The 54,529-nt window shown below is 66.1% G+C and carries 57 protein-coding genes (2 of these 57 only partly in view); 23 read left to right on the top strand and 34 right to left on the bottom strand.

The annotated features are described in order from the left end of the window. A protein-coding gene (locus tag PQU96_RS13990) for a hypothetical protein (RefSeq protein ID WP_272773018.1) crosses the window boundary here: on the top strand, positions 1-271 show its 3' portion. 719 nt of this gene lie to the left of the window's left edge; only the last 271 of its 990 coding nucleotides appear in the window; the start codon falls outside the window, past its left edge; its stop codon occupies positions 269-271. Between the two features lie 106 nt (positions 272-377). Here the strand turns inward: PQU96_RS13990 and PQU96_RS13985 are convergent, their stop codons facing one another. After that, positions 378-842, bottom strand: a complete 465-nt coding sequence (locus tag PQU96_RS13985) for a GNAT family N-acetyltransferase (RefSeq protein ID WP_272773017.1) — start codon at positions 840-842, stop codon at positions 378-380. Next, positions 835-2,049, bottom strand: a complete 1,215-nt coding sequence (locus PQU96_RS13980; RefSeq protein WP_272773016.1) for an alkaline phosphatase family protein — start codon at positions 2,047-2,049, stop codon at positions 835-837. Before PQU96_RS13980 ends, PQU96_RS13985 begins: the two co-directional genes overlap by 8 nt. A 67-nt stretch (positions 2,050-2,116) precedes the next feature. Between PQU96_RS13980 and PQU96_RS13975 the strand changes: the two genes are divergently transcribed. Next, positions 2,117-2,464: a YkgJ family cysteine cluster protein gene (locus PQU96_RS13975; protein ID WP_272773015.1), complete on the top strand. Its 348-nt coding sequence runs from the start codon at positions 2,117-2,119 to the stop codon at positions 2,462-2,464. Position 2,465: 1 nt separating this feature from the next. On the opposite strand, the gene PQU96_RS13970 is transcribed toward PQU96_RS13975, so the two are convergent. From PQU96_RS13970 to PQU96_RS13955, 4 genes are all read right to left on the bottom strand, one after another. Beyond that, entirely contained in the window at positions 2,466-3,536 is a 1,071-nt protein-coding gene (locus tag PQU96_RS13970; RefSeq protein WP_272773014.1) for a DUF1513 domain-containing protein, read from the bottom strand. After that, entirely contained in the window at positions 3,526-4,557 is a 1,032-nt protein-coding gene (locus tag PQU96_RS13965) for an imelysin family protein (protein WP_272773013.1), read from the bottom strand. Before PQU96_RS13965 ends, PQU96_RS13970 begins: the two co-directional genes overlap by 11 nt. Before the next feature lie 46 nt (positions 4,558-4,603). Beyond that, complete coding sequence (locus PQU96_RS13960; protein WP_272773012.1) at positions 4,604-6,016, bottom strand: di-heme oxidoreductase family protein; 1,413 nt, start codon at positions 6,014-6,016, stop codon at positions 4,604-4,606. A 73-nt stretch (positions 6,017-6,089) separates the two neighbouring features. Further along, positions 6,090-7,229, bottom strand: coding sequence for an imelysin family protein (locus PQU96_RS13955; protein WP_272773011.1), 1,140 nt, complete (start codon positions 7,227-7,229; stop codon positions 6,090-6,092). A gap of 182 nt (positions 7,230-7,411) precedes the next feature. Here PQU96_RS13955 and PQU96_RS13950 point away from each other — a divergent pair, with 182 nt between their 5' ends. Further along, positions 7,412-7,762 carry a hypothetical protein gene (locus tag PQU96_RS13950; RefSeq protein ID WP_189375010.1) on the top strand — a complete coding sequence of 117 codons (351 nt, stop codon included), beginning with the start codon at positions 7,412-7,414 and terminating at the stop codon, positions 7,760-7,762. Positions 7,763-8,069: 307 nt separating this feature from the next. Continuing rightward, on the top strand, positions 8,070-9,197 hold the full coding sequence (locus PQU96_RS13945) for an HD-GYP domain-containing protein (protein ID WP_272773010.1): 1,128 nt from the start codon (positions 8,070-8,072) through the stop codon (positions 9,195-9,197). A 117-nt stretch (positions 9,198-9,314) separates the two neighbouring features. Here the strand turns inward: PQU96_RS13945 and PQU96_RS13940 are convergent, their stop codons facing one another. Next, on the bottom strand, positions 9,315-9,896 hold the full coding sequence (locus tag PQU96_RS13940; RefSeq protein WP_272773009.1) for an HD domain-containing protein: 582 nt from the start codon (positions 9,894-9,896) through the stop codon (positions 9,315-9,317). A gap of 164 nt (positions 9,897-10,060) precedes the next feature. Continuing rightward, positions 10,061-10,759, bottom strand: coding sequence for a hypothetical protein (locus PQU96_RS13935; RefSeq protein WP_272773007.1), 699 nt, complete (start codon positions 10,757-10,759; stop codon positions 10,061-10,063). Positions 10,760-11,024: 265 nt separating this feature from the next. On the opposite strand from PQU96_RS13935, the gene PQU96_RS13930 reads away from it, so the two are divergent. The 4 genes from PQU96_RS13930 to hflX all read left to right on the top strand — a co-directional run bounded on the left by PQU96_RS13930 (position 11,025) and on the right by hflX (position 14,637). Further along, on the top strand, positions 11,025-11,447 hold the full coding sequence (locus PQU96_RS13930; RefSeq protein WP_272773006.1) for a LexA family protein: 423 nt from the start codon (positions 11,025-11,027) through the stop codon (positions 11,445-11,447). Continuing rightward, positions 11,444-12,706 carry a Y-family DNA polymerase gene (locus PQU96_RS13925; protein ID WP_272773005.1) on the top strand — a complete coding sequence of 421 codons (1,263 nt, stop codon included), beginning with the start codon at positions 11,444-11,446 and terminating at the stop codon, positions 12,704-12,706. The genes PQU96_RS13930 and PQU96_RS13925 overlap by 4 nt, the downstream gene beginning before the upstream one ends. 106 nt (positions 12,707-12,812) lie before the next feature. Next, on the top strand, positions 12,813-13,082 hold the full coding sequence (locus PQU96_RS13920; RefSeq protein WP_272773004.1) for a hypothetical protein: 270 nt from the start codon (positions 12,813-12,815) through the stop codon (positions 13,080-13,082). A gap of 166 nt (positions 13,083-13,248) precedes the next feature. After that, positions 13,249-14,637 carry a GTPase HflX gene (gene hflX / locus PQU96_RS13915; RefSeq protein WP_272773003.1) on the top strand — a complete coding sequence of 463 codons (1,389 nt, stop codon included), beginning with the start codon at positions 13,249-13,251 and terminating at the stop codon, positions 14,635-14,637. 77 nt (positions 14,638-14,714) lie between these two features. Here the strand turns inward: hflX and msrB are convergent, their stop codons facing one another. The 5 genes from msrB to PQU96_RS13890 form a co-directional block, all read right to left on the bottom strand. Beyond that, positions 14,715-15,125, bottom strand: coding sequence for a peptide-methionine (R)-S-oxide reductase MsrB (msrB, locus tag PQU96_RS13910; protein ID WP_272773002.1), 411 nt, complete (start codon positions 15,123-15,125; stop codon positions 14,715-14,717). Positions 15,126-15,198: 73 nt separating this feature from the next. Next, the gene (locus PQU96_RS13905; protein WP_272773001.1) at positions 15,199-15,834 is read right to left on the bottom strand and encodes a histidine phosphatase family protein; all 636 of its coding nucleotides are present in this window, start codon (positions 15,832-15,834) and stop codon (positions 15,199-15,201) included. Between the two features lie 12 nt (positions 15,835-15,846). Beyond that, positions 15,847-16,722 (bottom strand): AEC family transporter, encoded by an 876-nt coding sequence (locus PQU96_RS13900; protein WP_272773000.1) that lies wholly within the window; start codon positions 16,720-16,722, stop codon positions 15,847-15,849. Positions 16,723-16,842: 120 nt separating this feature from the next. Further along, positions 16,843-18,192, bottom strand: coding sequence for a deoxyguanosinetriphosphate triphosphohydrolase (locus PQU96_RS13895; protein WP_272773058.1), 1,350 nt, complete (start codon positions 18,190-18,192; stop codon positions 16,843-16,845). A gap of 111 nt (positions 18,193-18,303) precedes the next feature. Then, positions 18,304-19,185, bottom strand: coding sequence for a hypothetical protein (locus PQU96_RS13890; RefSeq protein ID WP_272772999.1), 882 nt, complete (start codon positions 19,183-19,185; stop codon positions 18,304-18,306). 328 nt (positions 19,186-19,513) lie between these two features. Here PQU96_RS13890 and PQU96_RS13885 point away from each other — a divergent pair, with 328 nt between their 5' ends. Together PQU96_RS13885 and PQU96_RS13880 are read left to right on the top strand one after the other, a co-directional pair. After that, on the top strand, positions 19,514-19,996 hold the full coding sequence (locus tag PQU96_RS13885; RefSeq protein WP_272772998.1) for an AtaL-like protein: 483 nt from the start codon (positions 19,514-19,516) through the stop codon (positions 19,994-19,996). 114 nt (positions 19,997-20,110) lie between these two features. After that, the gene (locus PQU96_RS13880) at positions 20,111-20,686 is read left to right on the top strand and encodes a lysophospholipid acyltransferase family protein (protein WP_272772997.1); all 576 of its coding nucleotides are present in this window, start codon (positions 20,111-20,113) and stop codon (positions 20,684-20,686) included. 54 nt (positions 20,687-20,740) lie between these two features. On the opposite strand, the gene PQU96_RS13875 is transcribed toward PQU96_RS13880, so the two are convergent. Together PQU96_RS13875 and PQU96_RS13870 are read right to left on the bottom strand one after the other, a co-directional pair. Continuing rightward, positions 20,741-21,307, bottom strand: coding sequence for a DUF1415 domain-containing protein (locus tag PQU96_RS13875; protein WP_272772996.1), 567 nt, complete (start codon positions 21,305-21,307; stop codon positions 20,741-20,743). A gap of 84 nt (positions 21,308-21,391) precedes the next feature. Next, positions 21,392-21,595: a cold-shock protein gene (locus PQU96_RS13870; protein ID WP_047965275.1), complete on the bottom strand. Its 204-nt coding sequence runs from the start codon at positions 21,593-21,595 to the stop codon at positions 21,392-21,394. 331 nt (positions 21,596-21,926) lie between these two features. On the opposite strand from PQU96_RS13870, the gene PQU96_RS13865 reads away from it, so the two are divergent. Continuing rightward, complete coding sequence (locus PQU96_RS13865; RefSeq protein ID WP_272772995.1) at positions 21,927-23,036, top strand: HD-GYP domain-containing protein; 1,110 nt, start codon at positions 21,927-21,929, stop codon at positions 23,034-23,036. 87 nt (positions 23,037-23,123) lie between these two features. Here PQU96_RS13865 and ubiT read toward each other — a convergent pair whose 3' ends face one another. From ubiT to PQU96_RS13795, 14 genes are all read right to left on the bottom strand, one after another. Next, positions 23,124-23,558: a ubiquinone anaerobic biosynthesis accessory factor UbiT gene (ubiT, locus tag PQU96_RS13860; protein ID WP_272772994.1), complete on the bottom strand. Its 435-nt coding sequence runs from the start codon at positions 23,556-23,558 to the stop codon at positions 23,124-23,126. Beyond that, positions 23,545-24,468, bottom strand: a complete 924-nt coding sequence (locus PQU96_RS13855; protein ID WP_272772993.1) for a U32 family peptidase — start codon at positions 24,466-24,468, stop codon at positions 23,545-23,547. The genes ubiT and PQU96_RS13855 overlap by 14 nt, the downstream gene beginning before the upstream one ends. A gap of 18 nt (positions 24,469-24,486) precedes the next feature. Continuing rightward, positions 24,487-25,494: a ubiquinone anaerobic biosynthesis protein UbiU gene (gene ubiU / locus PQU96_RS13850; protein WP_272772992.1), complete on the bottom strand. Its 1,008-nt coding sequence runs from the start codon at positions 25,492-25,494 to the stop codon at positions 24,487-24,489. Between the two features lie 177 nt (positions 25,495-25,671). Beyond that, on the bottom strand, positions 25,672-25,983 hold the full coding sequence (ppnP, locus tag PQU96_RS13845) for a pyrimidine/purine nucleoside phosphorylase (protein WP_120809766.1): 312 nt from the start codon (positions 25,981-25,983) through the stop codon (positions 25,672-25,674). A gap of 181 nt (positions 25,984-26,164) precedes the next feature. Further along, a complete protein-coding gene (locus PQU96_RS13840) occupies positions 26,165-27,013 on the bottom strand; it encodes an SPFH domain-containing protein (RefSeq protein ID WP_272772991.1) in 849 nt (282 codons plus the stop codon). A 106-nt stretch (positions 27,014-27,119) separates the two neighbouring features. Then, on the bottom strand, positions 27,120-28,226 hold the full coding sequence (locus tag PQU96_RS13835; RefSeq protein ID WP_272773057.1) for a 2-methylaconitate cis-trans isomerase PrpF family protein: 1,107 nt from the start codon (positions 28,224-28,226) through the stop codon (positions 27,120-27,122). A gap of 2 nt (positions 28,227-28,228) precedes the next feature. Further along, positions 28,229-29,464: a multifunctional CCA addition/repair protein gene (locus PQU96_RS13830; RefSeq protein WP_272772990.1), complete on the bottom strand. Its 1,236-nt coding sequence runs from the start codon at positions 29,462-29,464 to the stop codon at positions 28,229-28,231. After that, a complete protein-coding gene (locus tag PQU96_RS13825; RefSeq protein ID WP_272772989.1) occupies positions 29,461-30,414 on the bottom strand; it encodes a complex I NDUFA9 subunit family protein in 954 nt (317 codons plus the stop codon). The genes PQU96_RS13830 and PQU96_RS13825 overlap by 4 nt, the downstream gene beginning before the upstream one ends. Positions 30,415-30,438: 24 nt before the next feature. Beyond that, on the bottom strand, positions 30,439-32,277 hold the full coding sequence (locus PQU96_RS13820) for a lytic transglycosylase domain-containing protein (protein WP_272772988.1): 1,839 nt from the start codon (positions 32,275-32,277) through the stop codon (positions 30,439-30,441). 2 nt (positions 32,278-32,279) lie between these two features. Beyond that, positions 32,280-33,734, bottom strand: coding sequence for a TrkH family potassium uptake protein (locus PQU96_RS13815; protein ID WP_272772987.1), 1,455 nt, complete (start codon positions 33,732-33,734; stop codon positions 32,280-32,282). After that, positions 33,728-34,126, bottom strand: coding sequence for an SMU1112c/YaeR family gloxylase I-like metalloprotein (gloA2, locus tag PQU96_RS13810; RefSeq protein WP_272772986.1), 399 nt, complete (start codon positions 34,124-34,126; stop codon positions 33,728-33,730). The genes PQU96_RS13815 and gloA2 overlap by 7 nt, the downstream gene beginning before the upstream one ends. A gap of 1 nt (position 34,127) precedes the next feature. Then, positions 34,128-35,498: a Trk system potassium transporter TrkA gene (trkA, locus tag PQU96_RS13805; protein WP_272772985.1), complete on the bottom strand. Its 1,371-nt coding sequence runs from the start codon at positions 35,496-35,498 to the stop codon at positions 34,128-34,130. Between the two features lie 385 nt (positions 35,499-35,883). Next, complete coding sequence (gene ccoS, locus PQU96_RS13800; protein ID WP_272772984.1) at positions 35,884-36,063, bottom strand: cbb3-type cytochrome oxidase assembly protein CcoS; 180 nt, start codon at positions 36,061-36,063, stop codon at positions 35,884-35,886. Further along, positions 36,063-38,486, bottom strand: coding sequence for a heavy metal translocating P-type ATPase (locus PQU96_RS13795; RefSeq protein WP_272772983.1), 2,424 nt, complete (start codon positions 38,484-38,486; stop codon positions 36,063-36,065). Before PQU96_RS13795 ends, ccoS begins: the two co-directional genes overlap by 1 nt. 48 nt (positions 38,487-38,534) lie before the next feature. Here PQU96_RS13795 and PQU96_RS13790 point away from each other — a divergent pair, with 48 nt between their 5' ends. Beyond that, positions 38,535-39,527 carry an NAD(P)H-quinone oxidoreductase gene (locus PQU96_RS13790; protein ID WP_272772982.1) on the top strand — a complete coding sequence of 331 codons (993 nt, stop codon included), beginning with the start codon at positions 38,535-38,537 and terminating at the stop codon, positions 39,525-39,527. A 248-nt stretch (positions 39,528-39,775) separates the two neighbouring features. Here PQU96_RS13790 and PQU96_RS13785 read toward each other — a convergent pair whose 3' ends face one another. Beyond that, entirely contained in the window at positions 39,776-40,639 is an 864-nt protein-coding gene (locus PQU96_RS13785) for a hypothetical protein (protein WP_272772981.1), read from the bottom strand. 116 nt (positions 40,640-40,755) lie between these two features. Between PQU96_RS13785 and typA the strand changes: the two genes are divergently transcribed. Beyond that, complete coding sequence (gene typA, locus PQU96_RS13780) at positions 40,756-42,573, top strand: translational GTPase TypA (RefSeq protein WP_272772980.1); 1,818 nt, start codon at positions 40,756-40,758, stop codon at positions 42,571-42,573. Between the two features lie 141 nt (positions 42,574-42,714). Here the strand turns inward: typA and fliW are convergent, their stop codons facing one another. Beyond that, the gene (fliW, locus tag PQU96_RS13775) at positions 42,715-43,155 is read right to left on the bottom strand and encodes a flagellar assembly protein FliW (RefSeq protein WP_272772979.1); all 441 of its coding nucleotides are present in this window, start codon (positions 43,153-43,155) and stop codon (positions 42,715-42,717) included. A 98-nt stretch (positions 43,156-43,253) separates the two neighbouring features. On the opposite strand from fliW, the gene PQU96_RS13770 reads away from it, so the two are divergent. The 5 genes from PQU96_RS13770 to argS all read left to right on the top strand — a co-directional run bounded on the left by PQU96_RS13770 (position 43,254) and on the right by argS (position 48,108). After that, a complete protein-coding gene (locus tag PQU96_RS13770) occupies positions 43,254-44,090 on the top strand; it encodes a ferritin-like domain-containing protein (protein WP_272772978.1) in 837 nt (278 codons plus the stop codon). A gap of 4 nt (positions 44,091-44,094) precedes the next feature. After that, positions 44,095-44,310, top strand: a complete 216-nt coding sequence (locus PQU96_RS13765) for a hypothetical protein (protein ID WP_272772977.1) — start codon at positions 44,095-44,097, stop codon at positions 44,308-44,310. A 157-nt stretch (positions 44,311-44,467) separates the two neighbouring features. Further along, positions 44,468-44,887, top strand: a complete 420-nt coding sequence (locus tag PQU96_RS13760; protein WP_272772976.1) for a hypothetical protein — start codon at positions 44,468-44,470, stop codon at positions 44,885-44,887. Between the two features lie 19 nt (positions 44,888-44,906). Further along, entirely contained in the window at positions 44,907-46,256 is a 1,350-nt protein-coding gene (trhP, locus tag PQU96_RS13755; RefSeq protein ID WP_272772975.1) for a prephenate-dependent tRNA uridine(34) hydroxylase TrhP, read from the top strand. Between the two features lie 133 nt (positions 46,257-46,389). Next, positions 46,390-48,108 (top strand): arginine--tRNA ligase, encoded by a 1,719-nt coding sequence (gene argS / locus PQU96_RS13750; protein ID WP_272772974.1) that lies wholly within the window; start codon positions 46,390-46,392, stop codon positions 48,106-48,108. Between the two features lie 217 nt (positions 48,109-48,325). On the opposite strand, the gene PQU96_RS13745 is transcribed toward argS, so the two are convergent. After that, complete coding sequence (locus PQU96_RS13745; protein WP_308446629.1) at positions 48,326-48,907, bottom strand: DNA-3-methyladenine glycosylase I; 582 nt, start codon at positions 48,905-48,907, stop codon at positions 48,326-48,328. Between the two features lie 126 nt (positions 48,908-49,033). On the opposite strand from PQU96_RS13745, the gene PQU96_RS13740 reads away from it, so the two are divergent. The 4 genes from PQU96_RS13740 (at position 49,034) to PQU96_RS13725 (ending at position 52,932) form a co-directional block, all read left to right on the top strand. After that, complete coding sequence (locus PQU96_RS13740; RefSeq protein WP_272772973.1) at positions 49,034-49,612, top strand: ANTAR domain-containing response regulator; 579 nt, start codon at positions 49,034-49,036, stop codon at positions 49,610-49,612. A gap of 350 nt (positions 49,613-49,962) precedes the next feature. Beyond that, entirely contained in the window at positions 49,963-51,231 is a 1,269-nt protein-coding gene (locus PQU96_RS13735; RefSeq protein WP_272772972.1) for a CmpA/NrtA family ABC transporter substrate-binding protein, read from the top strand. A gap of 11 nt (positions 51,232-51,242) precedes the next feature. Then, positions 51,243-52,139: a nitrate ABC transporter permease gene (gene ntrB, locus PQU96_RS13730; protein WP_272772971.1), complete on the top strand. Its 897-nt coding sequence runs from the start codon at positions 51,243-51,245 to the stop codon at positions 52,137-52,139. 1 nt (position 52,140) lies between these two features. Beyond that, positions 52,141-52,932, top strand: coding sequence for an ABC transporter ATP-binding protein (locus PQU96_RS13725; RefSeq protein WP_272772970.1), 792 nt, complete (start codon positions 52,141-52,143; stop codon positions 52,930-52,932). 59 nt (positions 52,933-52,991) lie between these two features. On the opposite strand, the gene PQU96_RS13720 is transcribed toward PQU96_RS13725, so the two are convergent. Further along, a complete protein-coding gene (locus tag PQU96_RS13720) occupies positions 52,992-53,792 on the bottom strand; it encodes an FTR1 family iron permease (RefSeq protein WP_272772969.1) in 801 nt (266 codons plus the stop codon). Between the two features lie 11 nt (positions 53,793-53,803). After that, positions 53,804-54,127, bottom strand: a complete 324-nt coding sequence (locus PQU96_RS13715) for a cupredoxin domain-containing protein (protein WP_272772968.1) — start codon at positions 54,125-54,127, stop codon at positions 53,804-53,806. A gap of 332 nt (positions 54,128-54,459) precedes the next feature. Between PQU96_RS13715 and PQU96_RS13710 the strand changes: the two genes are divergently transcribed. Beyond that, on the top strand, positions 54,460-54,529 hold the 5' portion of the coding sequence (locus tag PQU96_RS13710; protein WP_272772967.1) for a nitrate/nitrite transporter. The gene runs 1,142 nt beyond the window's last position; 70 of the gene's 1,212 nt are visible here — the first part of the coding sequence; its start codon is at positions 54,460-54,462; the stop codon falls past the right edge of the window.

Here is a 54,529-nt window from a genome sequence, read left to right as displayed (position 1 = left end):
GGTGATGGGCAAGCAGCTGTCGCTGCCGGGCAAGCTGGATTACCTGCGCCAGGTGCTGCGCCAGCCACAGGACTACCTGAAGGCTGGGCTGGAATCAACGTGGCTGGACCGCATGGGGGTAGTGACACCGCCGGATCTGGGCGGTGCGCAGCTGGACTTCGGCCTGATGAGGCTGGGCGAGGCCGAGGACAGCGTGCGCGAACGGGCGGTGTTCCCCGGCAGCATCACCCGCCACGCCCTGCAGCAGTGGCGCGAACGTTGGCCGCAATGAGGCGGCCAACGGCAGAAGCCAGGCTGGTTTCGCGCCGCTGACAGAACTCGCCGCGCAGCCGGGTCAGGGCGGCGCAACGCAGAACCAGGGGTTTTCTTAGCGGTGCTTATTGCTGCGGCAGGGTTGCCTTGCCGTAGTGCAGGAACACCTCGTCGCGCACCCAGCCCTTGTTGTGGTACAGCTTTTGCGCGGCCTGGTTGTCGCGGGCGGTGGACAGCTCCAGTCGCACGAAACCGTTGTCGCGGGCGTAGCGTTCGATGTGGCCGAGCAGGCTGCTGGCAATGCCGCGTTGGCGGTCCTGCGGCCGGGTGAACAGGTCGTACAGCACGTAGATCGGCGCCGCCGCCAGCGAGCAGAACGACGGGTACAGCTGGCAGAAGCCGAGCACCTCGCCGTCGCTGTGCTCCGCCAGGAAGATCACCGATTCGTTCTTGGTCATGCGCGCCTGCAGGAAGCGCCGCGCCAGCTCGCGGTCGCTGCTTTCGCCGTAAAACTGGCGATACTCGTCAAACAGCACCGCCAGCGCGGTCAGGTCATTGTGTCCGGCGCGGCGTATCGTCGCGTCACTCATCACTCGTTGCTCCTTCTTGTCCGTCAATCACGATCAGCGGCACCATCATCTCGGCGACAGACAGCCCGCCGTGATTGCCCAGCAGCTTGGGTAGCGGAGCGTCGGCCGGTGTATCCAGCAGTCCCCAGTCCTCTTTCAGCAGCAGCACGTAGTCGCCGACGCGTGCGGCCAACCTTGGGTCGTTCACGTCGGCACCGGGGCCGAACCAGGCCTCGTCCAGCAGCTGCGCCGCCGGCAGGCACCAGGCGGCATGGCCGAGCAGGCGTTCGGCCAGTTGCGGGAATTCCGCCAGCCGTTCCGGCTTCACGTGGCAGAACGCCACCCGCGGCTCACCGGACAGCGGCAGGCGCAGGCAGTCGGCCAGCTCCGGAAAGTCGCGCAGCTGCAGCAGGCGCGGCGGCGGGATGTCCATCTGGCCGTGGTCGGCGCTGATGCACAGCACGGCGTCGCGGCCGGCCAGCGCGGCGGCAAAGGCGGCACAGTGCGCCTCGACACGCTGCAACAGCTGGCGGCAACGCGGGTGCGTGGTGCCCTTGTGGTGCATGATCGAATCCAGGTCCGGGATGTAGGCGTAGACGAACTGTGGCGCGGTCGCCTCGCGCAGTAGCGTGTCCAGCTGCCGGAACAGGTCTTCGTACGACGCCCAGCCGCGGCGCTCGGCATTGCCGCCGTGGTGCAGGCTGTAGGCGGAATCGAGAATGTAGTTCGGCTGCAGCATGATCTGGCGCCGCGCCCCGCTGAGCGCCGAGGGCGTGCGGTACACCGCGCGCGCCAGCTCGGCCGGGTCGTCCGGTGTGTGGCTGCCGCGGTGGCGCACCGTCATCGGCAACGGCGTGACCACGGCGTCGACCTCCGGCGCCGCCAGATGCCAGCCGGTGAGGGTGTGCACGCTGGGCGGCAGCCCGGTGAGGTAAGTGGTGATGGCGCTGGTGGTGGTGCTGGGGAACACCGAGGTCAGCGCCAGCGTCTGCTGCTGGCGGAGCCAGCCGCCGGGCGACAGATCGGCGAGTTGCCTGCAGCCCATGCCGTCGATGACCAGCAGGATGATGGTCTGCGCCTGCTCCAGCCGTGCCAGCGACGGGTGCTGCAGCGGCGGGCAGGGACTGTCGCTGCCGTGCAGGCGGGCGGCGAGGTTGGCGATGCCGTGTTCCGGGTGCGGGAACACCAGGCCGGTGGCACTGAGCTGTGGTCGGGTTGTTTGGGTCACTTGCGGCGATGGCCAGGTTGCGCTAATACCTGTACTTTTACCATTTTCACCGCATTCCAGATAGCCGATGGCCGCTTATCCTGTTTCCTGTACCAGCTGCGGCGCCTGTTGCGCCGCGTTCCGGGTGTCGTTTCACCGTTCCGAATTGGCCGGCCCCGAGCGCCGCGGCGTGCCGCCGGCCATGGCGGTGGTCGAGGTCGGCAACACCATGCGCATGTGCGGCACCGACGAGCACACGCTGCGCTGTGTCGCGCTGCAGGGCGCCGTCGGCGAGTCGGTCAGCTGCAGCATCTACGCCGACCGGCCGTCGCCGTGCCGCGAATTCGGCGCGCTGGCCGATGTCGGCATCTACGAGCGCGCCTGCAACCGCGCCCGCGCGCGCCACGGCCTGCCGCCGCTGCCGGTGGACGACTGAGTCACAGCAGCACCAGATGGTTGTCCCACTTCACCGGGAAGCGCTGGCTGCGCGCGGCGACGATCTGCAGTTGCTGGCTGTCTATCCACACGATGTCGCCCAGCTCGTTGCTGACGATGAAGTGGCACCCGTCCGGGGTCGCGGCGATGCCGGCCGGCTTGCTCAGCGCCACCGCCCCCAGGAATTCGCCCGCGCCTGACCAGAACACCACCTGGTCGCCGCGGGTGGCGGTGCAGGCGATGTGCGTCGGCGTTGCCGCCACGCTGGCGGCGTAGCCGTTGCAGCTCGTCGCCAGCTCCGGCGGCAGCGACAGGCTACGCAGCCCGCTGCGCTCGTGCCACAGGCTGACCAGCGGCGCACTGCCTTCGCCCTCGTACTGCAGCGCCACCGCGTAGTGGCCGTCGGCTACCGCCGCCAGATGGCGCAGCGACAGCCTGTTGTCCGGCAGGCGGAAGCTGGCCACGCTGCGGCCAACCTTGAGGTCGACGATGTCCAGGCTGGGCTGCATGCTGCGCACGTTGAGCTTGATGCGGCCGCTCTCCGGCAGCGTCAGGATGCCGCCGTTGGCGACCAGGATGCGGCCGTCTTGCAGTGGCAGCAGCTGGTGCGGGCCGATGCCGCCGGACGGCAGCTCGCGCAGCGGCGCCAGCGTCAGCGCGTCGCGCAGGGTCAGCAGGCCGTCGCCGTTGTCGATATTGCTGTCGGTGGTGGCCAGCACGCCGCCGGGCAGCACGATGCCGTGGCCGAAGCCGTGGCGGTCGTCCGGGTAGTCATACCAGGCCAGCATCTCGCCGCTTTGCCAGTTAAGGCGCGCGATAAAGCTGCCGGGGCGGCGCGCGAACACAAGGCACTCGTTTGGCCGGCCGGGCAGCAGCGCGATGTGGTGGCCGCGTTGCGGCAGGGTGGCGGCCGTGTTACGGCCGGCGGCGCCGACGCGGTACTCGTTGCGGCCAACGTCGTAGGCCGACAGCAGTTGCAGCGGGGTCTCGCCTGCCAGGCTGCGCAGCGGCCACGCCAGCAGGCCGGCGGCCACACCCTGCAGCAGGAGGCGGCGTTGCGGATCAGTCGCCATCGGATTCATTGAAGCTGAGGGTAATGTCCAGGCTGTCGGCGACCGGGCCTTCCAGCAGGGTCAGCAGCGTGGCCAGCGCCTGCACTGCCGCTTTTTCCTTGCCGCTGCGGCCAACCTGCACCAGGTCGTCCGGCAGCTGCGCCAGTCCCTTGTTAACCGCCGTCACCCGTTGCCGCAGCTGCTGCGCCAGCGCCGGCTGCCCGGCCTGTTCCAGCAATTGCGCCAGCGCGAAGTCCTTGCCCTTGCCGCCGATCAACAGCTGTTGCAGCAGGTCGAACTGCGCCTGCAGCAGCCGCTTGCCGCTGTGGCTGCGCTTGCCGCTGACCAGCTCCGGCTTCTGGCCGGCCAGCCGCGACAATTCCTTGTGCAGCTCGTTGTTGCCGGCCAGCGTCAGGTTGATGATCTCCTCCAGCGCCTGCTGGCTGGACGGTAGGTCGTCGGCCGTTTCTCCGGCACTGATGCGTGTGGCAAAGCGTTGCCACTGGTGCTGCAGTTCGGCGCTGTGCTCGCCGAGTTCGTCGGCGTTGCGTTGCAGCCAGGCGCAGACGCCGGGCGTGGCCAGGCTGGCCGCGGGACGGTACAGCAGGTATTCGATGGCGGTGTAGCCCTTGGCTGCGGTGCCGGTGGTGTCGAAGACGTCGGCCTCGTGCGCGGCGCTGCGGCTGACCGCGCTGTCGACCAGCGCGGTGCGCGTCGGCCTGAAGGCGATGGTGCGCTGGCTGCGCAGCTGCGCCGTCGGCCCCCAGTTCAGCGCCGCGACGCGCATCCAGCTGCCGTAGGCCTGTTGCCACTGCTGGCGTACCGCCGCGAGGCCGGCATTGTCCGGCCGGGCGCAGCTGTGCTGCAGCTGGCTGGCCAGCGCACGGTTGGCGTCGGCCAGCTGCCGGTAGCGCGGCAGCAGGGTGTCGTTGAGCACGTACTGCACGTAACGCGGCGTCGCGTCAGGCGGCGCGGCGGTGTCGGCGTGGGCGGTGCCGGCCAGCAGCAGGGCCGACAGGGTCAGGATGGGTTTCAGTTGCATGATTGCTCCGCCGAAGCCGGCGCCAGGGCAGGCGCCGGCTTCAGGTTCAAAGGGATTCGAGGAAGCGCAGCAGGGCGGCGCGGTCGGTCTTGTTGAAGGCCATGAAGTGCTGCTTGGCGGCCTCGGCCTCGCCACCGTGCCACAGGATGGCTTCGCCAAGGTTGCGCGCGCGGCCGTCGTGCAGGTAGCGGGTGTGGCCGTTGACATCGGCAAACAGCCCGATGCCCCACAGCGGCGGCGTTTTCCACTCCTGGCCATTGGCCAGCCCGTCGGGGCGGCCGTCGGCCAGCCCCGGGCCCATGTCGTGCAGCAGCAGGTCGGTGTAGGGGCTGATCTTCTGGCCGGAGACTTCCGGCAGGCCGCGCAGCGTGCCGGTGGTGTAGCTGGCCACGTGGCAGCTGCTGCACTGTGCTTGGCTGAACAGCCACTTGCCGCGGCGTACCTCGGCGCTGTCGGCCTCGCGCTGCGCCGGCACCGCCAGCGTGCGGCTGTAGAAGATCACCGCGTCCAGCTTGTCTTTCGGAATTTCCGGCGTGCCGCCGCGTGCGGCCTGGCGGCAGTCGCGCTGCGCGGGCAGGCACTCCTCCTGCGGGAAGTGGCGCGAGGTGATGCCGATGTCGCCGTTGAAGGCGCCGGCGCTCTGGTGGGCGATGGTGGCGACATTGGCCTTCCAGCCGAAGCGGCTGATCAGGGTCTTGCCGGCGTAGGCGTCGTGCACGTAATTGGCGCGGCCGGACACGCCAAGGTTGGCCGCAGCCTGCGCACGGGCGTTGGCGAGAATGTCCTGCTCGCGGATCGCCTCCAGCAGGCCGAGACCGATCATCTGCGGCGCGATGCGCGGCGATACCTGCACTTGCGGATGAAGCGGGCCGTAACCCAGCTCGGTAAAGCGGTATTGCGGCTGCAGCAGCTCGAACGGCTCGCCGTCGGGGAAGCTGCCCGTTTGCGGCTGGTAGCTGATCTGCACCTTGCCTTCCGGTTTTACGCCGGGGATGGCGTCGTTGTTGAACTGGCCACCGTAGTTCGGCTCTGGCTGCGGGCCGCTGGCGCCGGGGATGGACAGGCGGAACAGCAGCGCCATCGGCTGCTCGGCCTGCAGCTGGTTCTCGAACTGCGGCGGTGCACCGCGGCCGTCCAGCGCGTGACAGGCGCCGCAGGAGCGGGCGATGAAGTGCGGCCCCAGCCCGTCGCGGGCGGTGGTCGACGACGGCGCCTCGACCCAGGCCTTCTTGAAGAAGGAATTGCCGACGAAGAAGCGCGTCTGCCGTTCGGACGCCATATTGGCCGCCGACAGCGAGAACGCGTTGCGGCCGGTCTCGTACACGGTGGTGTCGCCGCCCAGCTTCTCGTCGTCGTCGTGGTAGGGCGCCAGCTCCGGCAGCGAGGTGAAGCCGACCAGCCCGCCGAGGATCAGGCCGGCGGCCAGCCACGAGGCGGGGCGCAGAAAAAGTTGTGTCATGGTGTGTTCCGGATAGGCAAAACCCGCCCGGCGAGCCGGGCGGGGTGAGGACGATGGCCGACGGCAGGGGCGCTTAGCCGTTGACGTTCAGCTTCCTGATGCCGATGGCTTTGGCGGCTTCCACTAGGCTCGCGGCCTGTTTCTTCAGCGCGGCGGCGGTGGCCTGCACGCGGCTGCGGCCGTCCTTGTTGACGATTTCTTGGTCGAACGGCGCTTTGATCGCCTCGGCGCGGGCCTGGGTGGCGGTCATGTCGGCGCTCACGCGCTCGGCAGCCTTGGCATTGCTGGCGGCAACCAGGTCGCGCAGGCTGGCGCCCTTGAGCTGGCTGCCGTCCACGCGGGTGTACTCGCCCAGCCACACGTTCTGGATGCCGCGGGCGTTGGTGACGATGTCGCGGTGGGTGTTGTCGGAGAAGCAGGAGTGCTCGTCTTCCTGGTTGCGGCTGTCCAGTGCCACCTCGATGCGCTCGCCGGCCAGCTCGGCCCGCGACAGCACGCCGATGCCGACCAGCATCTGGCGCAGCGCGTCTGGTTTCTTCTCGAACCGGGCGCGGAAGTTGTTGCTGTTCGGCTGCCAAGCGGCAACCAGATAGCCCAGGTCGTCGACCAGCAGATCGGCGGCGGTCTTCAGGTACTCGCGGCGGCGGTCGGCGTTGTTGCCCTGGCCGTCGACAAAGTCGGTATAGCTGCGTTTGCCTGCGCCGTTGCTGTCGAAGTCCTGGCCCCATAGTAGGAACTCGATGGCGTGGTAGCCGGTGGAGATGTTTTCTTCACCGCCGCGCTCGTTCAGCGAGCCGAGCAGCTTCTTGCTGATCACCACCTTGCGGTTGTTGATGATGCCGGCATCCGGTTTGCCCTTGACGCCATCGATATAGGCCTCGTCCAGCGGCCAGGCGTTGATCTGGCCTTCCGGGCCGCGGGCGTCGTCGATCGGGCCGCCGTAGAAGCGGAAGGCTTCGGTCTGGCCGTAGGGCTCGCGTGCGGCCAACCATGCCTGGCGCGCCTGGTTCAGGCTGGCTTCGCTCGGGGCGGCGACAAAGGCGTTGATCGCGTTCTGCAGCGCCTTGGCGGTGAGCAGCGAGTCTTCGTAGCTGGCGAACACGATCTGGCTGTATTGCTGGACTACTGCCTCGCGGCTGACCTCGGCGGCTGAGGCGTGGACAGGAGAGAGCAGGGCGCCGAGCAGGGCGGCCGCGAGCAGGGTTTTGCGCATGATGGAATCCGGCTGACTGATGGATGAAAAATAAAGCCCATGATAATCACTCGCAATAAATGCGGTCAATCTTATCGAGAATCGTTCTTGATTTTGTGTGGTTTTGTCATATTGCGCGGGCGTTCGCGCGGGGGCGGGCTTCGTGGTATCCTTGCGCCCCTTTCAAATTACCCTGCCCTGGCATGCGAGACCCCTGCGACCACTACACCATGGACCTGATCGGCGGCAGCCGCGCCAAACCCGGGCGCAAGCCGCTGGGCGAACGCGCGATGACGGCGGCCGAGCGCAAGCGTCGTTCGCGCGAGCTGCGTCGCAACCGCCTGCAGGAACTGTCGGTCACGGTGGAGCTGTCGCGCGACGCGCAAAAGGCGCTCGACAAGATGATCGAGTGGTGGGGTGTCAGCAAGAAAGAGGCGATCAATCGCGCGATGCTGATCGCCTGCCAGTCGCAGACCGGGCGCACCGGCATGCTGTTCGACCTGGATCCTGCCTTTTTGCTGACCGAACGTAGCAGCAAGCGCCGCCAGCGCTGAGGCGGCGGCCGGGGGCTGCCGTTCGCCCTGTGTTGCTGGCTGGTGATGCTGGTCAGTCCGTCTTGCCCGCGTCGTTTCCCTAGCCTGTTGTTTTGGCCTGTCTTCGTGGCAAGGTTGGCCGTCCGTGGCGACTCCCGAAGAATCAGATCAGAGCTCACGCCGGTGGCGCTCGCCGCCACGCTGCCGTATCGCGACATTCACGGCGTTGCCATATCGCGACAGCACCTTCCCCTGCTTGACGCAGATCAACCGTGCCATGCCATTCGGAATTAATAATGGCCGATTGTTTCAATAGGAAGTGGCTGCCATGGCACTCAAACAGCTTTCGCCCGCCGATGTGATGCTGGGCAAACCGCTGGAGCAGGCGGTGTACAACGCGGATGGCCAACTGCTGCTGAACAAGGGCTCGGTACTGCGCGACCCCGGTGCCAAGCAGAAGCTGCTGGCCATGGGCCACAAGGAAGTAGTGCCCGGTGCCGCGCCGGTGGTGCCGGCTCCCGCCGCGCCGCGGGCGGAGCAGCTGCGCGAGCCGGTGTTCGCGCTGGTGCAGCACGCGGCGGTGACGCTGAACGCGATGCTGGTCGACCAGCAGGCCGACGTCCACCGCGACCAGTTCATCGCCCGCATCCGCTCGCTGGCCGGCCGCCTGCAGGCCGCCTGCCAGCAAGACCCGGAAGCCGCCATCGCCGCCATCCACCTGTTTCACGAAGGCGAGTACGCGCTGCGTCACCACCTGTCGGTGGGCGTGGTCAGCGCGCTGCTGGCCGAAGCCGACGGCCGTCTGGACAAGGCGCAGCAGCATTCGCTGATCTGCGCCGCACTCACCCACGACATCGGCATTTACAGCCTGGCCAACCACAGCGGCGGGCTGACCGAGGAGAAGCGCCGCGAGATCAACCAGCACCCGATCACCAGCTGCGCCATCCTCAAGGACATCGGCGTCGACGACGAGCTGTGGCTGGAGGCGGTGCTGCAGCACCACGAACGGCAGGACGGCAGCGGCTATCCGCTGAGCCTGTCCGGTGGCGCCATCTCGCTGCACGGCAGCCTGCTGGCGGTGGCCGATGTCTACTGCGCGATGACGCGGCCGCGGCCGTACCGGCCCAAGGCCTACTTCCCGATGGCGGCGATGCGCGACCTGTATGTCGGGCAGAGCCAGCAGCTGGACAATGCGCTGATCCAGAAGCTGATCAAGGCGCTGGGGCTGATCCCGCCCGGCACCATCGTCAAGCTGAAAAACGGCGAAATCGCGGTGGTGAAAAAGCGCAGTACCAATAATGCGCCGCAGGCGTTCTGCCTGTACAACCGCCAGGGCATGCCGATGGCGTCGCCGGACGCGCGCAATACCGCGCTGCCTGACTACGCCATCCAGGGGCGGGTCGACTACGACGACTGCCGCAATGTCGAGGCCGCGATGCGCCGCATCTGGGCCTGAGTGGAGCGGCTTGTTGCGGCCAACGTTGGCCGCAACGGGGCATGAGGCCAGGAAGCACAAAGACAGACAAGCCCGGCGTGATTGCGCCGGGCTTGTCTGTTTGCGGGGGTGGCGTGTTCAGTCCGCGCCGAACCAGCCCTGTTGCTGCGCGTGGGCCAGCCGCTCGACCAGATAGTCCCACAGCGCCGGACAGCCGCTCTGGATCGGCGGGCCGATACGCTGCACCACGCGGGCGTGGCTGATGCCGTTTTCGCGCCAGCTCTGGCCGTTGTTGGCCAGGTTCAGCAGCACCGGCATCGCGCGGTCGGCGGCGTGGGCAAAGCGCGCCGCAGCGGTCTCGCCGTCCTCGAACTCCTGCCACAGCGCCATGAAGCGCTGCGCCTGCGCTGCCGGCAACAGCCCGAAAATCCGCGTCACCGCCGCCAGCTCCGCCGCCTTGCGCTCTTCCCAGCCGTCCACGGCGTAGACGATGGTGTCGCCGGTGTCGATCTCGCCGATGTCGTGCACCAGCAGCATCGCCACCACGTGGCTGATGTCGACCGGCTCCGCCGCGTATGGCGCCAGCGACGATGCCAGCATCGCGATCTGCCAGCTGTGCTCGGCGGAGTTTTCCTGCCGTGCCAGCCCCAGCGGCCGCGTCTTGCGGGTGACGCCCTTCAGTTTGTCCAGTTCCAGAATGAAATCGATGATCTGCTGCATGGTGCTTTCCTCGTGAACAGTCCGCGATTCTAGCGCCGCGCGGCGCTGCGGTCGAACCGGGGGTGCGGTGACGGGGTGACGACAAGGTTGGCCGCAAGCGGGTGAGGGGTGTCTGCGGGCGAGGGCGGCGAGTCGCGTGACGGCAAGCGCGCCGAGGGGCGCGGTTAGCCTGCCAGCTTGTGCCCGGGCTGGCTGCTGAGGTGGCCGAGCACGATCACCCGTGCCAGGCCGAGGTTGGCCGCCTGCCAGGCGTCGGATTTGGCCAGTGCCGGCTGGCGGTGCAGGATCTCCAGCGCCAGCCGCAGGCAGCCCACCGCCTGCTGGCAGTCCTGCTGTGCCTGCTCGGACAGCAGGTTCTTGCGCTGGCGGCTGCCCTGGCGGCGGTCGTGGCCGGCAGGGAGCGGGGCTTGGGGTGTGGCGGTGCTGGTGCCGGCAGCCGGTTTGCCGGCCTCGCCCTGGCGGCGATAAAGGCGGTAGGGCAGCGGCCAGTCATCCACCGCCAGCATCTCGCGCCCGGTCAGCTCGCCGATGACCTGTTCCAGCTCCTGCACCAGCGCCGCGGTCTCCTCGGTTACCGCCCGCGACAGGCTGCCGCCGAGCATGACCTTTTCGCGCAACAGCAGGCTGCGGCGCAGCACGAAGGCGAGTTTGCCTTCCGCCAGCGCCCAGGCATCGGCCTCGTTGCCCTGGCTCGCACGCTTGTGCAGCGCGTCCAGCCAGTGCGCCCACGCCAGATACTCCGCCCCCAGTTGCGGCCGGGTGAGGGCGACAGAGGGCGGCGCGCTGGCGAGCGGCGGCGTGGCGTGTGGCCACGACGAGCTGCTGCCAAAGCTGACGAACTGTTTGCGCCGAACCGGCTTCATGTCGGTCTCCGTTGCGGGCTGGATAGTTGATTTATAGGCGCTTTGGCGTGGTGTGCTGTTGCGGCTGTTTGCGATGGACGAGGTGGTGCCCGGCAGAACGTGCTGTGCGAGACCTGTGCCGTGCCCAAGGTTGGCCGCAGTCGAAGAGGGGGTGCTGGCGCCGCGATGGGCTTGTCCGGGCGGGTGGGGCGGCTCAGTGCAATGGCAGGCTTTGCAGTTTGTTTGAAATCGTACATAATCAAAATATCGATTACGGAGAGCCCGCATGCAGCTTTATCTACCTGTCGCCACGCCGCTGCCTCAGAGCGTGCCGCTGTTTGGCGCCAGCGTGCCGGCCGGCTTCCCGTCGCCGGCCGACGACTACAGGGACAGCTCGCTGGATCTCAACCGTTACCTGATCCGTGACGCGGCGTCCTCGTTCATGGTGCGGGTGACAGGTGATTCCATGGCCGATGCCGGCATCCATCACGGGGATCTGCTGGTGGTCGATCGCGGTCTGCCGCCGCTGCACGGCCATATCGTGCTGGCCGCCATTGACGGCGCGTTCACCGTCAAGCGTCTGTACCGCCGCGACGGCCGCGTGGCGCTGCTGGCGGAGAATGCCGCCTATGCGCCGCTGGAGCTGGGCGGCGAGCAGGAGCTGTGCATCTGGGGCGTGGTCACCGCCTGCGTCAAGCGCTTCACATGAGCACCTTTGCGCTGGTCGACGGTAACAGTTTCTACACCTCGTGCGAGCGGGTGTTCCGTCCCGATCTGGCCGGCAAGCCCATCATCGTGCTCAGCAATAACGACGGCTGTGTCGTCGCGCGCTCGGCCGAGGCCAAGGCACTCGGCATCGACGCCTTCGTGCCGTACTACCAGATCGCGGCGCAGTGCCGCCGTCACGGCGTGGCGGTGTTTTCCAGCAATTACGCGCTGTATGGCGACATGTCGCAACGGATGATGCAGGTCGTGGCGCGCTGGGGCATGGCGCAGGAGATCTACTCCATCGACGAGAGCTTCATCACCCTCGACGGCATCCCCGAGTTGCACGATCACGCGGCCCGCCTGCGCGCTGACGTGTTGCAGCGTGTCGGCATTCCCACCTGTGTCGGCATCGGCAGCAGCAAGACGCTGGCCAAGCTGGCCAACAGCGTGGCCAAGACCCATCCGCGCTGCAACGGCGTGTTCGCCTGGGACTGGCTTGCGCGCGACTGGCAGGAAAAACTGTTGGCAAGGTTGGCCGCAGGCCGGGTCTGGGGCGTGGGCCGGCGCAGCGCGGACAAGCTCGCCCGTCTCGGCATCCACAGCGCGCTGGACTTGCAGCGGGCCGCGCCGCCGTTGATCCAGCGCCATTTCGGCGTCGTGCTGGAGCGCACCGTGGCCGAGCTCAACGGCGAGTCCTGTCTCGAACTGGACGACATCGCGGCGCCACGGCAGCAGCTGATCTCGTCGCGCTCGTTTGCGCGCACGGTGAGCGACCAGTCCACGCTGGCGGCGGCGATCACCCATCACGCCACCCGCGTTGGCGAGAAACTGCGCCAGCAGCACAGCGTGGCGCAGCTGGTCGGCGTCAGCATCCGTGGGAACCCGTTTGGCGATGCAACAGCGCAACGCGGCTGGACGGTGGTGCCGCTGCCTGGCCCCACCGCCGACACCCTGGCGCTGGTCAAGGCGGCACTGGCCGGGCTGGAGGCGATCTATCAGCCCGGCCACGGCTACAAGAAGGCGGGCGTGGTGCTGCTGGAAATCGGCGCCGCCCAGGCGCGGCAGCCGGACCTGTTTGCCGTCAGTACCGATCCGCGGCGCGCCGCCTTGCTGCAAACGCTGGATCAGGTAAACCGCCACTATGGCAGCGGCACGCTGAAACTGGCGTCGGAAGCGGTCAGCGCGGACTGGCGGATGCGGCAGGAGCAACGCTCGCCGCGCTGGACCACCTGCTGGGACGAGTTGCCGGTGGTGCGCTAGTGCGGGTCGCATCGCGGCATAACAGACATCACGCCAGCGCGGCAGCCGGCACGGTGGCGGCTTGCTAGAATCGGCCGATGAACCATTTCACTCTTTTCGGGTGGCCATGCATGGCACCCGTTCCGGCGAAGCGCCGGTCATGAACGGCTGGGGCGATGCGGTGCAGTACCGCCTGCTGACCACTGCGGCCGGCGAGCAGTTCTCCGTGCCGGAGTACATCCTGCGGGTAGAGGGCGCCGGGGCGGGCGGCTGGCAGTTGCGTTACGGCGAATGGACCGACTACGCCGATGTCGCCGGCGATACGGCGGGTGCGGCCAGGGCACTGGCGCTGGCGATCGAGGAAATGACCGCGCGCATCGAGTATCGCGGCAAGTAGCGCCCTGACCGTGGCCGGTCGATAAACCGGCGGCAGTGATGGGCGGACCTCTCTTCACACCACCCGGATTTGATGGCTGGCGATGGCCGGTCACGCATTCGGGCAACGGATGGGGCCATTTGTGAGTACTATGCTCGGTTAGCCATCAAGTTGAAGCCATCTGCCCATGCAAACAGAAGTCAAAGAGAAACCCCGCTACGCCCTGGTGGCATCGGTCCAGTTGCCGGATGTCAGTGATGTCGAGTTCGAGGCGTCACTCGCCGAACTGAGCGAACTGGCCAAGACGCTGGGTTTCCAGGTGGTGCAGACCTTTGTGCAAAAGCGCAGCAGCTTCGATCGCACCGCCTACCTGGGCGTGGGCAAGCTGGAAGAAGTCAGCACCTTCGTCAATCGCGGCGTCTGTAGCGACGATCTGGAAGCCGGCTCGCCAGCGCCGGACCCCGATGCCGTCGAGTTCGACGTGTTGCTGGTGGACCACGAAATCTCCCCGTCGCAGGCACGCAATCTGGAACTGGCCGTGGGGTGTCCGGTGATGGACCGCACCATGGTCATTCTGGAGATTTTCCATCGCAATGCCCGCTCGCGCGCGGCACGCGCACAGGTGGAAATCGCCCGCCTCGGCTATATGGCCCCGCGCCTGCGCGAAGCGGCCAAACTGGCCGGTCCGCAAGGCCGGCAGCGTAGCGGCGTGGGCGGTCGTGGTGCCGGTGAATCGCATACCGAGCTGGACCGTCGCAAGGTGCGTGACCGCATCGCCGAGCTGCAGCGCGAAATCATCGCCATGGAGCTGGAGCGCAAGACCCAGCGCGCACGGCGTCTGGAACGTCAGGGACTGGGGCTGGGCGGGGTGTCGCTGGTGGGCTATACCAATGCCGGCAAGTCCACGCTGATGCGGGCGCTGACCGGCAGCGAGGTGCTGGTGGCCAACAAGCTGTTCGCCACGCTGGACACCACGGTGCGTGCCCTCTACCCGGAAAGCGTGCCGCGCGTGCTGGTCAGCGATACGGTCGGCTTCATCAAGAACCTGCCTCACGGACTGGTGGCCTCGTTCAAGTCGACGCTGGAAGAGGCGCTGGATGCGGCGCTGTTGCTGCATGTGATTGATGCCAGCGATCCCGGTTTCCTGCGCCAGCTGGAAGTGACCGACGAAGTGCTGCACGAAATCGGCGCCGACGAAGTGCCGCGCATTCGCGTATTCAACAAGATCGACCATGTCGGTGATGAAGCCGCGCAGGCGGCCTGGACGGCCGAGCTGCAGCAGCGTTATCCGGGCTGCGTGGTGATGAGTGCGCGTCGGCCGGAAGAAGTGGCCAGCCTGCACGCGGCCATCGTCGCGTTCTTCCGGCAGGATCTGGTGGAAGACGAGCTACTGCTGCCGTGGTCGGCGCAACAGCTGCGCGGTGACATCTACAGCCACTGCCAAGTGCTGGAAGAGCGTGCCGAGGAAGACGGCAGCTGGTTCCGCGTGCGTGGCGAGCCGGAAACACTGCGCAGTCTGCGCGAGCAGCTCAATCCGGGCGCGCAGGGCAGGGAAAAGGAGTACTGGGAGGTCTGAGGCGCGACCGCAGTACGGGTTGTGCCAGTTGCGGCATTTCCTCATCTCCGCTTCGGGTCGGCACAGCCTCGGCGTCGCTACAGCTCTCCCTGCTCGTTGGCGACGAAGTATAGCGCCACGGAATTGATGCAGAAGCGCTCGCCGCTCGGAGGCGGGCCGTCGTCGAAGACATGGCCGAGGTGGGCGTCGCAGCGGTTGCAGCACACCTCGGTGCGGATCATGCCGTGGCTGGTGTCGCGGATGCGGTGGATGCTGCCCTTGACGGCCTCTTCCCAGAAGCTGGGCCAGCCACAGCCGGCGTCGAACTTGGTGGTGGATTCGAACAGCAGCGCGTCGCAGCACACGCAGTGGTAATTGCCGACCTGGCTGTGCAGGTAGTAGTCACCGCTGAACGGGCGCTCGGTGCCGGCCTCGCGGGTGACATAGTATTGTTCCGGCGTAAGGATGGCGCGCCATTCGGCCGGGGTCTTGAAAAGCTTGTCGGGCATGATGCATCTCCTTTGCGGCCAACCTTGGGGACTTCTTGAGCACTGGCGGATAGTCGTGCCGGAGGCAGTTTTCTTACAGCTCATCCAGGGTTTGTGCCAGATGGCGCTGGTCGGCCCATTCGATGATAGACCATTGCGCGGCATCGACACCCAGCCAGTTCAGCGCGGCATTGGGGATAGGCACCGCGCGCTGCGCCGTCAGCGGCTGGCCGCTGGCCAGGCGGTAGGCCATGTCCAGCACGCCGCCGTGGGAGACCAGCAGGATGCTCTGGCCGTGGTGTTCTGCCGCCAGCCGTGCCAGCGCGTGGTGCACGCGCGCGGAGAACGCCAGCAGGCTTTCGCCACCGCCCAGGTTGTGCGCCGGTTCGCGCTGGCTGTAGCCGTGCCAGGCGTGCGGCTGCTGTTGTGGGCCATCGGCAAGAGTCACGCCCTGCAGGGCACCGAAGTGGCGCTCGCGCAGTTCCGGCAAAATGGTGGCCGACAGTCTCAGCTGCTGTGCGATCGGCGCCGCGGTGCTGGCGGCGCGTTGCAGGTCGCTGCTGTACAGCGCGGCAAACGGGTGGGCGGCCTGCTTGAGGGCGGCGGCGAGACGGACAGCCTGCTGCCGGCCGTTGTCGTTCAGCGGGATGTCCAGCTGGCCTTGCAGGCGCCGCTCGGCGTTCCAGTCGGTTTCGCCGTGACGAACCAGGCAGATGCGGGTAACGGTCATGTCGGTGGCTCTCTAGCGCAAGGCAAAGGCCAAGCCTAACGGTACGAACAGCAGGCTGGCAAGGTTGCCGATCAGCACGATGGACGCCATGCGCTCCGGCTCCTGCTGGTACAGCTCGGCCATCAGGAAGTTCAGCACCGCCGGCGGCAGCGCGCCGAACAGCACCACCAGTGCGGTCTGCTCCGGCGCCAGCCGCAGCAGCGGGACCGCCAGCGCGGCACCGGCCAGGCCGGTCAGCGGACACAGCACGGCGCCGAGCAGGCCGACGCGCCAGCCGGCAAGGCTGACGTCCACCATGCGCACGCCCAGCGCGAACAGCATCAGCGGAATGGTCATCTCGCCCAGCATCTTGATGCCGGCCATCAGCCACGCCGGCAGGGTGATGCCGCTCAGACCAAAGACAAGGCCGAGCAGGGTGGCGATCACGATCGGGTTGCGGCGCAGCCCGGCCAGGCTGGTGTGGTGGCTGAAAATGAAGGCGCCGAGGGTGAAGTGCAGCAGGTTGGAGACGATGAACAGCACCACGAAGGCCTGGAAGCCCTGCTGACCGAAGGCCAGCAGCGCCAGCGGCAGCCCCATATTGCCGCAGTTGTTGAACATCATCGCCGGCAGCAGGGTGCGCGGGTCGATGCGGCACAGCCGCGCCACCGGCCAGCTCAGCGCGCCGGACAGCAGCACGATCAGCGCTGTGGCCGGCACCAGCTTCCAGTGCGCCAGCAGGTCGAAATCCTTGGCCGCCAGCGCGGAAAACACCAGCAGCGGTACGCAGACGTCCATGTTCAGCTTGTTGGCGGCGCGCATGTCCGGGCGCACACGGCGCGCGTACACGCCGCCGATCAGCACGATGACCAGTACCGGCAGGATGATGCTAAGGATGCGTTCGAACATGGACGGGCTCGCGAGGGTGGGGCAAACATTGTGGCGCAGCACCCGGACGTCGTGTGCGAGGGTAAACCCTCGCCTGGAGTGGAGTCGGCAGAACAACGTGTTCTGCCGACATGGGCGGCGTTACAGGATGCCGACTCCGGAGATTTCGCGGGCAAGGTTGGCCGCATAGTTGTCGGTCATCGCGCCGATGTAGTCCAGCACCTGCATGTAGGCGTGATACAGGCCCTGTTCGGTGTGCAGCGGGGCGGGGAGCAGGTTCAGTGCCAGCTGGTGGCGGGCGCTGAGCGCGTCTTCGCCCAGGGTCAGGCGGGTATGGATTGCCGGCACCAGCACGTCCAGCACCGTGCCGATGCAGGGGTAGGACGCCAGCTCGGTGACCAGCTTGGTGCGGTGGCGGTACACCTTCTGGCTGGCAAGTAGCTTGGCGGCGAGCAGGGTTTCCTTGATTTGCGGCGCGCAGACATCGATCAGGTCCTTGCCGGGGAAGCTGCCGCGCAGCAGCGTGTCCTGGTGCATCATGAATTTCTCGGCGACTTCGGCGACGCAGCGGCCGATGGCGATGCCGCGCAGCATCGCGCACTTCTGGCGCGGGTCGTCTGTGTGCCACAGGCGCTCGGTTTCGCCGAAGTGGCTGAACAGCGCCTCGAACTCGCGCACGTCGAGAATGCCGATTTCCACCGCGTCTTCCAGGTCGAGAATGGCGTAGCAGATGTCGTCGGCGGCCTCCATCAGGTAGGACAGCGGGTGGCGTGCCCACTCGTGTGCGCCCTTGCGAATCAGCCCCAGCTCGGCGGCGACGTGCTCGAAGTAGGCCAGCTCGGTGCGGTAGATGTTGAACTTGCCGCGCGCCTGCGCCCGCGGCGCGTCAGAGGTCCACGGGTACTTGATCAGCGCGCCGAGCGCGGCAGAGGTCAGCCGCATGCCGCCCTCGTTGCCGTACATCTCCAGGCTGGCAACCATGCGCAGGCCGTGGGCGTTGCCTTCATAGGTCCGGATGTCGGCCTGCTCCGCCGCGGACAGACCGTGCAGCAGGTGGGTGTGGCGCGGGTCACGGAACCATTCGCGCAGTGCGTCTTCACCGGTATGGCCGAACGGCGGGTTACCGATGTCGTGGGCCAGGCAGGCGACCTGCACCACGCTGCCGATGTCGAACGGGGTGTAGCCGGCCGGCAGCAGCTCGGCGTGCTGCATCATCGCGCCGACACGGTTGCCAAGGCTGCGGCCAACGCTGGCGACTTCCACGCTGTGGGTGAGGCGGTTGTGGGTGTGATCGTGGCTGGCCAGCGGGTGCACCTGGGTCTTGCGCCCGAGGCGGCGGAAGGCGCTGGAAAACACCAGTCGGTCGTGGTCGATGTGAAAGTCGCTGCGCAGGCCTGCCGCGGCCTCCAGCGTGGCGGGCGCCTGCGACGCCAGCACCTTGCCGGCCTGCAGTTTGAAACGGCGGGTGGAAAGCAGTGCTTCCCAGTTCATTACATGATCAGTCACGGCGGCGTGGTCCTTGAGGTCGGCAGACACGGTAAGCGTGCGCTTGCCATGCCCCGATCATGCCAGAAACACGGTGGCCGTGCAGGCGGGGCCGCCTCAGACGGCCAGCAGGCTGCGGCCTGGGCGGGCCGGTTTTCTGGCCAGCGGGATGTCGTAGCCAATCATGAACAGCGCGGCCTCGACACGGCGCAGGCCGGCGTCACCCTTGCACCAGTCGCTGCGGGCGGCGTCGCAGGCGGCACCCAGCAGCCAGCCGGCACGGATTTTCCATTCGGCGTGGAAGCGGCTGCGGTTGGCCAGCTGCTTGAAGTGCAGCAGCTCGGTGCTGGGGTTGCGGTTCATGGTGGAGGCGCCCGGCGCCCACGGAAAGCACAGGTTCGGGTCCAGCAGCAGGCGGTTTTTCTCGCAGAACTGGCGCACCAGGTAGCCCAGTGCGGCGCCGGTGCGGCCGTCGTAGGCCAGCAATCGCGGCGCGGCCAGGGTGTATACCTTGGTAAAGCCGGCGTTCATGCGCAGCTCGCCGTCGAAGGCGCTGCAGTCCGGGGCGTCGCTGGCAAAAATGGCGAGGCTGCGTTGCAGCTTGGCGGCAAGGTTGGCCGCATGGCTGCGAGCCCAGTCGCGGTTCAGGGTATAGAGCTTGATCACCTTGCCGCCGGACGCCCACAGCAGCGTGTCGTCGATAATGTCGACCAGCGCGTCGTGCTGCTGGCTCAGCGCCCGGTCCAGCCGTTCGCGCAAGGACTGCTGGATCGCCAGGTGTTGCTCGTAGTGGCGGCCATTCCAGTAAAAGCGCTGGAAGGCCTGCTGCAGGGTATCGGCACGGAAAGCGCGGTCGTAGCCGTCCGGCAGGATCTTGTCTCGGATGTAGAACTGGTGTTCGCCAAACGGCTCGCCGTCCAGCCAGCTGGCCAGCTGGGTTACAAACTGGCTGACGCCGGCATTGCCGAGGTAGGGCGCTTTTTGTAGTGGTGCAATCATGGGAAGAAGCGAACCCGAGTCTAGATGTTGGTGTGGGGTTGATCTTCTGTGCCGTGCTGGCCGGTGGTCGCCGGCTGGTGTTGTCGGCGCCTGCCTTGTGGGCAGGCTCTGCTATCGCAATATGTGAACAATTAAAGCATGAGCGATTGTTTCGCCCATGGCGTTGTCGTGATTGCCCGATGATGTGTAATTAATTGATTTAAGCTTCTGTGATGTTTGATTAAAGAACGTGGTGGATGCCGGCTTTTTATGTTGCGAAATTGCAACCAAGCTACAATAGCGGCATCAGAACATCAGCGGCGTAACCGCCATTGTGAGGATTGTTGTCATGCAGTTTGAACATTTGATTCGCATCTCCCCCGTCGATAGCAGCCAGGCGCCAATGCTGACCCGGCAGCAGCTGTGGCAGGGGCTGGTGTTGCGCGCCGAGCTGCCGATGCAGTTCGACGAAAACATCACCAGTGCACGCATCGTGGCGCGCAAGGGGAGCGTCTGGCAGCGCGAAATTACCTTCGGCTCACTGGTCGTGAACGAACGCATTGAGCTGGAAGAGGCGCAGGAAGTGCGTTACTACGCGCAGGCTTCAGCGTCGCATCCGGGCGGCTCGCGCATCATGCGCATCGAGGAGCCGGAGCCGGGCGTGCTGTTCGTGCGCTTCATCTACGACATGTCGGCGCTGGTCGCGAATGCCAGCGAGGCGGAACTGGCGCGACTGCTGCCCTACGTCAAGTCGGCGTACCAGCAGGCGGACATGGATACCGCCGAGCGCATCATCGAGCTGATCGTGACCGGCCAGCTGACGCAGCAATAAGCTCGTATCGCGGCACATGATGTACACTCTCGCCCTCTTTGCGCCGGCCGCCTGGCGGTCGGCAAGCTGATCGGATTGCGCTAGCCCCTGCGGTTATCGCCTTTGGGGCGTTGCATGCACTACACCATTTTCGATACGCCGGTCGTGCGTACCCTTTGTCGCTGGTTTTCCGTTGTCACGCTGCGCCTGCTCGGCTGGCGGCTGGATGGCGACTTTCCCTGCCTGCAGAAGTACGTACTGATTGGTGCGCCGCATACCAGCAACTGGGATTTTCCGCTCACCCTGATGTTCTGCTTTGCCGCCCGCGCCCGGATCTACTGGATGGGCAAGCACACCCTGTTCAGCGGGCCGTTCGGGCCGCTGATGCGCTGGCTGGGGGGCGTCGCGGTTGACCGCCGCCAGAACAATTCGCTGGTGGAGCAGATGGTGGCCGAATTCCGCCAGCGTGATGCGCTGGTGCTGGCGGTGCCGCCGGAGGGCACCCGTGGCCGGGTGACGGAGTGGAAGAGCGGTTTCTATTACATCGCGCAGGGTGCCGGCGTGCCGATTGCGCTGGCGTATCTCGATTATCCGCGCAAGCGTGGCGGTATCCTGGCGCTGTACCAGCCCAGCGGCGATATCGCGGTGGACATGCCGCAGATTCGTGCCTTCTATCGCGACATCATCGGCAGGCACCCGCACAAGCAGTAAGCGGTGCCAAGGCCAGCCGGCAATGAAAAACATCACGCCAGGCGTGATGTTTTTTTATGGCTTATTGCGTTCCGGGCCGACATCCAGTGCCGCCCAGCCGGCGTGTCCCAGCTCTTCCAGCACCTCGATATTGCGCTCGAAGATCGCCTCTGCCTCCGGAAAGGCCTCCACTGCCCGCGCGATGCTGCTCTCGCGGATCAGGTGCAGGGTCGGGTAGGGCGAGCGGTTGGTGAAGTTGCCGATATCGTTGACGGTGGTGTCGGCAAACTGGAATTTCGGGTGGAAGCTGGCCACCTGGATCTCGCCTTCCAGCCCCATGTCGGCCACCGCGGCATCGACGATTTCCAGAAAGTCGTTGAAATCGAGAAAGCGCTGCAGCGTGTGCGGGTGCACCAGCAGGGTGGTATCAGTTTCCTGCGGGTCGGTCTCCTGCAGCAGGCGCAGCTCCAGCATCAGCTGTTCCAGCAGGGTGGCCGGATCGCGTGCCTCGCTGACGATGATGCGGACCTGGTTCTTGACGTAGACCGATTTGGCAAACGGGCACAGGTTCAGGCCGATGACGGCGTTTTCCAGCCAGCGGCGGGTTGCATCAAGAATGGCGTCTTGGTCGGTAGTGTTCATGGCGGTGCCTTGCGCGCGGTAACAAAACAAAAAACCCGGACATGATCCGGGTTTTTTTCGGCTTTCGTACAGCCAGCGGCAGAATTACTCTGGCTGGATGTTGGAAGCTTGCTTGCCCTTAGGGCCGTCAACGATGTCGAAGCTTACGCGCTGGTTTTCAGCCAGAGTGCGGAAGCCTTTGGAGTTGATCTGGGAGAAGTGAGCGAAAACGTCGTCGCCGCCGTTGTCTGGAGTGATGAAGCCGAAGCCCTTGGAGTCGTTAAACCATTTAACGGTACCGGTTGCCATGTTCTGTTCCCTTTGGAGAATAGGTAAATTGAGAAAAGCGCATGTCAATCAAGAGAAATGACAAACTGTGGTACGGGCAGGGCCACTACAACAACTGACAGATCACATCTTGAAAAACTGCAGAACGCAGTCTGCCTGTTGGTGTCGTCCTCGGCAAGTGTTTTTTGGCGTGCAGGGAGAAAATTGTCGGAAATCCGGGGTAGAAGCGGGCAATCATTGCGTCTGGTCAAGCTTTGGCGGCGCGTTGCCGCCGGCTGTGGCACATTGGTCTGTCATTGGCTATACAGCATCGATAAGCCGGACAAGACCCGATATTCACCGGAGGCGTGGCGTGGCCAGTTTACCTGCGTATTACCGCATCGAAGACGAAGAAAGCTTTACCGATTTCCAGAATGCGCTGGAAGACTATGCGCCGCGGATCGCGCACCTGCTGAGCGCATTGCGGCAGACGCCGGGCGACACCGGGCTGCTGGGCGAACTGATGCGCCTGCTGCACACCATCAAGGGTGATGCCGGGCTGTGCCGGCTGGGCTTTCTGGTGCCGCTGCTGCATGGCATGGAGGACGTGCTGGTGCGGGTGCGCAGCGGCGAGCTGCCGTTCGGCTACAACATCGAGCAGGTGCTGTTTCTGGCGCTGGACCGGCTGGAGTTGCTGATGCAGACGCTGGAGCTGCACAGCGAGGCGACGCTGGCCGACTTTCACCTGTTGTGCCAGGAGCTGGCGCAGGTTGCGCAAACACCACCGGCGGCGCTGGACGGTGCCATCGCGCACCTGATCGAGACGGTGACTGGCTACAAGCCGGTGGTGCCGTATCAGGCCGACGCCCAGGCCGCCGCGCTCAGTGCCAGCCAGCGCGACGATCTGCGCCTGTTCCACCAGCTGGCGATGCAGTTCGAGCAGCGTTCGCTGCTGTTCCAGGGTCGTACCGAGCGCAACCTGCTATTGGCGCGCGCCTGCAACGAGGCGGCCGGCTTTGCGGTCAACCCGCTGCAGCTGGAGGCGGCGATCTACCTCCACGATCTGGGCATGATGTTCCTGCCGGAAGCGCTGTGGCTGAAGCAGGGGCGGCTGAGCGAGGAAGAGCGGGTGCAGCTGGCGCACCACCCGCAATGGGGTGCCGACCTGCTGGCGCGGATGACGGGCTGGGAAGAGGCGACGCTGATGGTGCGCCAGCATCACGAACGGCTGGACGGCAAGGGCTATCCGGCCGGGCTGGGTGGCGACAGCATTTGCGACGGCGCGCGTTTGATCGCGATCGTTGATGCGTTCGAGGCAGTGATTCTCAAGCACAGCCAGCGGCAGCAGGCCCGTTCGCTGCTGCGCGCGGTGGCGGAGCTGAACGCCTGCGAGTCGCAGTTCGACCGGCGCTGGATCGGCCACTTCAATGCCGTGGTGCACCGGCGCATCGCCAGCGGCGAGGGGCTGCCGCACATCCGCTAGTTCCGGCGGGCTGACGAACGGACAAAAGGTTGGCCGCAACGCTGCACGGCGTTGCGGCCAACCTTTTGCCATTATGGGTTTACGCCGCTAGTGCTGCATGAAGCGGCGCAGCGGCGTGCTGTCCCAGTCGACGCTGTCGAGCAGGTTTTTCACGATCAGCCCCAGCTCGGTGTCGCCCTCGATGCGCAGCCGGCGCGAGAAGAATAGCGTGTCCGGGTCTTCCTCGCGCAGCATCAGCCGCAGGAAGTCGGCCAGGTTGGCGGCCAGCCGCAGGTCGGGCGCGTCGCCACTGTTGCCGGTGTGGAAGCGCTCGTCATCGGCACGGAAGGTCAGCGTCAGGCCGGCGTCGCAAATCTCCACCGCGAAGGTCTTGCCGCTGAGCAGGCTCATGTCGGCGGCCAGTACCTGCCGCTTTTGCAGCTGGTTGAGGCTGTGCACCAGCAGCCACGCCGGCGGCGTTGCCGGCAGGCGTTGCAGCCAGCGGCGGCCGAAGGGCGGCAGGGTAAAGTCAGGAACAGGCATGGTGGTCTCCCTGGTAGGCAATGCCGGCCTCGCCGCGCCAGTAGCCGTCGGCCAGCGGCATCGCGGACAGCGACTGCAGCTGCTTCGCGGCCGCTGCCGCGGTGGACGGCTGGGTCAGCACGTCACGGAACTGCTGCACGATGGCGGCCATGTTGTCGGCCTGCGGGCTGAGACGCAGGATGCCGACGCCGCTGTGCTGCAGCGCCGGGTAGTGCGCCAGCAGCGATTGCCGCGCCGCGGACTGGGTCTGGATGCCGTTGATGGCGAGGAAGGGCTGGCCGTCCTGGGTGTGCATGGTCATGCCTTCCGGATGCTCCAGGCACTTGAACTGGCAGTCGTCCTTGTTCAGCCGGTAGTGGCGGGCGGTAAAGCAGCGCGCGGAGTAGGCCAGCGGCAGCCGGCCCCAGGCGAACAGCTCGGTCTCCGGCAGGTCTTCCTCATCGCCGAGGATGTCGCGCAGCAGGCTGGCGCTGCACTCCAGCGGGCACACCCAGCGGTAGGCGCCCAGTTGCTGGAACAGGCGCAGCGTGTCGCGGTTGTAGATGTTGAGGTGCGGGCCGGCGACGAAGGGCAGCTGGCGCTCGTGCAGCAGGCGCACCGCGCCCAGATCGTTGGCCTCCAGGCGCACGGCACCGTGTTCGATCAGCTGGCGCAGGCGTTTGAGGTCGCTTTCGCTCTCCAGCAACACCTGGCTGGAGAGAATGATTTCCTTGCCGCTGGCGGCGAGGTCGTCGGCGAGGGCGATCCAGTCGCGGGTGCGCAACTGCTGGCGCCGCGAACAGACCACTTCACCCAGATAGATGATGTCCAGCGGCCAGCCGGCGGCTTCGGCGTAAAACTCCATCACCTGGTCGCGATACCAGAAGTACTGCAGCGGCCCGAGCGAGAGCCTCATGGCGGGATGTGACATGATTGAAGCGTCTCCTTGTTATTTCCACGGCCGGTCGTAGGCGCCGAGGGTGACCTGCTGGCCTTCCGACACCTTGGCCAGCGCTTGTTGCCAGGCCGGCTTGACGCTGAAACGCTGCGCGCTCTGGCCGGCCTGATCCAGTGCCTCGCGCAGCGCGCGGGTGACCTGCGCGACGTAGGCCGGGCTGCGCTGGCGGCCTTCGACCTTGATCGCGGCAACGCCGGCATCCAGCAGCTGCGGCAGCATCGCCAGCACGTTGAGGCTGGACGGCTGCTCCAGCACGTAATCGGTATGGCCTTCCACCTCGAAACGGCCCTTGCACAGCGTCGGGTAGCCGGCGGTTTCGCTGGCGCCGTAGCGGTCGATCAGGATGTGGTTGAGGCGGGCGTCCATGCCCTGGCCGTTGTCCTCCCAGCGTACGAAGCGCGCCGGCGAACAGACGCCGTGGCTGTTCGGCGATTCGCCGGTGGCGTAGCTGGACAGTAGGCAGCGGCCTTCCACCATCACGCACAGGCTGCCGAAACCGAACACCTCGATCTCGACGCTGGTATTGGCGATCACGTGGCGCACCTGATCCAGCGTCAGCACCCGCGGCAACACCGCGCGCTGCACGCCGAACAGCGATTGCGCCAGATTGATGGCTTCGTAGTTGGTGGCTGAGCCCTGTACCGACAGGTGCAGGCGCAGCGCCGGGTGGCGCTCGTGCGCGTAGGCGAGCAGACCCAGGTCGGCGAGGATTACCGCGTCGACGCCCAGCGCGGCAGCCTCGTCGATGGCGGCGCGCCAGCGCAGGCTGTCGCCGCCGCGGGCGTAGGTGTTGATCGCCATCAGCACCTTGCGCTTGTGGTCGCGGGCGTAGCGGATGCCCTCGCTGGCACTGCGGTGGTCGAAATTCAGCCCGGCGAAGTTGCGGGCGTTGGTGTCGTTCTTGAGGCCGAGATAGACCGCGTCCGCGCCATTGTCGATGGCGGCCTTCAGCGCGGGCAGACTGCCCGCCGGGCAGATCAGTTCGGGAAGACGTTGCATGCTGTGTTTCCGTCAGTCGGGACCGGCGCACAGTAGCAAGCGGCAAGGCGGGCGGCCTTATCCTGGGTCAAGTGGGGCCATCCGGCGGAAGCGGCCCCCACCAATGGCGTAGTCGACGTTGGCCGCAATGAAAACGGGGCCACCGAAGTGGCCCCGCTGATCATGGCGGCGTGCGGCTCAGCCGAAGTGGCAGACGTAGTGCACGGTGTCGCTGACCTCGATCTGGAACGAGCTTTCGCCCGGCACCTTGAACGAGTCACCGGCCTTGTAGCTGCTGGCGCTGGTTTCGCCGGCGAGGGTGACCTTGCATTCGCCGGCCAGGATTTCCATGATTTCCGGGGCGCCGGTGCTGAACAGCAGCTTGGCCGGCAGGATCACGCCGACGGACTTGCGGCTGCCGTCCGGCATGATGATGCCGTGGCTGACGCACTTGCCGTCAAAATAGACATTGGCTTCTTTTACGACGCTGACGTTGTCGAACTGACTCATGGTTTCTCCGATTTCTTTGTCTGCAGTACGGGTGGATCCCGCTTATTTGTGCTCTGGCATCATGCCCGTTGCCGCGGTGCAACGTCAACAAGCTTGCCGCATCGTCGCGGCGGCCGGGGCGTAAAAAAAGGTTGGCCGCAATCTTGCGGCCAACCTTGCCGGTGCTGCGGACAAGTCCGGTTTAATCCAGCGGAATCTGTAGCCCGGCCTGGCTCGCCGGTGCGCGCAGGTCCATCAGCACCAGCTTGCCCTTCTCGCTGGCGTATTTCACGGTGTCGAGACGGTTGGTTTCCAGCAGCAGGTACATGATGTCTTGCTCGCTGATGCCGCTGCCCTTGGCCTGGGCGATGGCCTCGGTCAGACTGGCGGCTAGCACCGTGCGGGCGCGGGCGAGGCCCTCGGCGCGCAGCTGCTGCGATTCGGCCTCGGCGCGGGCTTCGCCGACGATCAGGATGCGCTTGGCTTCCGCCTCCTGCACCGCCGCCTCGCGCTTGCGTTCGGAGGCGATCACGCCGTTGAACGCGTGCTGCACCTCTTCCGATACCGTCGGCTGGTCGATCAGCACGCTGACGATCTCGTAGCCGTAGGTGCCCATGCGCTCGGCAAGGCTGGCCTGCATCTGCTGCGCCAGCTCGTCGCGGTCCTCGTACATGTTCATCAGCGTCATCGCCGCGGTGGACGAGCGCAGGGTGTTGAGCACCCAGGTCTTCACCTGCTCCTGCGGCGACGCCAGCTGGTAGTAGGCATCGGCGGCGCGCTCCGGCAGCACCCGTACCATGATCGCCACCGGCAGGGTGACGAACATGTTGTCGCGGGTCTTGACCTCGACCTGCGCCGACAGCTCCTGCACGCGCAGGTCCATCAGGCAGGCGATGCGCTGCACGCCGGGGATGATCCAGTTCAGGCCCGGCGTGAGCACGCGCGCGAACTTGCCGAAGGTTTCGACGATGGCCAGCGTCTGCTGGTCGATGACGCGCAGGCCGGCGATGACGATGAGGGCGATGAGGCCGAGCAGGATGAGGATGGCCATGGTGACTCCTGGTGCAGGGGGAAAGCCGCAGTATGCCAGCATGCGATGCCAAAGGGCTAACAGGGCGCCGTTGCGGCCAACCTTGGCGCAAGGTTGGCCGCAACCGTCAGTATCGGCTCGGCAGGAACAGGCTGCCCTGCAGCAGCGGTCGCGCGGTGCGTGTCATCACCACCTCGTCGATGTGCCAGCCGGCCGGCGTGGACGACAGCCGTGCCTCCAGCTGCTGCTGGCCGCTGGCGTGGGCAAAGCGCAGCGCCTTGCCGCGCACCACGCCGCCGCAGGCTTCCGCCACCAGCGTGCCGTCGATCGCGGCGGCCGCCGCCAGCGCGATGGCGCCGGTGCCGGTGTAGGCGTGATGCAGCCGGCCCATGGACAGGATGCGCGCGGTCAGCGCCGTGCCGGGAGCCGTGGCTGGCGACACAAAGCTCACCTTCGGCGTTGCCGGCCGTTCGCGGCTGGCGGTGTCGATGTCGGCGGCAAGGCCCATCGCCACCGCGCCGGCGGCGCGCACCCACTCCAGCTGCCGGTTGACCGCCGCGTCGGCGAGGTCGCCGCGCTCGTCACCGGCGAGGCCGACATCGGCGGCGCGCACGAACACGGTCGGGTTGCCGGCGTCGATCAGCGTGGCGGCGAGGGTGCTGCCGTCCGGCAGGCTCAGCGTGTCGCAGACGCGGCCGGTGGGGAACAGCCGGCCGCTGGCGCCGCCGGCGGGATCGAGAAAGCGCAGCGTCAGCGGCGCGCCGGGAAAGGCGACGCCGTCGATGTGGTAGTCGCCTTCCCACACCGGCAAGCCGTTGCGCATGGTCAGCTCGGCGATGATGGTCTTGCCGATATTGGCCTGCCAGATGCGGACGCTGACGGCGCCGTCGCGCGGCGCACCGGCTACCATGCCCTGCAGCAGCGCGAACAGCGGCACCGCCGCGCTGAGGTTACCGCAGTTGCCGGACCAGTCGATCAGCGGCTCGGCGATCGATACGTGGCCGAACAGGTAGTCGATGTCGTGGTCGTCACGCTGCGACGGGTGCAGCAGCACCACCTTGCTGGTGGTGGAGATGCCGGTGCCGAGGCCATCGATCTGCTTGCCGTAGGGGTCGGGACTGCCCAGCACGCGCAGCAGCAGCGCGTCGCGCGCCGCGCCGGCCGGCGGCAGGTCGTCGTGACGGAAAAACAGGCCCTTGCTGGTGCCGCCGCGCAGCAGCGTGACGTCGAGCATGCTCACGGCTGGCTTTCGGCGGGGAACAGCTGGCGACGGCAGGCGGCGATGGCGGCGACGCGGGCGCGGTCCACCGCCTGCGGGATGTCGCGCTTGTCGGCGCAGTCGCGGGCGACGGCGCCGGCATCGACCGACTGCGCCGCGGCCAGCAGCCGGCGCAGCCACCCGGCCTGCGGGTAGTCGCAGCTCTCGAAGTGCAGGCGGCCGCGGGCGTCGGCGAGGCACACGTCCAGCAGCTGCAGGAAGCGCTCCGGCCGTCGCAGCGCGTCGCAGTCGCGCAGCAGGCGCAGCACGGTGTCGGCGCGCAGCTCGGCGGCGCGGTGGATCTTGGTGTGGTAGAGGGTGGCCAGGCGCGCCAGATCGCGGCAGTCGGCCGGCACCCGCAGCCGCTCGCACAGCGCCAGCAGCGGCGCCTCTCCGCGCGCCTCGTGGCCGAGGTGGCGCGGCAGGATGTCGGCTGGCGTGCGCGCCTTGCCCAGATCGTGCATCAGCGCGGCAAAACGTACGCTCAAGGGTTGGCCGCAGGCGGCGGCGTAGTCCAGCACGCGCATCACGTGGTCTCCGGTGTCGATCTCCGGATGGTAGTCGGCGCGTTGCGGCACGCCGAACAGCGCGTCCAGCTCCGGCAGCAGCCGCGCCAGCGCGCCGCAGTCGCGCAGCACGGTGAACATGCGCGACGGCCTGGCCGTCATCAGGCCCTTGGCCAGCTCCTGCCATACCCGCTCCGCCACCAGCGCGTCGGCCTCGCCGGCGGCCACCATGCCACGCATCAGCTGCATGGTCTCCTCGGCGACGGCAAAGTCGAAGCGCGCTGCGAAGCGTGCCAGGCGCAGGATGCGCACCGGGTCCTCGGCGAAGGCCGGGCTGACGTGGCGCAGCAGCCGCGCCTGCAGGTCGGCCTGGCCGCCGTAGGGGTCGGTAAGCGCGCCGTGCTCGTCCTCGGCGATGGCGTTGATGGTGAGGTCGCGGCGGATCAGGTCTTCTTCCAGCGTCACCTCCGGCGAGGTGTGGAACACGAAGCCGTGGTAGCCACGCCCGCTTTTGCGTTCGGTGCGCGCCAGCGCGTACTCCTCCTGCGTTTGCGGGTGCAGGAAGACCGGAAAATCCTTGCCCACCGGGCGGAAGCCGCGCGCCTGCATCATCTCCGGCGTGGCGCCGACCACCACCCAGTCACGGTCGGCCACCGGCAGCCCCAGCAGGCGGTCGCGCACGGCGCCGCCGACGATGTAGCACTTCATCGGCGGGCCGCCTGCGCGCGGTAGCGGTCGAGTTTGCGGTTGAACTCGCGCTCGCCCAGGTAGAGCGGCGCCACGGCTTCCAGCGCGCTCGGCTGGAAGCCGAGCAGCGCCGCCGGGAACGGCTGCTGGCTGACGTTATCGACCCGCAGCGAGCGCACGTTGTCGCGGCTCAGCGGCGGTGTGCCCGGCAGCAGCTCCATCAGCGTCGCCTGCAACATGGCGAGGCCTTCCGGCAGCGCGATCAGCGTGCGCGGATGGCCGGCAAGGTTGGCCGCATAGGCCACCAGCTGGCGCAGGGTGTAGGTGTTGGGGCCGGTCAGCTCCAGCGTCTGGCCGATGCTGGCGTCCTGCTCCAGGCAGACGCGCACCGCGCGGGCGACGTCCTCGACCCACACCGGTGCGAAGCGGGTGTCGGCGCCGGCGAGCGGGATGAAGGGCGCGACGGCGGCCAGGTGGGCAAACAGGGTCAGGAAGCTGTCGCCGGCGCCGAAAATCACCGACGGGCGCAGGATGGTGACGTCCAACCCGCTGTCGCGCAGCAGACGCTCGGCCTTGCCCTTGGTCTGCTGGTAGTCGCTGGGCGCGGTTTCGCCGGCGCCCAGCGCGCTGATGTGGATCACACGCTTGATGCCCAGCTTCTGGCAGGCGGCGACGATCTTGCCAGCCAGCTCGATATGCGCCTTTTCGAAGTCGCGGCGCGAGCCGTGCAGGATGCCGACCATGCTGATCACCGCGTCGTGGCCGGCGAGGAATTGTTCCAGCTGGCCGGCGTCGTGGACGCCGGTTTCCACCAGGTCCGCGCCCGGCAGGTGGATCAGCAGGCCCTTGTGCCGCTCGCGGCGGCGGGTGGCGATGCTCAGCTGCGCATCGTGGCGGGTCAGTTCTTCGGCGATGTAGCTGCCGACGAAGCCGGCGCCACCGATCATGGCGATTTTATGGAATTGCTGCATGTTGTCTCCCTGTCGGAACCCCGGTCAGCGTGCCGGGATGGTGCCCAGTCGCGATTTCAGCGTGTTGCCGGGCTGGCGGAATGCGCCGGCGTAATAGACCGCATTGGCCATCACCTTCTGAACATAGTCGCGGGTCTCGGTAAACGGAATGGTTTCCGCGTAGATCGCGCCTTCCAGCGGCATTGCCGCCTGCCAGCTGCGGGCCCGGCCCGGGCCGGCGTTGTAGGCGGCGGTGGCCAGTACCGGGTGGCTGGACAGGTTGTCCAGCACGTGGCGCAGGTACCAGGTGCCGAGGCGGATGTTGGTGTCCACGTCGTTGACCTGGTAGCTCGGCAGGCCCATCTTGCCGGCCACCCATTTCGCGGTCGCCGGCATCAGCTGCATCAGGCCGCTGGCGCCAACGCCGGAGCGGGCAACGTTGAGGAAGCGGCTTTCCTGGCGGATCAGGCCGTAGACCCAGGCCTCGTCGATTTCCAGCTGGCTGGCGTAGCGGCGGGTGGTGTCGCGGTATGGGGTCAGAAAGCGCAGGCTGAAGTCGTGGGTGCGTACGGTACGCTCGGCGGCGTAGATCGCCATGTCGTAGAGGTGGCGATCCAGCGCGATCTCGGCGGCGGCCAGCAGCTGCTCGTCGTTGCGGCCGCGCAGCGCCCAGCGCCATACACGGCGACCGTCTTCGCGCCACTCCGGTTTGTCGCTGCGCAGCGACAGATCGAACAGTGCCAGCGCGTGCTGGATGTCGGGGTCGGCCAGCAGCTGGCGCTGCAGGGCCGGCGGGGTCGGGCTGCGGCTGAGCGGGGCTTCCAGCGTGGTGCCTAGCTCTTCCTTGGCCAGCAGGCCGTAGTAGTTGTGCTCGAAGCTGGTCTTGATCAAGAGCGGCGTGGCCTCGTTGCCGCGGCCCAGCGCCTGCAGGCTGCGTGCGCGCCAGTACTGCCAGGCGCCCTTGGCGGCCAGCGTTTCCGGCAGACGGCGGGTCAGCTGCTCCAGCCGCGCCCAGTCCTGCTGGCGCAGCGCGGCGCGCAGCCACCACTCCCATTGTTCTTCGGTCAGCTGTTGCGGGTCGGCGCGCTCGAAGGCGTCCAGTGCCTGCGGCATGTTCAGCCGTTGCGCGCTGCGCAGTGCCAGCTGGCCGTACAGGAAGCCGCTTTGCGCCTTGCTGAACATCGCCTCGCTGGCGGCGGCCCGCTCCAGCGCCGCCACCGGGTTGTTCTTGCCGAGGGTCAGCAGTTGCTGCACCTGCTGTTCGGCACCGCCGGGGGTGAAGAAGCGCTCGCCAAGGTTGGCCGCAGCCGCCAGTCGCCGTGCCACGGTCAGGTAGTTGCCGGCCAGCAGCAGGCGCATGCGCGCCTCGGTCTGTGCCGGGGCCAGGATGCCGCGGGCGGCCTGTTCTTCCACCAGTCGTGCGCAGCCGTCGGACAGGCGCACGTTCTGCCACAGGTCCGGCGCGCTGGCCACGGTCTGGCGGCGGTTGAGGGTGGCCACGTCCAGCCAGCAGGCGCTGTCGGTGTCGCGCGCCTCGGCGGACAGCACCGGCGCCACGCGCAGGATGCCGTCCCAGTCGCCGCGCTTGCCTAACGACTGTACCCAGTCGTTGAGCAGCCGCTCGCGCAGGAAGGCGTTGCCGCCGTTGCTGATGAAGGCGCGGCTGGGGTTGTCGTCGCCGTTGTCGAGCGCCAGCCGCGCCTGCCAGTAGCCCGGCCACGCGGCGAGCGGGTCGCGGTCGCCGCTGCCGTCGCCGAGGCTGGCCAGGCGGGCGCTGTCGTTGTTGCGGAAGGCTTCGCGCGCGGCCAGCAGTGTGCTGTCGCTGACGGCGTGGGCAAAGCAGGGTAGCAGGGCGAAAGCCAGCAGGGTCAGGGGGTGTCGCATGGTCATTTTCGCCAGAAAGTAGGGGTAAACAGGATCAGGACGCTAAATACCTCGAGGCGGCCCACCAGCATGGCCAGTGCGCACACCCAGGTTTGGAAGTCGTTGAGGCCGGCGTAGTTCCCGGTTGGGCCGATCTGCCCCAGGCCGGGGCCGATGTTGTTGATGCAGGCCAGGCTGGCGGTAAAGGCGGTGATGAAATCCAGCCCGCTGCCGATCAGCACGAAAGTGAACGCCACCACGCTCATGAAGTAGACAAAGATGAAGCCGAGCACCGAAAAGGCGACCGACTCCGGAATCACGCGGTTGCCGATCTTCAGCGGTAGCACCGCTTTCGGGTGCAGCAGGGTGCTCATCTCGCGGTAGCCCTGTCGCGTCAGGATAAGAGTGCGGATCATCTTGATACCACCGCCGGTGGAGCCGGAGCTGACGGTGAGGCAGGACAGGAACAGCATCCACAGCGGCACGAAGATCGGCCACTGGGCGTAGTCGGTGCTGGCGTAGCCGGTGTCGGTGGCCACCGAGATCAGGTTGAACGATACATAGCGCAGCGCGGTGGTGAAGGTGTAGATCTGCTGCCACCACAGGTACAGGCTCATCGCCAGGATGCTGCCCAGCAGCAACAGCACCACGTAGCGGGCCTCGATGTCGTGCCAGTAGCTTTTCAGACTGCGGCGCTGCCAGCTGAGAAAGTGGGTGGCGAAGTTCATCGCCGCCAGCACCATGAACACGCACAGCACCGCCTCGATCTGCCAGGAGTCGAAGTGGCTGATGCTGCTGTCCTTGGTGGAGAAGCCGCCCAGCGCCACCGCGGTAAAGGCGTGGCACAGCGCATCCAGCGGCGCCATGCCGGCCAGCAGCAGGCAGGCGTAGCAGGCGAGGGTCAGCGCCGAGTACACGTACCACAGGTTCTTCGCGGTCTGGCCGATGCGCGGCGCCAGCTTGTTGTCCTTCATCGGGCCGGGGGTTTCCGCCTTGTACAGCTGCATGCCGCCGATGCCCAGCAGTGGCAGCACTGCCACCGCCAGCACGATGATGCCCATGCCGCCAAGCCAGGTCAGGAAGTGGCGCCAGAAGTTGATCGACGGCGGCAGCCGGTCCAGCCCCTGCATGGTGGTGGCGCCGGTGGTGGTGAGCGCCGACATCGACTCGAAAAAGGCATTGGTCACCGACATGCCCGGCAGGTAGAACAGCATCGGCAGACAGGCGGTGACGGCAAAGGTGATCCACAGTAGCGTCACCAGGATGAAGCCGTCCTTCGGCTTCAGCTCGCGTTCGAAGCGCGCGGTGGCGATCCACAGCAGGAAGCCGGCGATGCCGCTGGCGGCCGCGGCGCGGACAAAGTAGGGCAGCGTGCCGTCGTCGTAATACCAGGATACCAGCGCCGGAAACGCGAAAATGCCGGAAAACAGCATGATCAGCTTGGCCAGGACATGAATGACGGGCAGGATTTTCAGCATGGCGACGCCATTTCGTACAGCTCCAGCGGCAGGCCGTCCGGATCGGCGATAAAGGTGAAGCGTCGGCCGGTGTACTCGTCGGTGCGCACCGCTTCGCTGGCAACGTTGGCCGCAGCCAGCGTGGCGATAACGTGGTCGAGGTCAGCGACACGGAAGGCGAGGTGGCGCAGACCGCAGGCCTCCGGTCGGCTGGGGCGCGGCGGCGACGACGGGAAGCTGAACAGCTCCAGCTGGCTGCCGTCGGGCAGCGCCAGGTTGAGCTTCCACGACTCGCGTTCGGCGCGGTAGTGCTCGCTGACGATGGGCAGACGCAGAATGTCGTGGTAGAAGGCGCGGCTCTGTGCGTAGTCGCGGCAGATCAGCGCCACGTGGTGGATGCCTTGCAGCAGCATGTCAGAAGAACCCCATCTTGACCTGCACCAGCTTCTCGATCTGGCGCAGCTGGCGGCGGCGCGACACGAAGATGATCAGGTGGTCCTCGCTGCACAGCACCAGGTCGTGGTGCGCCATCAGTACCTGCTGGCCGCGGATCACCGCACTGAGGGTGCAGCCGGCCGGCATCCTGATGTCTTCCACCTTGCGGCCAACCAGGCGCGAGGTGTGCTCGTCGCCGTGGATAATCACCTCGATGGCCTCGGCGGCGCCGCGGCGCAGCGGGTGCACCGCCACCACGTCGCCGCGGCGCAGGTGCGCCAGGACCGAGCCGATGGTGGACAGGTGCGGCGAGATCACCACGTCGATGCGGTTGCCCTCCAGCAGGTCGACATAGCTGGAACGGTTGACCAGCGCGATGACGCGGTGGGCGCCCATGCGCTTGGCCAGCAGCGTGGACATCACGTTGTCCTCGTCGTCGTTGGTCAGCGCGCAGAACACGTCCATCTCGTCGATGTTCTCGTCCTCCAGCAGCGCCTCGTCGGTGGCCTCGCCGTGCAGCACCAGTACCTTGTCCAGGTTTTCCGACAGCCACACCGCGCGCTCGCCGCGCGCCTCGATCAGCTTGACCTCGTAGTCGTCCTGCAGCAGCCGCGCCAGGCGGTAGCCGATGTTGCCGCCACCGGCGATCATCACCCGGCGAACCGGCTTCTCGCTGCTGCGCAGCTCGCCGAGCATGCCCGGCACGTCGGCCTTGGCGGCGATGAAGAACACCTCGTCGCCGGGGGCGATCACGGTGTCGCCGTCCGGCACGATCAGCTTGTCGTTGCGGTAGATGGCGCAGATGCGCGAATCGCTGTCCGGCATGTCGTCGCGGATCTGCTTCAGCGGGCGGCCGACCAGCTTGCCGTCGCTGCCGGCGCGGGCCACCACCAGCTGGGCGAGGCCGTGGCCGAAGTCCAGTACCTGGAGCGCGCGCGGGTAGGACAGCAGCTGGTACAGGTTATTGGTGACGATCTGCTCCGGACAGATGGCGTGATCGACCGAAAACTGCTCCAGCACCGCGTGGCGGCCTTCCACGTAATCGCTGGCGCGGATGCGCGCGATACAGGTGGGGATGTTGAACTGGGTGCGGGCCAGCGCGCAGGCCAGCAGATTGGTGTCGTCGTTGCGGGTCAGCGCCAGCAGCAGCTCGGCGTCTTCGGCGCCGGCATTGAGCATCACCGACGGATGGGCGGCGTTGCCGAGCACGGTGCGGATGTCGAGGCGGTTCTGCAGCAGCTTGAGCAGGTTGGCGTCCTGATCGACCACGGTGACGTCGTTGCCTTCGTTGGTCAGGCTTTCCGCCACGCTGGCGCCAACTTGTCCTCCTCCCAGAATCAGGATTCTCATCCGTGTCGTGTCCTTGCTGGTCGCGCTGGCGACGGCGCTGTGTTGGTGGGTGCGGCGGCGACGCCATTGGCATCATCACGCTGGGCCGGCCATTTTAGCGGCTGCCCGCCGCCTTGTGCCGCGGCAGGACGATTGAAAAACATAATTGCCAGTTTGGCGACAATTAATTGGCCGGATGATGGGCCGCTGCGCACAATGACGGCAAGCCGATGGCTGCCGTGATGTGGCGGTCGGTCTGTGGCCGTGCCGGCTGCGTGCCCTGCAGCGGTACGGTTTTCGAGGGGGAGCTTGCTCCCCCGTTTTTTTGCCGCGCCGCACGGCGGCATGGCCGAAAAGCACGACGCCACACCGGGGTTCGGCGTGGCGTCGGGAACGGTGACCGGGCTCAGCGCGCGCCAGGCGGCGTGCTGGTGTCGTTGCTGGTGTCGTCGTCGTCCATCAGGATGCGGTGCGCGGGGCCTTCCAGGTCGTCAAACTGGCCGGAGCGGGTCGACCACCAGAACAGCACACCGATGAAAAACACCAGCACGATGCTCATCGGTATCAACAAATACAGGCTTTCCATTATTTATCCCGTTTGATCAGACGCAGGGCGTTGCCCACCACCAGCAAGGAGCTGAGCGCCATGCCGAGGCTGGCCAGCCACGGCGTGACCCAGCCGGCGATGGCCAGCGGCAGCGCCAGCAGATTATACAGCGCCGCCCACCACAGGTTCTGGCGGATGATGTGCATGGTGCGCTGCGCCAGCGCCAGCGTCGTCGGCAGCCGGCCCAGCTCGTCGTGGATCAGGATCAGGTCGCCGCTGGCGCGGGCGACGTCGGTGCCGCCGCCCATCGCCAGCGAAACGTCGGCGCGCGCCAGCACCGGCGCGTCGTTGACGCCGTCGCCTATCATCAGCACGCGGCGGCCTTGTTGCTGCAGCTGGCTGACGTAGGCCAGCTTGTCTTCCGGCGTGGCCGCGGCGCGGGCGTGATCGAGACCAAGGTTGGCCGCAAGGTGTTCGACTGCGGGCGCGGCATCGCCGGACAGCAGGTGCAGGGTCAGGCCGCGGCGCTGCAGTTGCTGCACCACGGCAGCGGCCTCGGTGCGCGGCTGGTCGCCGATGGCGAACAGGGCGACGATCTCGTCGTCGTGGCCCAGCGCGATGCAGGTCGCCGCCGCCGGCCAGTCGGCCGGGATGATCGGCGCGCGGCGGCTGACGAACTCCGGCCGTCCCAGGCGCCAGACGGTGTTCTGCAGGCGGGCGCTGATGCCCTGGCCGGGGGTGTTGGCTACATCAACCAGCGCCGGCAGCGGTGCCTGGTTGGAGGCCAGCAGCGCCCGCGCGATAGGGTGTTCGGAGCCGGATTCCATCGCCGCCGCCAGCGCCAGCGCCGCAGTGCTGTCTGGCGCGCCGAAGGTTTGGGTATGCAGCAGCTGCATGCGGCCGTGGGTGAGGGTGCCGGTCTTGTCGAACGCCACGTCGGTAATCTTGCTCAGCGTCTCCAGTGCATGGCCACGGGCGGTGAGCACGCCCAGCTGCGCCAGGTGGCCGGTAGCGGCGGTGAGCGCTGCCGGTGTCGCCAGCGACAGCGCGCAGGGGCAGGAGATCACCAGCACCGCGACGGTGACCCACAGCGCGCGCGCCGGCTCGTACCAGTACCAGCCGGCAAAGGTGGCCAGCGCCACCAGCAGCAGCGCGGCGACAAACACGCTGGCGAAGCGGTCGGCCAGCAGCGCCAGCCGCGGTTTTTCCGCCAGCGCCTGGTCCAGCAGTCGCACGATGCCGGCCAGGCGGGTGCCCTGGCCGATGCGGTTGACCTCGATCACCAGCGGGCTGGCGCTGTTGACGCTGCCGGCAACGACTTCCTCGCCGATGCGGCGCGCAACCGGCAGGCTCTCGCCGCTGAGCAGCGATTCGTCGATGCTGGACTGGCCGTCGCGGATGATGCCGTCGGCGGGGATGGTTTCGCCGGGCTTGACCAGCAGCAGGTCGCCCAGCGCAAGGTTGGCCGCAGCCACCTCGCTGCTGTCGCGCGAGGCCGGCCAGTTGGTCAGGCGATGGGCGAAGGCCGGCAGCAGCTTGACCAGCCGCTCGGTGGCCTCGCCGGTCTTGCGTCGCGCCATGCCTTCCAGGTAGCGCCCGCCCAGCAGCAGGAACACGAACATCGACACCGAGTCGAAGTAGATGCCGTGTTCGATGCGGTTGATCAGCGCCCAGAAGCTGGCGAAGAAGGCGGTGAGGATGCCGATGGTGACCGGCGTGTCCATGCCGGCGCGGCGTGTTTTCAGGTCGCGCCAGGTGGCGCGGTAGAACGGAATGGCGGAGTAGATCACCACCGGCACGGTCAGCACGAAGCTGGCCCAGTGCAGCAGCCACAGATATTGCGACTCGATCTCGCCGTCCGGCGCCATGTACACCGGCACCGCGTACATCATCACCTGCATCATCGACAGCCCGGCGACCCACAGCCGGTTCAGCGCCTGCTTGCGTTCCTTCTGGTGCAGCGCCTCCTGGCGCGAGGCGTCGTAGGGATGGGCGCGGTAGCCGATGGCGGCGATGGCTTCCAGGATGGCGGACAGCTGCAGCTGGCTGTTGTCCCAGCGCACGCGGGCGCGGTGGGTGGCGTAGTTGATGTCCACCGCCAGCACGCCGGGCAGGCGCCGCAGGTGCTGCTCGTTGAGCCAGACGCAGGCGGCGCAGGTAATGCCTTCCAGTATCAGCGCCGCCTCGCGGATCTGCTCGCTTTCGAGGTGGACGAAGCTTTTCTGCAGTTCGTCGTTGTCGTACAGCTGCATCTGTTGCAACAGCTCGACCGGCAGCGCCTCGACCTGGCGGCCACCTTCGGTACGGTGCTGGTAGTAGTCGTCCAGCCCGGCATCGATGATGGTCTGCGCCACGGCCTGGCAGCCGGCGCAGCAGGTTTGCTGGGGGAGTTGGCGGTAACGGACGGGATAGTCGGCATCGGCGGGGACGGGAAGCCCGCAGTGGAAACAGGGTGCGCTCATGGCGTGCTATTGTAATGCAAGTGCACATGCTTAGCTTGCGGAGGGTCAATGATGTCTATGCAGGCCGTGATTCAACAGGCCCCGGGCGGGGTGGATACGCTGGAACTGGCGTTGATCGAAAAGCCGCAGCCGCAGCCGGGCCAGCTGCGGGTCAGGGTGTTGGCCGCCGGGGTGAACCGGGCGGATCTGGTGCAGCGCGAGGGGCATTACCCGCCGCCGCCGGGCGCATCGCCGCTGCTGGGGCTGGAGGTGGCCGGCATTGTCGACGAGGTGAATGGCCCGTCGCGTTTCCAGCAGGGCGATGCTGTGTTCGGGCTGGTGGCGGGCGGCGGCTATGCCGAATACGCGCTGCTGGACAGCGCGGTGGCGATCCCGAAGCCGGACTGGCTGAGCTGGGTCGAGGCCGCCAGCCTGCCGGAGGCGTGGATGACGGCGTGGCTGAACCTGGTCGAGCTGGCCGAGCTGCAGGAGGGCGAACGGGCGCTGATCCACGCCGGCGCCAGCGGTGTCGGCGCGGCGGCGATCCAGCTGGCCGGACTGCTCGGTGCCGAGGTGGTGGCCAGCGCCGGCAGTGAGGAGAAACGCTGTTACTGCCAGTCGCTGGGCGCGACGCTGACCATCGACAGCCGGCAGCCGGGCTTTGCGGCCAACCTTAAAGCCGCTGGGGGCGTCGACGTGATCCTGGATCCGGTGGGCGCGGCGCTGTTTGCCGACAATCTGGCCAGCCTGCGCGCCGACGGCCGGCTGCTGCTGATCGGGGTAATGGGCGGCAGCAAGGGCGAGATCAATCTCGCGCAGCTGCTGATGAAGCGCCTGCGGGTGCAAGGCTCGACCTTGCGCACCCAGCCGCTGGCGCGGCGCGCACAGCTGGCGCAGGCGCTGGAAACACAGGTGCTGCCGGCCTTGCGGTCCGGCCGCGCCCGCGTGACGCTGGACAGCAGCTATCCGCTGGCGGCGGTGGCCGAGGCGCATCAGTATCTGGCGGACAACCGCAATCTCGGCAAGGTGGTGCTGACGCTGTTCCCTGTCACGGCGGCGTAATCTGGCGCCGCTATGATGCAGTGCATCAGCAAACGGTGTTCACTTTCTGCTGAATGGATAGGGGTAGGGGCAATCTTTGGACGGATTGCCCCGTTTTTTTGCTTAGAACGTGTTCACGATCTCGCACGCTCACGCGAGACAAGGCGAAAACGGCTGAGGAAGCGGAGTTGACATGGGGTCAATGAGCATTCCGAAGGCGTACTCATCGTGTAACGTTTCACGAAGCGCAGCAGATCGTGAACAGGTTTTCAGTCCTGCGTCGGTGCCAGCGCCTCGATCAGCGCCACTTCTTGGGTGTAGCTCAGCTGTTGCAGTTGGCGCAGCAGTGCGGTGCCATCGACGCCGTGCTTGCGGTCCAGTTCGTCCTGCAGCAGCCGGTTTTCCACCGCCAGCCACAGGCCGCGGCAAGATTCGGCGGATTCGAAGGTCACGCCGCGCAGCACCTCGGCGATCAGCATCAGTTCCTCGTCGCTGAACTGGCGCGACAGCAGCGCCTGCTCGCGGCGGACGATCTCGGCGTAGCGCTCGCACATCTGCTGGATGCGCGCATCCAGCGGCGGCTCGGTCGCGTGCTGCTCCAGTGCTTCGGCGTTGAACCAGGCGGCGGCGTCCAGGGTGACGGCCTCGGCAGCTTCCTGCCAGCTGTCGCGCAGCGCAGCGGCGAAGCGGGCGTCGTCGGCAAAGCTCAGCTCGGGCCAGTCCATTGCCGGCGGCTGCTCGTGTTGCAGCAGGGTGTCGTTGGCCAGCAGCTCGCCTTCCTCGCTGCAGCGGACTTCGGCGCGCCAGCTGCCGGCCTCGCCGGTGGCGAGGTTGTCGACCAGTACTTCCAGGTAGGGCAGTGTCAGCGGCTGACCCTCGTCGGCGGTAACCAAACGGATGGCAATGTCGAACAGGACGCGCTTTTCCAGGCGCAGCAGCTGCAGCCCCTGGTCGTGGCGCAGCAGGCTGTAGTGGTCGCCGTGGTCATAGACGGCGATGTCGTGCGGGTTGCGCGCGGCGCGATGCAGCGTGGCGTCCAGTTCCGGAGCCAGCTGGTTGATGTCCAGCGTCTCGCTCGCAAAACGCTGCTGTTTGCCGGCATGAGTGTGCCAAAGCGCATTCCAGTCGTACATTGTGTTGTTCTCCTGATGAAACGCCGCCAGTGTACCGAAATAAAGCCACCCCAGGCGGTGAACTGTAACCCCGTTTGTGCTATGATTCGCGCGACTTTCTAAAACTACGTGTTCCCATGACCCGACAAATTCGTAACATCGCCATTATCGCCCACGTTGACCACGGCAAGACCACGCTGGTTGACCAGCTGCTGCGTCAATCCGGTACTTTCCGTGAAAACCAGCAAGTTGACGAACGTGTAATGGACTCCAACGATCTTGAAAAAGAGCGTGGCATTACCATTCTGTCCAAAAACACCGCCGTCGAGTACGAAGGTGTGCACATCAACATCGTTGACACCCCTGGTCACGCCGACTTCGGTGGTGAAGTAGAGCGCGTTCTGGGCATGGTGGATGGCGTACTGCTGCTGGTGGATGCCGTTGAAGGCCCGATGCCGCAAACCCGTTTCGTGACCAAGAAGGCACTGGCCCTGGGCCTGCGTCCTATCGTGGTGATCAACAAGGTAGACCGTCCGGGCGCACGTCCGGACTGGGTGGTAGACCAGACTTTCGACCTGTTCGACAAGCTGGGTGCCAACGACGAACAGATGGACTTCCCGGTGATCTACGCTTCCGGCCTGAACGGCTTTGCCAAGCTGGAACTGGAAGAAGTCTCCGACAACATGCGTCCGCTGTTCGAGACCGTGCTCAAGCACGTACCGACTCCGGCCGGTGATTCCGACGCCCCGCTGCAGTTCCAGATCTCCGCGCTGGACTACTCGACCTACACCGGTCGCATGGGTATCGGCCGCGTGCTGAACGGCCGCATCAAGCCGGGCCAGCAAGTTGTGGTGATGAACCACGAAGAGCAGGTTGCCGCCGGTCGTATCAACCAGGTGCTGGGTTACCGTGGTCTGGAGCGCGTGCCGGTTGAGGGCGCCGAAGCCGGTGACATCATCATCATCTCCGGTATCGAGGATATCGGTATCGGCGTGACCATCTGCGACAAGGACCAGCCAGTTGGCCTGCCGGTGCTGGGCGTGGACGAGCCGACCCTGACCATGGACTTCATGGTGAACTCCTCGCCTCTGGCCGGTACCGAAGGCAAGTTCGTGACCTCGCGCCAGATCCGCGATCGTCTGACCAAGGAACTGCTGACCAACGTGGCGCTGCGTGTCGAAGACACCGAAGACTCCGACGTGTTCCGCGTGTCCGGTCGTGGCGAACTGCACCTGACCATCCTGCTGGAAACCATGCGTCGTGAAGGCTTTGAAATCGCCGTGGCCAAGCCGCGCGTGGTGTACAAGGAAATCAACGGCGAGAAGTGCGAGCCGTACGAAAACCTGACCATCGACTTGGAAGACAACCACCAGGGCGGCGTGATGGAAGAAATCGGTCGTCGCCGTGGCGAGCTGACCAATATGGAATCCGACGGCATGGGTCGTACCCGTCTGGAATACCACATTCCAGCACGTGGCCTGATCGGCTTCCAGTCCGACTTCATGACCATGACCCGCGGCACCGGCCTGATGAGCCACGTGTTTGACGACTACGCACCGGTGAAAGCCGACATGCCGGGCCGTCACAATGGCGTGCTGATCTCGCAGGAAAACGGCGAAGCCGTAGCCTACGCACTGTGGAAGCTGGAAGACCGCGGCCGCATGTTCGTGTCGCCAGGCGACAAGCTGTACGAAGGCATGATAATCGGTATCCACAGCCGCGACAACGACCTGGTGGTGAACCCGGTCAAAGGCAAGCAGCTGACCAACGTGCGTGCCTCCGGTACCGATGAAGCCGTGCGCCTGACCACCCCGATCAAGATGACTCTGGAATCGGCCGTGGAATTCATCGACGACGACGAACTGGTGGAAATCACGCCTAAGTCGATCCGTATTCGCAAGCGTTTCCTGAACGAATCCGATCGTCGCCGCATGAACAAGGCAGCCGCCAACTAATCGGCAGGCCGGAGCCGGCAACGGTTCCGGCTGTCAGCAAAACCGCCCGAAAGGCCTGGCCTGTCGGGCGGTTTTTTCATGGTGGCGGTGACAAGGTTGGCCGCAAGCGTTGCGGCCAACCTTGTCCTGTTGCTACCCGACTCAGCGGTTGTGGAACACGATGTCGCAGGCGAGGCCGGTTTTCTGCAGCGCTTTCTGCGTCGCCAGATTGATGATCAGCGGGTTGCGCACATTGGCGCGTAGCTGCGACAGCGCCGGGTTGGCTTCGTCGTCCGGCAGCTCACGGTAGATGGTCAGCAGGATGGCGGCGTCTTCCGGGCGGCTCAGCGCCAGGGCCGCGACTTCGTCCTGGCTCAGCTCGATCTCGTAGCGGATGCCGAGTTTCTGCGGGTCGGTGACGCTGAACAGCACGTCGGGGTTGTCCAGCGACTGCATCCAGAACACGCTGGGGTTATCGCTGTCGGCCTCGTGGAACAGCTTGAAGCGGGTGCAGTTCTCGAAGGCGGGCAGGCCGGCCTCGAAGGTGATGATGGTGTTTTCATCGACTTCGACCTGGCCGAGCAGGCTGGAATTGAACAGCATGGTGCGTCTCCTCATGACATCGTGAACCGGCATTATGCAATAGCCGCGGGCGTTGTTGGCTGACAAATGTCAGCCGGCAACGGGTAAAATGCCGCGCCATGACTTCCTCTCTCTATCCCGCCGTCTACCGGGCGCTGTGCAGCAGCGATATCGACGCCAAACCGCAGCTCGCCAGCGACTGTTACCGGCAATGGCTGGACGGACAACTGGTGCGCGACACGGACGCGCTGCCCTTGCCGCATCCGCTGCCGGCACCAGGGCGCCCGGCGCGGCCGCAGCTGGTGTCTCCGTTCGAGGTGCCGCGCCAGGGGCTGGGCAGCGTCGCCGGCCGTGCCGGCCTGATCCACGCCATCGCCCATATCGAGTTCAATGCCATCAACCTGGCGCTGGACGCGGTCTGGCGTTTCCGCGACATGCCGGACGCCTTTGTCGAGGACTGGCTGCGGGTGGCGGCGGAGGAGGCGACCCACTTCAACATGCTGCGCGAGCGGCTGCGGCAGCTGGGCTTCGACTACGGCGATTTTGTCGGCCACAACAGCCTGTGGCAGATGGCGGTGGACACCGACCACGACGTGATGGTGCGCATGGCGCTGGTGCCGCGGGTGCTGGAGGCGCGCGGACTCGATGCGGTGCCGCCGATCCGCAAAAAGCTGGCGGCGCTGGGCGACGCCGAAACGGTGGCCATTCTCGACCGGATCTTCGAGGACGAGATCGGCCACGTGCAGATCGGCAACTACTGGTTCACCACGCTGTGCGACGCCCGCGGCATCGAGCCGTTGGCCTGCTTCCGCCAGTTGCTGATCGACTACGAAGTCGATACCCTGCGCGGTGCTTACAATTGGGAGGCGCGCCGGGCGGCGGGCTTCAGTGATTTCGAACTGGCGATGCTGGAAGACTTTGCCGTCACCCGGCGGCGCCTTTCAGCCGGAGCGTAATACCATGCTGCAACAACTGTTTCGTCACCTGTGCGCACGACGGCCGCTGGCCATCGGCTGCATGATCATCGGCAGCCTGCTGTTCGTGCTGGCTTCTGCGCTGCAGCAGGCGGCGGCCGGCAGCGTGCCGATGCTGCTGCTGTCCATCGTGCTGATGGTGCTGGGCGTGGCCGGCCAGATGCTGGGCCTCCTGGCGTTCTTGCGCGGTGGAAAACGCTAAAAATGCTACAAAAACAGTAACTTGATGTCGCTGTTGTGCCCGGTGGCCGGCTTGACGCTGCGCAGGGCGGCGCGCATAATCGCAGCGCAACAAAAAATTCATCAAAAGGCTCCGTCGCGGGGCCTTTTGCTTTGGCTTGACTCCGGGACAATCAGACATGGATGCACAGGCGTTTCTGCTGCAGCTGGAAAGCAATACCCTGCCAGCGGCCGAGTTCAATCATCGCGCGCACCTGCTGGCGGCGTGGTCGTACCGCCGGCTTTATCCCGCGCGCGAGGCGGCGGCCCGCTGCGCGCGCGCCTTGTCGCGCTACGCGATGGCGCAGGGTGCGGCGGAGAAGTACCACCACACGCTGACCATGGCCAGTCTGACCCTGGTCTACGACCGTCTCGACGCCATGCCGGAGTGCCTGGACAACTGGCAGGATTTTGTTGCGGCCAACGCCGACCTCGTCGACGGCCTGCCTGCGCTGCTGCGGCAACACTATTCCGAACACAAACTCAACGACGACATCGCACGCCGGGCTTTTGTCGAGCCTGACCTCGCACCGCTGCCGATGGCCTGTCTGTTGCACTGAACCACTGAAGAAGCCCCCGATGAAAGCTCCCGAGCTGCTACTGCCTGCCGGCACGCTGGACAAAATGCGTGCCGCCTACGATTTTGGTGCCGATGCGGTGTACGCCGGCCAGCCGCGCTATAGCCTGCGTGCGCGAAACAACGACTTCAAACTGGAAGAGCTGCGCATCGGCATCGAAGAAGCGCACGCTCGCGGCAAGAAGCTGTTCGTGGCCAGCAACATCCTGCCGCACAACAGCAAGATCAAGACCTATATGTCGGACATGGAACCGGTGATCGAGATGAAGCCGGACGCGCTGATCATGGCCGACCCCGGCCTGATCATGATGGTGCGCGAACGTTGGCCGCACGTGCCCATCCACCTGTCGGTACAGGCCAACACTACCAACTATATGGGCGTGAAGTTCTGGCAGAAGATGGGCGTGGAACGCATCATCCTGTCGCGCGAGCTGAGCCTCGACGAGATCGCCGAGATCCGCCAGCAATGCCCGGACATGGAGCTGGAAGTGTTCGTGCACGGTGCGCTGTGCATTGCCTACTCCGGCCGCTGCCTGCTGTCCGGCTACTTCAACCACCGCGACCCGAACCAGGGTACCTGTACCAACGCCTGCCGCTGGGACTACAAGGTGCACGACACCCAGGGCGACGACGCCGGTGACGTGAAGCCGCAGAAGATCGACTTCGACTTCGGCAAGGCGCTGGAAGAAGCCAACCAGAGCTTCTCGTCCTGCGGCAGCCAGCAGCGCCACCCGCTGGCCGACAAGACCTACCTGATCGAAGAGGCCAACCGCCCGGGCGAGATGATGCCGATCATCGAGGACGAGCACGGCACCTACATCATGAACTCCAAGGACCTGCGCGCCGTCGAGCAGGTGGAGAAGCTGGTGAAGATCGGCGTCGATTCGTTGAAGATCGAAGGCCGCACCAAGAGCCTGTACTACGTGGCGCGCACCGCGCAGACCTACCGCCGTGCCATTGACGACGCCGTCGCCGGCCGCCCGTTTGACTACAGCCTGCTGGCCGAGCTGGAAGGCCTCGCCAACCGCGGCTACACCCCGGGCTTCCTCGAGCGCCACCAGACGCAGGAACACCAGAACTACCTGTCCGGCCACTCCATCGCCAAGCAGAGCCAGTACGTCGGCGACGTGACGGAAGTGGACGCCGACGGCTGGGCGACCATCGACGTGAAAAACCGCTTCGCCGTCGGCGACCGCGTGGAAATCATCCACCCGAGCGGCAACCGCACCGTGGAACTGACCGCGATGACGCGCAACGGCGAGGCCGCCAGCGTGGCGCCGGGCAACGGCGTGAAGGTGAAGATCCCCGGCATGGCCGGCATGGAGAAAGCGCTGCTGGCGCGCCTGTTCTGAGCCATATCCCCGTGGTTGCGGCCAACCTTTGTGGTGCAAAGGTTGGCCGCAACCACGGTTAGCCCGTACAATTTGTGCATTGCATCCCAGCCGGGCGCTCCTTGCGTCCGGCCTTTGATTTTTCAGGACCGATATGACCATTCAGCAACTGATCAATGACCGTGTAGTGGCCGCTCTGGCCGCCGTCGGCGTCGAGGGCGCCAATGCTGCCATCCAGACCGCTTCCAAGCCGGAATTCGGCGACTATCAGGCCAACGGCGTGATGGGCGCGGCCAAGGCGCTGAAGACCAACCCGCGCGCGCTGGCGGAGCAGGTGGTGGCCAAGCTGGACCTGGCCGGCATCGCCAGCAAGATCGAGATCGCCGGTCCCGGCTTCATCAACATCCACCTCGACCCGGCCTTCGTCGCCGCGCGCCTGCAGACCGCGCTGCATGACGACGCGCTGGGCATCGCCAAGGTGGCGCCGCAAAAGGTGATGGTCGAGTATTCGTCGGTGAACCTGGCCAAGGAAATGCACATCGGCCACCTGCGCGGCGGCATCATCGGTGACGCGCTGGTGCGGGTGAACAGCTTCATCGGCCATGACGTGATCCGCCAGAACCACGTCGGCGACTGGGGCACCCAGTTCGGCATGCTGGTGGCGCACATGGTGGAATCGCGCGCCGCGGGCGAGGCGGATCTGGAGCTGAAAGACCTGGACGTGTTCTACAAGCACTCCAAGAAACGCTTCGATGACGACCCGGCCTTCGCCGATCTGGCCCGCGACTACGTGGTACGCCTGCAGTCGGGCGACGCCGAGGTGCTGGCGCTGTGGCAGCAGTTCGTCAAGCTGTCGCTGGCGCACTGCAACGCCATCTACCAGAAGCTGGGCCTGCTGCTGACCGACGACGACGTGCGCGGCGAGAGCTTCTACAACGACGACCTGCCGGTGCTGGTGGAAGAGCTGCGCCAGCTGGGCCTGCTGACCGAGAGCCAGGGCGCGCAGGTGGTGTTCCTCGACGAGTTCAAGAACAAGGAAGGCGAACCTGCGGCCTACATCGTGCAGAAGCAGGGCGGCGGTTACCTGTACGCCACCACCGATCTGGGCGCAATCCGCTTCCGTACCCGCGAGCTGAAACTGGACCGCTGCCTGTACGTGGTCGATTCGCGCCAGAGCCTGCACTTCCAGCAGCTGTTCACCACCGCGCGCAAGGCCGGCTTCCTGAGCGCCGACGCGCAGTTCGAGCACATCGGCCACGGCACCATCATGGGCCCGGACGGCAAGCCACTGAAAACCCGCTCCGGTGACAGCGTGAAGCTGGTTGACCTGCTGAACGAGGCCATCGAGCGCGCCTACGCACTGGTGTCGGACAAGAGCCCGGAGATGGCGGAAAGCGAACGCCGCCAGATCGCCGAGGCCGTGGGCATCGGCGCGCTGAAGTACGCCGACCTGTCCAAGAGCCGCAACACCGACTACATCTTCGACTGGGACGCGATGCTCAGCTTCGAGGGCAATACCGCGCCTTACCTGCAGTACGCCTACACCCGCGTGCAAAGCGTGCTGCGCAAGGCCGAGGACTACAACCCGGCGGCCGCCATCGTCATCAGCGAAGCGGCGGAGAAGCAGCTGGCGGTGGCGCTGTCGCAGTTCGAGGACGTGCTGTTCACCGTGGCCGACGGCAGCCAGCCGCACCACCTGTGCAGCTACCTGTACAGCGTGGCGACGCTGTTCTCGCGCTTCTATGAGGCCTGCCCGATCCTGAAGAGCGAGGGCGAGGTGCGCCACAGCCGCCTGCAACTGGCGGCGCTGACCGGCAAGACGCTAAAAACCGGCCTTGGCCTGCTCGGCATCGCGGTGCTGGAAGCGATGTAAGACGCCGTGTCGGCAAGGTTGGCCGCAAGGCCGGCCCTGTGCCACGCGATGTAAAAACCCGCCACTGAGGCGGGTTTTTGTTTGTACGCGCGTCGCCCGATAAATCATGGCGCGTCGCCATGGTGCAGTGCGGTGACCGCAAGCGTGCCGCCGCGCCGATCTGGTGCGCAGGCATGGCTTGCGGCCAAGGTTGGCCGCAAGCCCCGGGCTGTCGTGCTTACGCGCAGGGCTTGCGGTGTTGCGGGTGCTGCGGGCAATTGCAGAGGTGGTCGTTGACCACGCCGGTGGCCTGCAGGAAGGCGTAGATCACCGTGCTGCCGACAAAATTCATGCCTTCCTTTTTCAGCGCCTTGCTGATGCGGTCGGACAGCTCGGTGCTGGCCGGACACTCGGCCAGGCTGGCCCACCGGCTCTGCAGCGGCTGGCCGTCGACGTGCTGCCACAGCCAGCGCGCAAAGCTGCCGTGTTTCTGCTGCATGGCAAGGAACACGCGTGCATTGCGGATCGCGCTGTTGATTTTCAACCGGTTGCGCACGATGCCGGCATCCAGCAGTAGCCGCTCGACGTCGGACTCGTCCATCGCCGCCACCCGTTGCGGGTCGAAATCGTGGAAGGCGCGGCGGTAGTTGTCGCGCTTTCTCAGGATGGTGATCCACGACAGCCCGGCCTGGGCGCCCTCCAGTACCAGCATCTCGAACAGCTTGCGGTCGTCGTGCACCGGCTGTCCCCATTCGTGGTCGTGGTAGGCGATGTACAGCGGGTCGTCGCTGCACCAGCCGCAGCGTTGCAGGGTGGTCATGGCGGGTTCCTGTGCGTAGGGGTAATGACATGATTGTAATGGCGATCTGCTGCCAGCGTGCTGTCAGCACATGGCATGGCAATTGCTGCGGCTTGCTGCAATAACAAAGGAAGAGAGGGACACAAGGTGCTGACAGTCATGCTGGTGAAGGACGGTTCCGGCAAGGCCGCGTCGTTGCGGACGCTGCTGGAGCAGGCTGGCGTGCGCGTGGTGGCCGAGGTGGAGGCGAACCTGCACCTGGCCGACGTGCTGGCGGCGGCGCGTCCCGACGTGGTGCTGATCGACAGCGATGCACCATCGCGCGACATGCTGGAGCAGGTGTGCGTGATGGGCGCGCAGAGTGAGCGGCCGGTGGTGATGTTCACCGACGACGGCAGTCGCGACACCATCCGCGCCGCGCTCAGCGCCGGCGTGGCCGCCTATGTGGTCGGCGAGGTGGAAAGCAGCCGCATCCAGCCGCTGCTGGAGGTGGCGATCGAGCGCCACCAGATCGACGTCTCGCGCCGCGCCGAGCTGGCCGACGCGCAACGGCAGCTGGCCGACCGCAAGGTGGTGGAAAAAGCCAAGGGCCTGCTGATGGAAATGAAGGGGCTGGACGAGGCCACCGCCTACAAGCAGCTGCGCGAGCGGGCGATGAAGCAGCAGAAGAAACTGGCCGAGGTGGCGCAGGAGATCATCAGCCTGGCGGAGTGGCTGAAAAGCTGAGCCGCCGCCGGCACACAAGGTTGGCCGCAACAGGCGTACTGTTGCGGCCTTTTGCTTTCTGCGCTGGCGCTCGTGGTGCAGTACCGGCGCCGTGCTGGTGCCGCGCCGTGCTGTTGCAGTGCAAAAAAACCATCCGTAAACAAAAAATCCATTAAAAACAGCATGTTGATATCTGGCACGGCCCTTGCTAAATGAGTGGCGAGACGCGAACACGCGTCACAAAGCAGGAAGGTGCCAACGGCGGCGCAGGCCTGGTAACACGGACAACGGCGTCCGTTGCCCTTTCTGATGAAGGGGTGACGGGCGCTTTTTCTTTTGCACTTGCAGTCCACTCACTCTGGGAGCAGCACATGGAAAAGCGTCACGAACTCGATCTCCACCCGCACGCGGCGGGCAACGACCGCCGCGACTTCCTCAAGGGAGCCTTGTCACTGATGGCCTCAACCGCCTTGCCTGCCGGCTTTGCCACCTCCGCCTTTGCCGCGGCCACCGGCAAACCCGAAAAGACCGAAGTCAAAGTCGGTTTCATCCCGCTGACCGACTGCGCCTCGGTGATCGTGGCGTCCAAGCTGGGCTTCGACAAGAAGTACGGCATCACCATCGTGCCGTCGAAGGAGGCCAGCTGGGCCGCGGTACGCGACAAGCTGGTCAACGGCGAGCTGGACGCCTCGCACGCGCTGTACGGCATGATCTACGGCGTGCACTTGGGCATCGGCGGCCCGAAGAAGGACATGGCGGTGCTGATGACGCTGAACCAGAACGGGCAGGGCATCACGCTCTCCAACCAGCTGAAGGAGAAGGGCGCCACCAGCGGCCCGGCGCTGGCCAAGCTGATCAAGGCCGAGCCGCGCGAGTACACCTTCGCGCAGACCTTCCCCACCGGCACCCACGCCATGTGGCTGTACTACTGGCTGGCGGCGCACGGCGTCAATCCGCTATCGGACGTGAAGACCATCGTGGTGCCGCCGCCGCAGATGGTGGCCAATATGCGCGTCGACAATATGGACGGCTACTGTGTCGGCGAGCCGTGGAACGCGCGCGCCATCGCCGACGGCATCGGCTTCTCGGTGGCCACCAGCCAGCAGATCTGGCCCGATCACCCGGAAAAGGTGCTCGGCACTACCGGCGAGTGGGTGAAGAAGTACCCCAACACCGCGCGCGCGCTGGTGGCGGCGCTGCTGGACGCCTCGCGCTACATCGACGAGGTGAAGAACCGCGCCAGTGTGGCCAAACTGATCGCCGAGAAGGCCTACGTCAACGCGCCGGAGGCGGTGATCGCCGGCCGCTTTGCCGGAGCCTACGAGGACGGCCTGGGCAAGAAGTGGCAGGACCCGAAACTGATGAAGTTCTTCGACGGCGGCAAGGTCAACTTCCCGTATCTGTCCGACGGCATGTGGTTCCTGACCCAGCACAAGCGCTGGGGCTTGCTGAAGACCGATCCCGACTACCTGGCGGTGGCGAAGCAGATCAACCAGATCGCCATCTACAAGGACGCGGCGGCGATGGCCCGCGTGCCGCTGCCGGCCAGCGACATGCGTGCCAGCAAGCTGATTGACGGCGTGGTGTGGGACGGCAAGAACCCGGCCGCCTACGCCGCCAGCTTCAAGATCAAGGCCTGAGGAGCGACATCATGAGTGCTGCAGAAACTTTCTCGCCAACGTTGGCCGCAGGCCAGCCCGCCACCGCGCGCAGCGCCCGCCCGCGCAAGCGCAAGACCCTGCTCGCCGCGGCGCCGCCGTCGTTGCAACCGCTGGTGCGCTTCATCCGCTGGCTGGTGCCGCCGCTGCTGGGGCTGATCGCCTTCGTGCTGTTGTGGTCGCTGGTGTCGCAATGGAGCAAGGGTAGCCTGCCCGGGCCGGCCAGCACCTGGGCCTCGGCGTGCGAGCTGTTCGCCGATCCGTTCTACCAGAACGGCCCCAACGACCAAGGCATAGGCTGGAACATCCTGATGTCGCTGGGCCGGGTCGGCGTCGGCTTCGGCCTTGCCGCGCTGGTCGGCATTCCGCTGGGCTTCATGATCGGGCGCTTTAATTTTCTGTCGCGGATGACGGCGCCGGTGATCAGCCTGCTGCGCCCGGTGTCGCCGCTGGCGTGGCTGCCGATCGGCCTCCTGGTGTTCAAGGCCGCGAGTCCAGCGTCGATCTGGGTGATCTTCATCTCCAGCATCTGGCCGATGATCCTCAACACCGCCGCCGGCGTGCGCGCGGTGCCGCAGGATTACCTCAACGTGGCGCGCGTGCTGCGGCTGTCGGAGTGGAAGGTGTTCAGTGTCATCCTGCTGCCGGCGGTGCTGCCGCACATGCTCACCGGCGTGCGCCTCGCGATCGGCACCGCCTGGCTGGTGATCGTGGCGGCCGAGATGCTCACCGGCGGTGTGGGACTGGGCTTCTGGGTGTGGGACGAATGGAACAACCTGAACGTCGAGCACATCCTGATCGCCATCTTCGTGGTCGGTCTGGTGGGGCTGGCGCTGGAACAGGCACTGGTATGGCTGGCGAAGAAGGCCAGCTTCGGACAGGGAGAGTGACATGGAACGTTTCGTCGAGCTGGAGAACGTGCAAAAGCACTTCGATACCAAAAAAGGCCGCTTCGTCGCGCTGCAGGACATCAATCTCACCATCCGCCAGGGCGAGGTAGTGTCGCTGATCGGCCACTCCGGCTGCGGCAAGTCCACGGTGCTCAACATCATCGCCGGGCTGCTGGAGCCGTCCGACGGCATCGCGCTGTGCAACGGCCGCGAGATCGACGGCCCCGGCCCCGAGCGCGCGGTGGTGTTCCAGAACCACAGCCTGCTGCCGTGGCTGAGCTGCTACGGCAACATCCTGCTGGCGGTGGAGCGCGTGTTCGGTGCGAAGGAGGGCAAGGCGCAGCTGGCCGCGCGCACCGACGCCGCGCTGGTGCTGGTGGGGCTGAGCCACGCCCGCGACAAGCACCCGCACGAGATCTCCGGTGGCATGAAGCAGCGGGTGGGCATCGCCCGCGCGCTGGCGATGGAGCCGAAGGTGCTGCTGATGGACGAGCCGTTTGGCGCGCTTGACGCGCTGACCCGCGCCAACCTGCAGGACGAGATGGTGAAGATCGTCGATGCCACCGGCAGCACCGTGGTGATGGTGACCCACGACGTGGACGAGGCGGTGCTGCTGTCCGACCGCATCGTGATGATGACCAACGGTCCGGCGGCTACCGTCGGCGAGATCCTGGACGTGCAGCTGCCACGGCCGCGTAACCGGCTGGCGCTGGCGAACGACGCCGACTACCACCGCTATCGCAGCGCGGTGCTGGATTTCCTGTACCAGAAGCATAGGCGCGATGCCGCTTGATGCGACGCGAAAAAAAACCGGGCGTGTGCCCGGTTTTTTGTTGCCGCTTATCGGCAGGTCTAGCGTTGCTGGCGGCGCAGGCCGAACAACACGCTGCTCCAGAACAGGCCATAGACCAGCACCATGCTCAGTGACGGTTGCGCACGATAGCCGGTGAAGGTGCCCAGGAAACCGCCAATGCTGCCGTTGTCGCTCAACAGCTCGCTGCTGTCCCACACCGGATCCAGCAGGGCTGGCAACAGGTCCAGGTTGATGGCGCGTTCGCAGGCATTGACCAGCAACGATGCGGCCAACAGCAGCAGCAACACTTCGCTGATACGGAAGAAGCGCTGCCAGGTCAGGATGCGGCTGCTCTGCTGCAGCAGCCAGAACGTGCCCCAGGCCAGCACCACGCCCAGCGGCAGCATCAGCCAGAACAGCGGATTGCCGCCTTCGCCGGTGCCAAGGCCATAGAGGAACACGACCGCCTCCGAGCTTTCGCGCGCCACGGCCAGGGCGACCACCACCAGCATGCCCCACCAGTTGGCCTGCTGCTGCGCCTGCGCGAGGCTGCTTTCCAGCTCGCGCTTGAGCTTGCGGCCATGGGCGCGCATCCAGAACACCATCTGCACGATCAGCAGGGCCGCGGTGGCGACCATGCCGAGCTGGAAGTATTCCAGCCCGGTATCGGACAGCACATCGGCGATGCCGACGATGGTGAAGGCCAGCAGAATGGCCAGCCCGACGCCCGCGGCCACGCCGCCCCACAGGAAGCGCATGCCGGTGCTGTGGCCGTTCTGTTTCAGCCAGCTGTGCAGGATGCCCACCACCAGCATGGCTTCGACGGTTTCCCGCCAGACGATGAAGAGTGCGTTACCCATGATCTGCCTGCTTACTTGGCGACAACTTCGCCCTTGGCCTTGTCTTCGTTGAATTCGTCAAAGAACTTGTAGCTGCCGGCCTTCAGCGCCTTGACCTTGACCTGGCTGGTCTTGCCGGCGGCGATCACTTTTTCCACGTGCAGCTGCTTGCTTTCGAATTCCACGGCTTTCTTGCCGGTGTTCTGCACCTCGATCACGAAGGCCTGGCCAGCGCTCACGTTCAGCTGGGCAGGGGTAAAGCCGTTTTCGTTGACGGCGATCTTGACCACGTTGTCGGCGGCGACGGCGGACAGGGCGGTGGCGGCGAGAAGCAGGGCGGCGGCAAATTTGCGCATGGTGTACTCCGGTTGAGTGCGGTTGTCAGACCCGGTCATTGTAGTGCAAATATGAACGCGAATGAATCCTGATTGTAACGATTTGTAGTGTGCGCCATGCCGGCGCAAAGCGGACCGCCGTGGTGCAGGCGTGCCCCGTTTTCTGGCGTGATTGACGGCAATGTCACGCCATTTGCTGCTTTGCAGCAGGCACGGTACTTGCTGGATAAGCGGCACAGACCCGGCTGCCAATGACGGCACCGGGCCCGGACAACGAGGTCCGCCGCGCAGCCCCATGCTGCGTGGCGGACCTTTTTGCATTTTGTGGTTACGACTGGCAAGGGAACATTCAAATGAGCAAGGACTTCTGGAAAGCAGGCCATACCCCGACACTGCTGGTGTCGTTTCTCTATTTCGATCTCA

It is taken from the genome of Vogesella margarita (assembly GCF_028548475.1).
Classification (GTDB): Bacteria; Pseudomonadota; Gammaproteobacteria; order Burkholderiales; family Chromobacteriaceae; genus Vogesella; species Vogesella margarita.
This window is presented reverse-complemented; position numbering and strand designations above follow the sequence as displayed.

Bases quoted from the DNA above. Each gene is read 5' to 3' on its own strand.
- PQU96_RS13985 (WP_272773017.1), bottom strand. From the start codon at position 842: ATGAGTGACGCGACGATACGCCGCGCCGGACACAATGACCTGACCGCG.
- PQU96_RS13975 (WP_272773015.1), top strand. From the start codon at position 2,117: ATGGCCGCTTATCCTGTTTCCTGTACCAGCTGCGGCGCCTGTTGCGCC.
- PQU96_RS13970 (WP_272773014.1), bottom strand. From the start codon at position 3,536: ATGGCGACTGATCCGCAACGCCGCCTCCTGCTGCAGGGTGTGGCCGCC.
- PQU96_RS13965 (WP_272773013.1), bottom strand. From the start codon at position 4,557: ATGCAACTGAAACCCATCCTGACCCTGTCGGCCCTGCTGCTGGCCGGC.
- PQU96_RS13960 (WP_272773012.1), bottom strand. From the start codon at position 6,016: ATGACACAACTTTTTCTGCGCCCCGCCTCGTGGCTGGCCGCCGGCCTG.
- PQU96_RS13955 (WP_272773011.1), bottom strand. From the start codon at position 7,229: ATGCGCAAAACCCTGCTCGCGGCCGCCCTGCTCGGCGCCCTGCTCTCT.
- PQU96_RS13950 (WP_189375010.1), top strand. From the start codon at position 7,412: ATGCGAGACCCCTGCGACCACTACACCATGGACCTGATCGGCGGCAGC.
- PQU96_RS13945 (WP_272773010.1), top strand. From the start codon at position 8,070: ATGGCACTCAAACAGCTTTCGCCCGCCGATGTGATGCTGGGCAAACCG.
- PQU96_RS13940 (WP_272773009.1), bottom strand. From the start codon at position 9,896: ATGCAGCAGATCATCGATTTCATTCTGGAACTGGACAAACTGAAGGGC.
- PQU96_RS13935 (WP_272773007.1), bottom strand. From the start codon at position 10,759: ATGAAGCCGGTTCGGCGCAAACAGTTCGTCAGCTTTGGCAGCAGCTCG.
- PQU96_RS13930 (WP_272773006.1), top strand. From the start codon at position 11,025: ATGCAGCTTTATCTACCTGTCGCCACGCCGCTGCCTCAGAGCGTGCCG.
- PQU96_RS13925 (WP_272773005.1), top strand. From the start codon at position 11,444: ATGAGCACCTTTGCGCTGGTCGACGGTAACAGTTTCTACACCTCGTGC.
- PQU96_RS13920 (WP_272773004.1), top strand. From the start codon at position 12,813: ATGCATGGCACCCGTTCCGGCGAAGCGCCGGTCATGAACGGCTGGGGC.
- hflX (WP_272773003.1), top strand. From the start codon at position 13,249: ATGCAAACAGAAGTCAAAGAGAAACCCCGCTACGCCCTGGTGGCATCG.
- msrB (WP_272773002.1), bottom strand. From the start codon at position 15,125: ATGCCCGACAAGCTTTTCAAGACCCCGGCCGAATGGCGCGCCATCCTT.
- PQU96_RS13905 (WP_272773001.1), bottom strand. From the start codon at position 15,834: ATGACCGTTACCCGCATCTGCCTGGTTCGTCACGGCGAAACCGACTGG.
- PQU96_RS13900 (WP_272773000.1), bottom strand. From the start codon at position 16,722: ATGTTCGAACGCATCCTTAGCATCATCCTGCCGGTACTGGTCATCGTG.
- PQU96_RS13895 (WP_272773058.1), bottom strand. From the start codon at position 18,192: ATGAACTGGGAAGCACTGCTTTCCACCCGCCGTTTCAAACTGCAGGCC.
- PQU96_RS13890 (WP_272772999.1), bottom strand. From the start codon at position 19,185: ATGATTGCACCACTACAAAAAGCGCCCTACCTCGGCAATGCCGGCGTC.
- PQU96_RS13885 (WP_272772998.1), top strand. From the start codon at position 19,514: ATGCAGTTTGAACATTTGATTCGCATCTCCCCCGTCGATAGCAGCCAG.
- PQU96_RS13880 (WP_272772997.1), top strand. From the start codon at position 20,111: ATGCACTACACCATTTTCGATACGCCGGTCGTGCGTACCCTTTGTCGC.
- PQU96_RS13875 (WP_272772996.1), bottom strand. From the start codon at position 21,307: ATGAACACTACCGACCAAGACGCCATTCTTGATGCAACCCGCCGCTGG.
- PQU96_RS13870 (WP_047965275.1), bottom strand. From the start codon at position 21,595: ATGGCAACCGGTACCGTTAAATGGTTTAACGACTCCAAGGGCTTCGGC.
- ubiT (WP_272772994.1), bottom strand. From the start codon at position 23,558: ATGCCTGTTCCTGACTTTACCCTGCCGCCCTTCGGCCGCCGCTGGCTG.
- PQU96_RS13855 (WP_272772993.1), bottom strand. From the start codon at position 24,468: ATGTCACATCCCGCCATGAGGCTCTCGCTCGGGCCGCTGCAGTACTTC.
- ubiU (WP_272772992.1), bottom strand. From the start codon at position 25,494: ATGCAACGTCTTCCCGAACTGATCTGCCCGGCGGGCAGTCTGCCCGCG.
- ppnP (WP_120809766.1), bottom strand. From the start codon at position 25,983: ATGAGTCAGTTCGACAACGTCAGCGTCGTAAAAGAAGCCAATGTCTAT.
- PQU96_RS13840 (WP_272772991.1), bottom strand. From the start codon at position 27,013: ATGGCCATCCTCATCCTGCTCGGCCTCATCGCCCTCATCGTCATCGCC.
- PQU96_RS13835 (WP_272773057.1), bottom strand. From the start codon at position 28,226: ATGCTCGACGTCACGCTGCTGCGCGGCGGCACCAGCAAGGGCCTGTTT.
- PQU96_RS13830 (WP_272772990.1), bottom strand. From the start codon at position 29,464: ATGAAGTGCTACATCGTCGGCGGCGCCGTGCGCGACCGCCTGCTGGGG.
- PQU96_RS13825 (WP_272772989.1), bottom strand. From the start codon at position 30,414: ATGCAGCAATTCCATAAAATCGCCATGATCGGTGGCGCCGGCTTCGTC.
- PQU96_RS13820 (WP_272772988.1), bottom strand. From the start codon at position 32,277: ATGCGACACCCCCTGACCCTGCTGGCTTTCGCCCTGCTACCCTGCTTT.
- PQU96_RS13815 (WP_272772987.1), bottom strand. From the start codon at position 33,734: ATGCTGAAAATCCTGCCCGTCATTCATGTCCTGGCCAAGCTGATCATG.
- gloA2 (WP_272772986.1), bottom strand. From the start codon at position 34,126: ATGCTGCTGCAAGGCATCCACCACGTGGCGCTGATCTGCCGCGACTAC.
- trkA (WP_272772985.1), bottom strand. From the start codon at position 35,498: ATGAGAATCCTGATTCTGGGAGGAGGACAAGTTGGCGCCAGCGTGGCG.
- ccoS (WP_272772984.1), bottom strand. From the start codon at position 36,063: ATGGAAAGCCTGTATTTGTTGATACCGATGAGCATCGTGCTGGTGTTT.
- PQU96_RS13795 (WP_272772983.1), bottom strand. From the start codon at position 38,486: ATGAGCGCACCCTGTTTCCACTGCGGGCTTCCCGTCCCCGCCGATGCC.
- PQU96_RS13790 (WP_272772982.1), top strand. From the start codon at position 38,535: ATGATGTCTATGCAGGCCGTGATTCAACAGGCCCCGGGCGGGGTGGAT.
- PQU96_RS13785 (WP_272772981.1), bottom strand. From the start codon at position 40,639: ATGTACGACTGGAATGCGCTTTGGCACACTCATGCCGGCAAACAGCAG.
- typA (WP_272772980.1), top strand. From the start codon at position 40,756: ATGACCCGACAAATTCGTAACATCGCCATTATCGCCCACGTTGACCAC.
- fliW (WP_272772979.1), bottom strand. From the start codon at position 43,155: ATGCTGTTCAATTCCAGCCTGCTCGGCCAGGTCGAAGTCGATGAAAAC.
- PQU96_RS13770 (WP_272772978.1), top strand. From the start codon at position 43,254: ATGACTTCCTCTCTCTATCCCGCCGTCTACCGGGCGCTGTGCAGCAGC.
- PQU96_RS13765 (WP_272772977.1), top strand. From the start codon at position 44,095: ATGCTGCAACAACTGTTTCGTCACCTGTGCGCACGACGGCCGCTGGCC.
- PQU96_RS13760 (WP_272772976.1), top strand. From the start codon at position 44,468: ATGGATGCACAGGCGTTTCTGCTGCAGCTGGAAAGCAATACCCTGCCA.
- trhP (WP_272772975.1), top strand. From the start codon at position 44,907: ATGAAAGCTCCCGAGCTGCTACTGCCTGCCGGCACGCTGGACAAAATG.
- argS (WP_272772974.1), top strand. From the start codon at position 46,390: ATGACCATTCAGCAACTGATCAATGACCGTGTAGTGGCCGCTCTGGCC.
- PQU96_RS13745 (WP_308446629.1), bottom strand. From the start codon at position 48,907: ATGACCACCCTGCAACGCTGCGGCTGGTGCAGCGACGACCCGCTGTAC.
- PQU96_RS13735 (WP_272772972.1), top strand. From the start codon at position 49,963: ATGGAAAAGCGTCACGAACTCGATCTCCACCCGCACGCGGCGGGCAAC.
- ntrB (WP_272772971.1), top strand. From the start codon at position 51,243: ATGAGTGCTGCAGAAACTTTCTCGCCAACGTTGGCCGCAGGCCAGCCC.
- PQU96_RS13725 (WP_272772970.1), top strand. From the start codon at position 52,141: ATGGAACGTTTCGTCGAGCTGGAGAACGTGCAAAAGCACTTCGATACC.
- PQU96_RS13720 (WP_272772969.1), bottom strand. From the start codon at position 53,792: ATGGGTAACGCACTCTTCATCGTCTGGCGGGAAACCGTCGAAGCCATG.
- PQU96_RS13715 (WP_272772968.1), bottom strand. From the start codon at position 54,127: ATGCGCAAATTTGCCGCCGCCCTGCTTCTCGCCGCCACCGCCCTGTCC.